Annotated in this window: 39 protein-coding genes and 1 tRNA gene; 8 read left to right on the top strand and 32 right to left on the bottom strand. The window is 60.2% G+C overall.

Going from position 1 to position 40,793, the window contains the following annotated elements; all coding sequences use genetic code 11:
* From HX803_RS15690 to HX803_RS15660, 7 genes are all read right to left on the bottom strand, one after another.
* A partial coding sequence (locus HX803_RS15690; RefSeq protein ID WP_372339913.1) for a hypothetical protein occupies positions 1-374 on the bottom strand: 374 nt, incomplete at its 3' end.
* Between the two features lie 2 nt (positions 375-376).
* On the bottom strand, positions 377-1,618 hold the full coding sequence (locus HX803_RS15685) for an HlyD family type I secretion periplasmic adaptor subunit (RefSeq protein WP_178921836.1): 1,242 nt from the start codon (positions 1,616-1,618) through the stop codon (positions 377-379).
* Positions 1,615-4,044 (bottom strand): type I secretion system permease/ATPase, encoded by a 2,430-nt coding sequence (locus HX803_RS15680; RefSeq protein ID WP_256732865.1) that lies wholly within the window; start codon positions 4,042-4,044, stop codon positions 1,615-1,617. The genes HX803_RS15685 and HX803_RS15680 overlap by 4 nt, the downstream gene beginning before the upstream one ends.
* Before the next feature lie 195 nt (positions 4,045-4,239).
* Positions 4,240-5,160, bottom strand: a complete 921-nt coding sequence (locus HX803_RS15675; protein ID WP_178921834.1) for an OmpA family protein — start codon at positions 5,158-5,160, stop codon at positions 4,240-4,242.
* Between the two features lie 135 nt (positions 5,161-5,295).
* Positions 5,296-6,219, bottom strand: a complete 924-nt coding sequence (locus HX803_RS15670) for an OmpA family protein (RefSeq protein WP_178921832.1) — start codon at positions 6,217-6,219, stop codon at positions 5,296-5,298.
* Positions 6,220-6,354: 135 nt separating this feature from the next.
* The gene (locus HX803_RS15665) at positions 6,355-11,349 is read right to left on the bottom strand and encodes an Ig-like domain-containing protein (protein WP_178921830.1); all 4,995 of its coding nucleotides are present in this window, start codon (positions 11,347-11,349) and stop codon (positions 6,355-6,357) included.
* A gap of 226 nt (positions 11,350-11,575) precedes the next feature.
* Positions 11,576-12,247, bottom strand: coding sequence for a response regulator transcription factor (locus tag HX803_RS15660; protein WP_178921828.1), 672 nt, complete (start codon positions 12,245-12,247; stop codon positions 11,576-11,578).
* A gap of 392 nt (positions 12,248-12,639) precedes the next feature.
* On the opposite strand from HX803_RS15660, the gene HX803_RS15655 reads away from it, so the two are divergent.
* On the top strand, positions 12,640-14,181 hold the full coding sequence (locus HX803_RS15655; protein ID WP_178921826.1) for a catalase: 1,542 nt from the start codon (positions 12,640-12,642) through the stop codon (positions 14,179-14,181).
* Between the two features lie 88 nt (positions 14,182-14,269).
* Positions 14,270-15,094 (top strand): mechanosensitive ion channel family protein, encoded by an 825-nt coding sequence (locus HX803_RS15650; RefSeq protein WP_178921824.1) that lies wholly within the window; start codon positions 14,270-14,272, stop codon positions 15,092-15,094.
* A gap of 67 nt (positions 15,095-15,161) precedes the next feature.
* Here HX803_RS15650 and HX803_RS15645 read toward each other — a convergent pair whose 3' ends face one another.
* The 5 genes from HX803_RS15645 to HX803_RS15625 all read right to left on the bottom strand — a co-directional run bounded on the left by HX803_RS15645 (position 15,162) and on the right by HX803_RS15625 (position 20,317).
* Entirely contained in the window at positions 15,162-15,578 is a 417-nt protein-coding gene (locus tag HX803_RS15645) for a C40 family peptidase (RefSeq protein ID WP_256732864.1), read from the bottom strand.
* Between the two features lie 242 nt (positions 15,579-15,820).
* Positions 15,821-17,260 carry a lactate dehydrogenase gene (locus HX803_RS15640; protein ID WP_178921849.1) on the bottom strand — a complete coding sequence of 480 codons (1,440 nt, stop codon included), beginning with the start codon at positions 17,258-17,260 and terminating at the stop codon, positions 15,821-15,823.
* A 267-nt stretch (positions 17,261-17,527) separates the two neighbouring features.
* Positions 17,528-18,814, bottom strand: coding sequence for an OmpP1/FadL family transporter (locus HX803_RS15635; RefSeq protein ID WP_178921822.1), 1,287 nt, complete (start codon positions 18,812-18,814; stop codon positions 17,528-17,530).
* A 247-nt stretch (positions 18,815-19,061) separates the two neighbouring features.
* A complete protein-coding gene (locus tag HX803_RS15630) occupies positions 19,062-19,292 on the bottom strand; it encodes a hexameric tyrosine-coordinated heme protein (protein ID WP_178921820.1) in 231 nt (76 codons plus the stop codon).
* Positions 19,293-19,327: 35 nt separating this feature from the next.
* Positions 19,328-20,317: a catalase family peroxidase gene (locus HX803_RS15625; protein ID WP_178921818.1), complete on the bottom strand. Its 990-nt coding sequence runs from the start codon at positions 20,315-20,317 to the stop codon at positions 19,328-19,330.
* Positions 20,318-20,473: 156 nt separating this feature from the next.
* Here HX803_RS15625 and HX803_RS15620 point away from each other — a divergent pair, with 156 nt between their 5' ends.
* The 5 genes from HX803_RS15620 (at position 20,474) to pstB (ending at position 24,967) form a co-directional block, all read left to right on the top strand.
* Positions 20,474-21,094, top strand: coding sequence for an ArsR family transcriptional regulator (locus tag HX803_RS15620; RefSeq protein ID WP_178921816.1), 621 nt, complete (start codon positions 20,474-20,476; stop codon positions 21,092-21,094).
* Between the two features lie 148 nt (positions 21,095-21,242).
* Positions 21,243-22,259, top strand: coding sequence for a phosphate ABC transporter substrate-binding protein PstS (pstS, locus tag HX803_RS15615; protein ID WP_178921814.1), 1,017 nt, complete (start codon positions 21,243-21,245; stop codon positions 22,257-22,259).
* 64 nt (positions 22,260-22,323) lie between these two features.
* A complete protein-coding gene (gene pstC, locus HX803_RS15610; RefSeq protein ID WP_176994412.1) occupies positions 22,324-23,319 on the top strand; it encodes a phosphate ABC transporter permease subunit PstC in 996 nt (331 codons plus the stop codon).
* Positions 23,316-24,188 (top strand): phosphate ABC transporter permease PstA, encoded by an 873-nt coding sequence (pstA, locus tag HX803_RS15605; protein ID WP_178921813.1) that lies wholly within the window; start codon positions 23,316-23,318, stop codon positions 24,186-24,188. Before pstC ends, pstA begins: the two co-directional genes overlap by 4 nt.
* A complete protein-coding gene (gene pstB / locus HX803_RS15600) occupies positions 24,188-24,967 on the top strand; it encodes a phosphate ABC transporter ATP-binding protein PstB (RefSeq protein ID WP_178921811.1) in 780 nt (259 codons plus the stop codon). The genes pstA and pstB overlap by 1 nt, the downstream gene beginning before the upstream one ends.
* 126 nt (positions 24,968-25,093) lie before the next feature.
* Here the strand turns inward: pstB and HX803_RS15595 are convergent.
* From HX803_RS15595 to HX803_RS15510, 18 genes are all read right to left on the bottom strand, one after another.
* Positions 25,094-25,169: transfer RNA gene (locus HX803_RS15595), tRNA-Lys, on the bottom strand.
* A gap of 63 nt (positions 25,170-25,232) precedes the next feature.
* Positions 25,233-25,907, bottom strand: coding sequence for a 7-cyano-7-deazaguanine synthase QueC (gene queC / locus HX803_RS15590; protein ID WP_178921847.1), 675 nt, complete (start codon positions 25,905-25,907; stop codon positions 25,233-25,235).
* Between the two features lie 16 nt (positions 25,908-25,923).
* The gene (queE, locus tag HX803_RS15585) at positions 25,924-26,571 is read right to left on the bottom strand and encodes a 7-carboxy-7-deazaguanine synthase QueE (RefSeq protein WP_178921809.1); all 648 of its coding nucleotides are present in this window, start codon (positions 26,569-26,571) and stop codon (positions 25,924-25,926) included.
* A 165-nt stretch (positions 26,572-26,736) separates the two neighbouring features.
* Positions 26,737-27,573, bottom strand: a complete 837-nt coding sequence (gene ybgF, locus HX803_RS15580) for a tol-pal system protein YbgF (protein ID WP_178921807.1) — start codon at positions 27,571-27,573, stop codon at positions 26,737-26,739.
* Between the two features lie 6 nt (positions 27,574-27,579).
* Positions 27,580-28,080, bottom strand: coding sequence for a peptidoglycan-associated lipoprotein Pal (pal, locus tag HX803_RS15575; protein ID WP_003209827.1), 501 nt, complete (start codon positions 28,078-28,080; stop codon positions 27,580-27,582).
* A 55-nt stretch (positions 28,081-28,135) separates the two neighbouring features.
* The gene (gene tolB, locus HX803_RS15570; RefSeq protein WP_178921805.1) at positions 28,136-29,416 is read right to left on the bottom strand and encodes a Tol-Pal system beta propeller repeat protein TolB; all 1,281 of its coding nucleotides are present in this window, start codon (positions 29,414-29,416) and stop codon (positions 28,136-28,138) included.
* Positions 29,417-29,433: 17 nt separating this feature from the next.
* Entirely contained in the window at positions 29,434-30,507 is a 1,074-nt protein-coding gene (tolA, locus tag HX803_RS15565) for a cell envelope integrity protein TolA (RefSeq protein WP_178921803.1), read from the bottom strand.
* Positions 30,507-30,959 (bottom strand): protein TolR, encoded by a 453-nt coding sequence (gene tolR / locus HX803_RS15560; RefSeq protein WP_161634127.1) that lies wholly within the window; start codon positions 30,957-30,959, stop codon positions 30,507-30,509. The genes tolA and tolR overlap by 1 nt, the downstream gene beginning before the upstream one ends.
* A 23-nt stretch (positions 30,960-30,982) precedes the next feature.
* Positions 30,983-31,678 carry a protein TolQ gene (gene tolQ / locus HX803_RS15555; RefSeq protein WP_010208111.1) on the bottom strand — a complete coding sequence of 232 codons (696 nt, stop codon included), beginning with the start codon at positions 31,676-31,678 and terminating at the stop codon, positions 30,983-30,985.
* A 1-nt stretch (position 31,679) separates the two neighbouring features.
* Entirely contained in the window at positions 31,680-32,135 is a 456-nt protein-coding gene (ybgC, locus tag HX803_RS15550; RefSeq protein ID WP_015885610.1) for a tol-pal system-associated acyl-CoA thioesterase, read from the bottom strand.
* 139 nt (positions 32,136-32,274) lie between these two features.
* A complete protein-coding gene (gene ruvB, locus HX803_RS15545; RefSeq protein ID WP_176994308.1) occupies positions 32,275-33,333 on the bottom strand; it encodes a Holliday junction branch migration DNA helicase RuvB in 1,059 nt (352 codons plus the stop codon).
* On the bottom strand, positions 33,334-33,945 hold the full coding sequence (ruvA, locus tag HX803_RS15540) for a Holliday junction branch migration protein RuvA (protein ID WP_178921801.1): 612 nt from the start codon (positions 33,943-33,945) through the stop codon (positions 33,334-33,336).
* A 67-nt stretch (positions 33,946-34,012) separates the two neighbouring features.
* Positions 34,013-34,537, bottom strand: coding sequence for a crossover junction endodeoxyribonuclease RuvC (ruvC, locus tag HX803_RS15535; RefSeq protein WP_065908840.1), 525 nt, complete (start codon positions 34,535-34,537; stop codon positions 34,013-34,015).
* A gap of 158 nt (positions 34,538-34,695) precedes the next feature.
* Positions 34,696-35,442, bottom strand: a complete 747-nt coding sequence (locus HX803_RS15530; protein ID WP_178921799.1) for a YebC/PmpR family DNA-binding transcriptional regulator — start codon at positions 35,440-35,442, stop codon at positions 34,696-34,698.
* Between the two features lie 135 nt (positions 35,443-35,577).
* On the bottom strand, positions 35,578-37,353 hold the full coding sequence (aspS, locus tag HX803_RS15525) for an aspartate--tRNA ligase (RefSeq protein ID WP_178921798.1): 1,776 nt from the start codon (positions 37,351-37,353) through the stop codon (positions 35,578-35,580).
* 107 nt (positions 37,354-37,460) lie between these two features.
* Positions 37,461-37,682 (bottom strand): FmdB family zinc ribbon protein, encoded by a 222-nt coding sequence (locus tag HX803_RS15520; RefSeq protein ID WP_178921795.1) that lies wholly within the window; start codon positions 37,680-37,682, stop codon positions 37,461-37,463.
* Positions 37,683-37,847: 165 nt separating this feature from the next.
* Positions 37,848-38,189 (bottom strand): ribbon-helix-helix domain-containing protein, encoded by a 342-nt coding sequence (locus tag HX803_RS15515; RefSeq protein ID WP_178921793.1) that lies wholly within the window; start codon positions 38,187-38,189, stop codon positions 37,848-37,850.
* A gap of 182 nt (positions 38,190-38,371) precedes the next feature.
* Complete coding sequence (locus HX803_RS15510; protein ID WP_176994313.1) at positions 38,372-38,845, bottom strand: Dps family protein; 474 nt, start codon at positions 38,843-38,845, stop codon at positions 38,372-38,374.
* A gap of 417 nt (positions 38,846-39,262) precedes the next feature.
* Here HX803_RS15510 and HX803_RS32955 point away from each other — a divergent pair, with 417 nt between their 5' ends.
* Complete coding sequence (locus tag HX803_RS32955; RefSeq protein ID WP_083356990.1) at positions 39,263-39,865, top strand: cold-shock protein; 603 nt, start codon at positions 39,263-39,265, stop codon at positions 39,863-39,865.
* An 81-nt stretch (positions 39,866-39,946) separates the two neighbouring features.
* Here HX803_RS32955 and HX803_RS15500 read toward each other — a convergent pair whose 3' ends face one another.
* Together HX803_RS15500 and HX803_RS15495 are read right to left on the bottom strand one after the other, a co-directional pair.
* On the bottom strand, positions 39,947-40,153 hold the full coding sequence (locus HX803_RS15500) for a SlyX family protein (protein WP_015885618.1): 207 nt from the start codon (positions 40,151-40,153) through the stop codon (positions 39,947-39,949).
* Positions 40,154-40,169: 16 nt separating this feature from the next.
* Complete coding sequence (locus HX803_RS15495) at positions 40,170-40,595, bottom strand: HIT domain-containing protein (RefSeq protein ID WP_178921791.1); 426 nt, start codon at positions 40,593-40,595, stop codon at positions 40,170-40,172.
* Positions 40,596-40,793: the final 198 nt, after the last annotated feature.

Here is a 40,793-nt window from a genome sequence, read left to right as displayed (position 1 = left end):
ACCACTGCAGGACGCGGCGGCGTATAGGCCGTCGGCGCTGCCGGCTGAAAAGTCACCACCTCGGTGCGACGCGGTTCGGCTTCACGCACCACTGCAGGACGCGGCGGCGTATAGGCCGTTGCCACTGCGGGCTGGAACGTCACCACCTCAGTGCGACGTGGTTCGACTTGCCGTACCGCCGGACGCACGGCGGGACGCAGATCCTTCCCGGGTGCCGCCGCCAGAAACGCGAGGAATTCATCGGCCTGAGCCGAAGCGCTGTGCAACCCAACCGACAGGCTCCAGACCAGTGTGGCCAGCAGGCTCAGGCGAAACGCCGGCGCAGCCGTGCCCTGTGCCGACGGCTTCGGCCGTCGGTCATGTGTGTAAGTCATGATCATCTCTCCCGGAAGGCTTCGCGCGCCTTGAGCACGGGCTTGAGCAGGTAATTGAGGATGGTCTTTTCACCGGTACGGATTTCCACCGATGCCACCATCCCCGGAATGATCGGCAGCGACTTGCCGCCCGCCGTCAACTCACTGCTGTCGGTCAACACCAGCACGCGGTAGTAGGTGTCATCCGGGCGACCCGACGCCGCTTTCTGGTCGTCCTTGAGGGTGTCCGGGCTGATGTGTTCCACCCGGCCCTTGAGGCCGCCATAAATCGCGTAGTCGTACGCGGTGATCTTCACGGTCGCCGCCAGGCCTGGGCGCAGGAAGGCCACGTCCGAAGGGCGGATCTTGCCTTCCACCAGCAATTGTTCTTCCAGGGGCACGATCTCGAGGATGTGCTCACCCGGCTGGATCACCCCGCCAATGGTGCTGACGCGCACGTTTTTCACGGTGCCGCGCACGGGGGCGGTGATGGTGGTGCGGTCGCGCACATCCGCGCGGCCAATCAGGTTTTCGCTGATCTGCGACAGTTCCAGCTCCAGCTTGGAAAGCTCGGAGTTGGCGTCTGCCTGGAACTTGTTGGTGCGCTCGACGATTTGCGACTTGATGTCGTTGGCCGAACGGCGGATACGCAACAGCTCCACTTCCGACATCAGGCCCTTGGCCGCCAGCGGCTCGGCCAGGCGCACCTCACGCGTCGATAACTGATAGCTGCGCTCCAGGGCACTGATGCTGTCGTTGAGGGCGCGTTTGCGCGACTCGTAGGCACGGGTCTCCTGGGCCACCACGTCCTTGTCCTGCTTGACTTGGTCGTCGAATTGCAACGGCTGGTTATACGCCTCGGAACGCAGACGGCTGATCGACGCCTTGAGGCCGATCACCTTGGACAGCACCTCGCGGTAGCTGGACTCGGCACGGGTCGGGTCGATGCGCAACAGCACATCGCCCTTCTCGACGATGGCGCCTTCGCGCACATTCATGTCCAGCAGAATCCCGCCTTCCAGGCTCTGGATCACCTGCTCGCGGCTCATGGAAATAATCTTCGCTTCGCCCAGGGTGATTTCCTCGACGCGGGCGAAATACGCCCACACCACGCCGATCACCAACACGGCAGCGATGAGGTACAACACCAGCTTGGAACCCGGCGTGGTCTGGGACAGCAACGACTCTTGTACATCGTTCATGAACGCGGCGTCGCCGGGCTCAAGGTTGGCCTTGGGTTTGCGGCCGAAAAGTGTGCGGATCACGGGGCTACCTCTCCTGTCGCGGGGCCTGAAGCAGGGGAAGCCGCGGATCGTGTTGCGTGGTTCGATGACGCTTGAGCACGGGGGCTTACGCTAAATGAAGGGGCCGCTTTGGCTGACGTCGGCGCTTGCACCGGACGAACCGGAGCCGGGGCCGGACGTGCCCTGGCCGGCGCAGCCTTGGCAGGTGCAGCCTTGGCAGGTGCAGCCTCAGCCGTTTGCATCGCTTGGGGGTCGGCCTTGCTGGTCAACGCCTCAAGAATCTGTGCTTTCGGGCCATCGGCCACGACCTTGCCGTCGTCGACCACCACGATGCGATCCACCAGCGCCAGCAACGAGGGGCGATGGGTCACCACCACCATGGCCTGGCCTTCGGTGGCACGCTTGAGGTGGTCCAGGAACGCCATCTCGGTCTGGGTATCCATCGCGCTGGTCGGCTCGTCGAGCAGCAGCATTTTCGGCCGCGCCAACAGGCTGCGTGCCAGGGACACCAACTGCCGTTGACCGCCCGACAAGCCCTCGCCCATTTCGCCAATCGGCAAGTTGATGCCCTTGGGGTGCTTGGCGGCGATATGGTCCAGGCCGGTCAGGCGCAGCACCCGCAGGAACTCCTCGACCGTGGCATCCGGGCGGCCGAGCATCACGTTTTCACGCAGCGAGCCGTAGAACAGGCGTGCATCCTGGCCGACATAACCGACGGCTTTGCGCCAGTCAGCCGGGTCGATCTGGTTGACGTCCAGGCCATCGGTGAACATCTGCCCTTCGACCGGTGCGTACAGCCGGCCCATCACGCGCAACAGCGTGGACTTGCCACTGCCGATACGGCCGAGGATCGCCACCCGCTCGCCGGGGGCGACGGTCAGGTTGATGCCTTGCAGCACCGGTGGGTTGGGCTGCATCGGCGGTGCCGGGTACGAAAAGCCGACGTTCTTGAGGGTCAACTGGCCCGACAGCGGGGGCTTGGACAGGTACTGGCCTTTAGGGTCGCGGTCCACCGGCATGGCCATCAGGCCGTTGAGCGAACCGAGCGCGGCCTTGGCTTGCTGGAAGCGTACCGCCAAGCCGATCACCTGGCCCAACGGCCCGGTGGCGCGGCCGGCGAGCATCACGGTGGCGATCAGGCCGCCCATGCTGAGGTCACCGGCGTCGATCAGGTACACGCCGATGATGATCAGCACCACGGTCTGGATCTGTTGCAGGAACGCCACCACGCCGGTCGCCAGGCTCGACAGCGAACGGGACTTCATGGACGTGGCCGCCGACAGCGCGCTGAAATTTTCCCAGCGACGCTGCATGTAGGCTTCGCCGCCCACGGCCTTGAGGGTTTCCAGGCCTTCGACTGACTCCACCAGCACGCCTTGCTTGAGCGCACCTTCGCGCATGTTTTCTTTCATGGTGCGCGCCAGTGGCCATTGGATGATCACGCTGATGATCAAGATCAGCGGAATCAGCAACAACGGCACCCAGCCCAGCGGGCCGCCCACCACAAAGATCACGCCGACGAACATCAGCACGAACGGCAGGTCGGTGAGCGCCGCCAGCGTGGCCGAGGTGGCGAAGTCGCGCACCGATTCGAACTCGCGCAACTGGTTGGCAAACGAGCCGGACGAAGCCGGTTTGTTTTCCATGCGAATCGACAGCGCCTGGCGGAACAGCATGGTGCCCAGCACCAGGTCGGCTTTCTTGCCGGCCACGTCGAGCAAGTGCGCCCGCACATACCGTGCAATCGCTTCGAAGATCATGGCGATAGAGACGCCGATGCCCAGCGACCACAACGTGACAAACGCCTGGTTCGGTACCACGCGGTCGTACACGTTCATGGTGAAGAAAATGGTGGCCAGGCCCAGCACGTTGATCAGCACCGCGCCAATCGCCGCGCTGCGGTAATAGCTGCGATAACGCCATAGGGTGCTGAGCAACCAGTGGCCGGCCGGGCGCGGGGTTTCATCGCCGGCGCGCAGGTCGACCTTGGCGCGGGGCTTGACCAGAATCGCGTGGCCGGCGTACATCGCGTCGAGGCCGGCCTGATCCAGCTCGACCGGCTCAAGGCTGACTTCCGGCAGGATCACCTGGTAGTAGCAGGCGCGTTTGCCTTCGGCGTCGTTGCGCAGCGTGCGGCCGAGCAAAATGCAGCCGCCCTGCTCCTTGCGCAGCAATACGATCGGCACCAGTTGCTGGGGCAACGCTTGGGCGCGGCGCTCCACCAACCCGGCACTCAGGCCGGCGGCAGACAACGCGGCCAGCGCCAGCGACGGCGCCAGCATGCCACCCTTGGGCAGGCCAGCGGTCAGCGCTTCAGGGCTTTTGCCCACGCCGTAGTGATCGCAGATCCACGACACGCTGTCGAGCAGCGTGTCCTGGACCGTCGTTTGGGTGGCGGGCAACACGGGGGGCTGCTCGCTTGGGCCAACAGGCGCGTCTGTAGTCATCACAAGAGTCCTGGGCCGCCGGTGGCGACCGCATTGAAAATGGATGTCTCAAGGCTGGCCCTGTCGAGCAGGCAGGCCTTGGAAACCGTTAGGAGAATTCTGACGAGACGGCCTGCCTCTAAGAATAAGACCTGTCCCAAAAGGGCTGACCCCACAGCCCTTGCGGGCAGGTGCACGCCCCACTGACAGCACGTCTCACGGACGGCCCAGCTCCACCTTCACCACCACACGCCGGTTCGGCGCATAGCAGGCAATTTGCTGCGCACGGCTGCCGTAGCAGCTGAACACCGCCGGCTCGCGGTTGCCGGCGCTGGAGGCGCTGATGATGGATTCCGGGATGCCTTTGTTGATCAACAGCTGGCGCAGTGTGTCGGCACGCTGCTGGCCCAGTTGCTGGTTTTTGGCTTCGTCGCCGATCGGGTCGGTATGGCCGATCACCTGCACACTCTTGACCTGTGCATCGTCGTCATGCAGGTCGTTGATCAAGCGCGCAATGGCCTGGTGCCCGGCTTTGGAAATATCCCCCGAGCCGGCTTTGCCAAACGCAAACAGCACGTCACTGGCCAGCTCGTAGTGCTTGAAGCGCGATTCGTCCACCAGGTAGTCGTAATGCCGGCACGCTTCGACCGACGCCGCGCGGGACACGGCGTGCACCTGGGTGCGCGAGGTGGTCAGTTCGGCCTCGGCCGCATCGCGGGCCACCGGCAGCGGAAAGGTGTTGCCGTCTTCGCGCACGCGCAGGTAGTAGGTCTTGCCGCCTTGCAGGGTGGCCTGGTACAGGTCGCTGTGCTTGCCTTTATAGGTCGGCATATCGTCCAGGTAAGCGCCCAGGGTATGGGTGCCCGGTGCCACGCAAAACGTGGTGTGGCCGCCCGGCAGCAGGCCGGCGTGGAACTCACGGTCGACGTACACATGGGCCGCGCCTTTGCGCTGCACCCCGCCCAGCGCGCGGTAATACACCACCTGGGCCTGGTCTTCGCCAATGGCCGCCACCGGTTCGTAGGTGGCATCGAACACTTTGCCGGCCACGGGCGCCGGCACGTTGGCCAAGGCCTGGAAATTGAACAAGGCTGCGCCGATCAGCACGGCAGCTCGGTTCCTGTTAAGTAAAAACATGGGCGTCACTCCGCCGTGGCCACCAGCGAACCGGTGACGGTTTATTGAGTCGAGAAAAAGGCCGCAAACGCACAGCGCTTGCGGCAAAGAACGGGAAGCCCGAAGGCCTCCCGGGGCGGTTTTAGCGTGAGGGCGTTACTGGCCGCTCACGTCCACGCGGACCACGACGCGACGGTTTGGCGCGTTGCACACCACTTGCTCGGCCTTGCTGCCGTAGCATTCGTCGGTCACGGGCTCACTGCTGCCGGCGCTGCGCGCAACCACGGCGGTGGACGGAATGCCACCGTCGATCAGCAGGCGGCGTACGGTTTGCGCACGCTTGAGGCCCAGGGTCTGGTTGGCCTGGTAGGAACCGATCGGGTCGGTATGGCCCACCACAACCACGCGGTCGAGCTTGGCGTGTTCGCGATTGAGTTGGGTGACCAACTCCAGGATCGCCACACGGCCACGGCTGCTGATGTCCTGGTAGCCCGACTTGCCGAAGGCAAACAGTACGTCGCCGGACAAGGCGTAGTCCTTGAAGGCCTCGGCCGGTTTGTCGACGAAGTTGCACTGCTGCACCTTCGAAGCACGGGACAGCGCCTGCACCTGGGCACGGCTGCCGGCCAGCTCGCGCTCGGCGTCGGCACGGGTCACGGCCAATGGCGCGCCGTTACCGTTTTCACGAACCTTGAGGAAGTAGGTCTTGCCGCCTTCCAGCTTGGCCGAGTACAAGTCGGTGGTTTTGCCACGGTAGCTCGGGGCATCACCGATGTAGGCGCCGAGGGTACGGCTGCCCGGCTCCACGCAGAAGGCGGTGTAGCCGCCTGGCAGCAGGCTGGTGTGGAACTCACGGTCAACGTAGACGTTGGCCGAACCGCGTTGCTGGCCATCGGTGCCACGGTAGTAAATCACTTGGGCCTGGCCATCGGAGACTGGGGCCACCGGCTGGTAACCATTGCCGAACGACTGGATGTCCGCCGACCGGTAGGTGTATTGCTGTTCTGCGTGAGCCAAGGGCATCGCGCAGACGGCCGCCGCGAACAGCGCAGCGGTAAGGGTGTTGTGACGTGCAAACATGATCAAAACTCCGGCGGGTGCCGCTGGGCACCCGGGCTAAAAAAGTAAAAGACAATTGAGAGCGGCAGTCACCTGCCCTGATAAAGCCTGGGCACCCAGGCCCCGGGAAAGCCCCCGGGGCCGGGTGCGGCCGGCTTACACCAGGTTGGTGGTGACGCCGCTCTGGACCAACAGTTCCGCGTCTAGGGACGAGTGTTGGAAGACGTTGTAAACAACGCCCGCCACCGTTGTAGTGCCCGAAGCAGCCCAATCACCCGGATCGGTACCGTCGGGCAGCAGATCGTCGAGTTTCACCACGTCGCCGGCATTGCCCTTGATCATCATTTGCACGGTATCGTCGGCGGTGAACAGGGAGGCTGCACCCTGTTCGAGCACGTCACCCAAAGACAGGTTGAGTGTGTTATTGCCAGTACCAGTGATATCGATGATTTCGACAGATGTCAGTTTTTCGGCATTAATTGTCAGATCCAGTGTTTGGTTACCACCCATAAGTTTCAGCGTATCGATTCCACTGCCGCCATTAATGCCACTATCCGCGTCATCAAAATAGTTGGCATCACCTATAGTGAATACATTCTCCTCGTCCCCACCGTAATAGATACCACTCACTACACTCTGTGTTGCCAGCGGTGGAACGACAACACTTCCACCCAGACCAATAAGTTTTACATCATGTATTTCTATATAATCAAACTGAGTAGGAACTTGTAGTGTGCGAATTTCAAATGTACTAAATTCGGTGTTTCCTGGCATAGTGAATGAAAAAGAAGCTATTCCAGTCGCTGGGCTCATAGTAGTGCTCAGAATTGGCGTTCCAGCAGCATCATAGAAAATAATGATGTTATTTGCTTGACTGTCGCTCACATTAAGCTCAATCGCTGAAGCAGAGTCTCCCTTCAAATCAAACAACCAACTACCCGTCATCGCAAGTGCGACGTCACCATAATTATTAGACTTGACCACTCCGTTTGAGTTAGATGGAGACGGGACAGTGTTATCTAGACGAGTTGCGGTAAATGGACCCAAGTCCACACTACTACCGGCGGCAGGCATTGACTGCAATGGGACGCCTTCAAAGTCATACAAAGAATCTAACTTGCGATAATCTGAAGGATTACCGGCCGCATCAACAACACCAGCATGAACACTCGCTGGAATTGGCACTAGCGCTATAATGTCGGAAGGAATTACTACAGTAACAGATCCCATCGCTATATCTGTAGCACTGAGTTCATGGTTTACCGCATGATCGCCCCACAGTACAGTAATCATATCGCCTGCGACGGCACCTGAGCCAAAGATCGATACCTCAACACTCTCGTTTCCAACTACGAGCTCTGAAGGCGCATTAGGCCCTGCGCTATCCAGCGTTACCGCCTGGGAACTCGAGTTGCTATTCCCCGCCGCATCCACTACGCGAGTTTGAATGGTCCAGTTACCGGTGTGGCTGTTCTGATCAACGAAGTTCCAAGTGTTGTCGGCGTTCACCAAGGCATCCAGCCAGGTAGTCCCACCATCAGTGGAAACCTGCACTTTGTCGCCAACGACCAAAGCCGCTGTCAACGAACCCTGGATCAAGCGCCCAGCGCTTCCGTCGTTGGTCAAGAAATCCTCGCGATCAGCACCGCTGTCCTTACTCATGCTCTGCACGACAGCCGAGGCGACTGGTGCGTCGGTGTCGACGATGACGATCCATGGATCAGACGGCGCACTGGGGTTACCGGCCGGGTCACGGGTGATCACAGTCAGCGAGTGGGAGCCATCGTTGAGGGAGGGCGAAGGGGTGAAGCTCCAATGCCCATTCTCATCGACCTTCTCAGTCCCGAGCAGCTCGCCATTGTCGTAGATTTCGACCGTGTCACCGGGTTCCAGGCCCTCACCGCTGAGGGTCGGGGTGTTGTCGTCGGTGCTCTGGCCATTTCCGATCGGGCCCTGGATCGTGCCTACGTCGTCTGTCACCGCGCCAATCACCGGAGCAGTCGGCGCCGTGGTGTCGACGATGACGGTGAAGGCCGGCGTCGGTGCACTTTCGCCGCTCGCCGGGGTGGTGACAGTGGCCGTCAGGTTGTGAGTGCCAGGGGCCAGCTCGGGCATCGTGAAACTCCACGCACCGGTCACTGGGTCGGCCACAACGGAATCCACCAAGGTGGTGCCGTTGTAGATGTTGACGGTCGCACCCGGAGTGGCCTGGCCATTCAGGGTCGGGGTGGTGTCATCGGTGGATTCACCGCTTTCCAGCGGACCTTTGTAGAAGCCAGCGTCGTCGACCACGGAGGTGATGGAGATCTCCACGGCCGTGGCATCCACGATGAACGTCATCGCCGGGCCCATCGGGCCAACGTTACCAGCGGCATCTACCGCCTGGGCAGTCAGCGAGTGCGGGCCGTTTTCCAGAGCTGTGGTCGGGGTGAAGCTCCAGTTGCCGTCGCTGTCAGCGGTACGGCTGTCGAGCAGGGCGCCATTGTCATAGATCATGACCACGGAGCCAGGCTCCGCCATGCCTACGAACGTCGGGTTGGAGTCGTCGGTGGTTGCGCCGGACGGAATCGGGCCGGTCACGGCGCCAACGTCATCGATCAACTGCTGCTGAGTGGGAGCAGTCGGGGCGCTGGTGTCCACGATAATCGTGTAGACACCCGTGGCCGGGCTCAGGTTATCGGCAGGGCTTTTGGCCTGGGCGGTCAGGTTGTAAGTGCCGTCCACCAAAGCCGTTTCAGGGGTGAACTCCCACTGACCATTCTCTACTTTTGCAGTGCCCAGCAGCTGGTCACCGTTGTAGATCAAGATGGTATCGCCCGTTGTGCCGGTACCTGTGATGGTCGGCAGGTTATCGTCCGTCGTTGCATCTTTACTCACGTTGCCCTGGATGCTGCCTTGATCGTCCACCACACCGGTGATGGCAGGCGCGGACGGCGAGCCGCCAGCGACAATCTGCAGATCGAAGGCAGGGGTAGGCAGGCTGACGTTGCCGACGCTATCGGTCGAGGTCACCGTGAACGAGTGCGGGCCGTTGCTCAATGGCAATTGCGGCGTGAAGCTCCAGCTACCATCGGCACCTGCCGTGACACTGTCAAGGATGGCGCCGTTGTCGTAAATGGTCACCACGGAGCCAGGCTCAGCGGTGCCAGTCAGCTCCGGGCGGGCGTCATCGGTAACGTCACCTGGGTTCAGGTTGCCGGTGGAGTCACCTTCGTTATCGATGACCGCACCGAGGGTCGGGGTAACCGGTGCCTGGGTGTCGACGATGATGGTGATAGGATCGGAAGGCTCGCTTGGGTTGCCCCATGGGTCTTCGATCACGACCACGATTTCGTGGCTGCCTTCAGCCAGCTCTTTGCCAGTCTCCGGAGTGAATTCCCACTTGCCGTCGTCGCCCACAACCACGCTGCCGATTGGCTCGCCGTTGTCGATGATGGTAACGATGTCGCCAGGCACAGCGCCGCTGCCGCCAAAGGTCGGTGCGTTGTCGTCGGTGCTGTCGCCATCGGCAATGATGCCGGTGATCGGACCGACGTCGTCGGTGATGATTTCAATGCCGCCTGCACCCGGGGTCGGCTTGACCGGAGGGGTGGTGTCTTCGACGATAATCACGGTGATCGGGTCGGATGGCTCGCTTTTGTTGCCGGCCGGGTCTTCGATCACGACCACGACTTCGTGCGGGCCGGTGTCCAGCGCTGGGTTCGGGGTAAATTCCCAGTTACCGCCTTCGTCGACCGGTACAGTACCGATAATTTTGCCGTTGTCGATGATGATCACGGTATCGCCCGGCGTTGCGCCGCTACCGGTGAAGGTTGGGGTGTTGTCGTCGGTGCTGTCGCCGTCGCCGATGCTGCCTTGGACAGGGCCGACGTTGTCGAAGATGTCGTCAATGCCGCCCTTGCCCGGGCCTGGTTTTTCAGGTGCGGTGATGTCGATGACGATAGGGAACGGCAGCGAAGGCACGCTGATGTTGCCGGCAGCGTCTTCAGCGGCGATGGTGAACTCGTGGGCGCCCTCGGCCAGTTCAGTTTTCGGGGTGAACTCCCAGTTGCCGTGTTCGTCTGCGAGGGCGGTGCCGATGGGTTCGCCGTTATCGTAGATGTGCACGATGGCGCCCGCTTCAGCGGTGCCTTTGAGCGTCGGGGTGGTGTCGTTGGTGCTGTCGCCGCTGGCCAGCAGGCCCTCGTTTGGCGCGGTGTCGTCGTACACGCCGTCGATGAGCGGGGCAGCGGGTGCGACGGTGTCGACGATGATGATGTGGCCAGGCGAAGGCTCGCCTTTGTTACCGCCAGCATCAACCGGAACGATCACGATGTTGTGGGAGCCGTCAGCCAGACCTGGCTCTGCAGGGGTGAACTCCCACTTGCCGTCGTCGCCCACCGGCGCGGTGCCGATGACTTTGCCGTTGTCGACGATTTCTACAGTGGTACCCGGCCTGCCGATACCGGTGAAGGTTGGGGTTTTGTCGTCGGTGGATTCGCCTGGGCCGATCAGGCCTTGTTTGTCGCCCACGTCATCGGTGACGCCGCCCAGCGAGCCTTTGTCGCCGTTACCGCCGCCAACCGGGGTGGTTGGGTCGTTGTTGTCGTCTTTGTTACGCGTGGCGGCATATACGCCACCGAGCAGGCCCAGTGCGCCCAGGCCCAGCAGTGCAGGCCAGAACCAGCCGATACCGGCGCCAGCGACCAGGCCATTGCCAAAACCGGCCAACGGTTGGGCGCCCAGCACTTGGGCCGACTCTGCGCCGTCGTACAGGAACGCAGCAGCGCCATCCTGGTCAGCGTCAGAGGAGATGTATTCGTAGTAGGAACCGTCTTCGGCGAGGCCGACCAGTTGGCCGCCGCTGCCTTCGAAGTTTTCGATGATCAGTTGAGCCTGGTCCGGGTCAGTGCCTTCCAGGGCGATGTGCAGGTTTTTGCCCACACGCTTGATGGTGAGGTTTTCGGGCGCGAAGCCTTTTTCGCCTTCGCCAATGATGTACTTGCCACCCTGTACGGCCTTGATGCGTACAGGAAGACCCGTTTTGGCGGCACCGAGGTCCACCGTTTGGGTAATCGTCTTGCCGTCTACCACGGCGATATTCACAGAGTTAGCGTTCACGTTTTCTGCCTTTGAGTTAGTCAGGATTGCGTACACCGGTTTGTCCGGCATTCCTATCAACCAAGCCACTCCGTTAAGAGGAATCCTTGGATGTCGGAATTCTCCTCACTCGACGTAATAGGCAATATAAGAACTGTCTCAAAACCCCTCAGGCTTAACTATTTTTGTGTGCAATTACTGTGTTGACCGCGCATAAACAAAAACCCGCACGAGGCGGGTCTTCACGATAAAACGAATAACTAACATTGCCAGGGTCAGGCTGTCTTTGAGATTTGTCTCAAAGCCCTTTCATCGTTCGGTATTGGGACAGACGCTTGAACAGATCCATGTCACTGGTCACGCCCAACTTGCGGTACGCCGCCAACTTTTGCGTGCTGACGGTTTTAAGGCTGCGGTTGAACATTTCAGCGATTCGCGTCACGGTCAGCCCGCTGATGCACAGCCTCAACACTTCACGCTCGCGCAAAGACAGCGAAGCGTGGGACGCCAAGGCTTCTTCTGCGCCGGTGGCCTCCCACCAGGTCGACACGGTGTCATTCTCTTGCGCCACGACGATGCTGGAGCAGAGGTAGCGCTGGCCGCATGCCAGCATTTCGATTGCGCGGATAAACACGCCCAGGGGCTGGCGCTTGCAGACCACGCCTTGCACACCGGCGGCCAGCAGGAGCATGGCAACCCTGGGGTCGGCCTCGGGCACCACGACCAATACCCAAATATGCGGGAACTGCGCCCTCAAGGCCTTGATGAAGTCCTGCGCGGCACTGTGTTCCAATTCATTGTCCATGACCAACAGGTCCAAATGGCCCTGCTCGATCGCCTGCCAGGCACTGTCCGTGGTCTCGAACAGGCCTGTTACTTCAATACCGGATTGATCAGCCAGGTGGTAACGCAACCCCTGACGGACCACCTCATGTTCATCCAGCACCCCCACTCTGATTAACCCAGACATCACACACCTCGTCTTCCCAGGAATTTAACCTGCATCCTTTTTCGCGCCGCCTAAACCATTTAACGCCGAATTGAATAATGGCTTCGCTGCTGTTAGCGAATACCCCGTATTAGAACTGTCGGGCGCAACACCCGTTAAAAGGTCACTTCACACCCAGGCTGCGAACCGGAATGTTCGACAGATAGAACCACAGTAAGGGCTGAGACAAAGAAAGGCTTTAAGAACTGTCTCAATAACCGAGACACACAACACCTCGGCTGAACTTAGTTAATTGAGACATTTCTTAAATCACTGAGGGGTGTGCGGCGGACACACTAAAAAAGTACTCACGCCTGCCAACACAGTCCCCAGCGGGTTGATGTTGGCTTATTCGTCTTATTTGGAGCCTTACCATGTTTGCCTGCACGCCTGTGCGTTTCGCTCGTCCCTTGCAGTTGTTATGTGTATTGACCCTGGGTTCTGTTTCAGTGGCCGCCCACAGCAGCCCACTCACCCGAGACAATGGCGCGGCGGTGGGCGATAACCAGAACTCGCAAACGGCCGGAACCAACGGCCCGGTGCTGCTGCAAGACGTGCATCTGATCCAGAAGCTGCAGCGTTTTGATCGCGAGCGCATTCCGGAGCGCGTGGTGCATGCACGGGGCACAGGCGCCTACGGCGTGTTTACCGCCAGCGAAAACCTGGTAGACCTCACCAAGGCCGCGCTCTTTACCGCCGGCACCGTCACACCGGTGTTCGTGCGTTTTTCTTCCGTGGTGCACGGCACCCATTCACCCGAAACCCTGCGTGACCCACGAGGGTTTGCCACCAAGTTCTACACGGCCGAAGGCAACTGGGACCTGGTCGGCAATAACTTCCCGACGTTTTTCATCCGTGACGCGATCAAGTTCCCCGACATGGTCCACGCGTTCAAGCCCGACCCACGCACCAACCTGGGCAACGATGCGCGGCGCTTCGATTTCTTTTCCCACGTGCCGGAAGCCACCCGCACCCTGACCGAGCTGTATTCCAATGCCGGCACCCCGGCCAGTTACCGGGAAATGGATGGCAATGGCGTGCATGCCTATAAGTTCGTGAACGCCAAGGACGAGGTGAGCTACGTCAAGTTCCACTGGAAGAGCTTGCAAGGCGTGCGCAATTTCACCCCTGAAGAGGCCACCCGCGTGCAAGGCGCCGACTTCAGCCACATGACCCTCGACCTGATCAAGCACATTGAAAAAGGCGAATTCCCGAAGTGGGACCTGTACATCCAGGTGCTCAAGCCCCAAGAGCTGGCCACGTTCGACTTCGACCCGCTGGACGCCACCAAGGTCTGGCCAGAAGTGCCCATGCGCAAGGTCGGCCAGCTGGTGCTCAACCGCAACCCCGCCAACGTGTTCCAGGAAACCGAACAGGTGGCGATGGCCCCTTCGAACCTGATCCCCGGCATCGAGCCGTCGGAAGACCGCTTGCTGCAAGGGCGCCTGTTTTCTTACGCCGACACACAGATGCATCGCCTGGGGGCCAACGCCCTGCAACTGCCGATCAATGCCAGCAAAGCCCCTGTCGATAACGGCAATCAGGACGGCGCGATGAACACCGCCTCGACCCTCACCGGTGTCAATTACCAACCGAGCCGGCTGTTCCCGCGCGAGGAATCTTCCGCTGCACGTTACAGCATGCTCCTACTGACCGGCAGCACCCAGCAGGCCAAGATCCAGCGCGAGCAGAACTTCAAGCAGGCCGGTGATTTGTATCGCTCGTTCAACAGCAAGGCGCGCAAAGACCTGATCCACAGCTTCGGCACCTCCCTGGCGCAGGCCGACACCGTGAGCAAACACCACATCCTGTCGTTCCTCTACAAGGCCGACCCGGAATACGGCGCTGGCGTGACGGATGTGGCGAAAGGCGACCTGGAGCAAGTGAAAAAAATGGCGGCGCTGTTAAGCGACTGAGCCTTCCCTCGACGGCCGCTTCGGCCATCACCCCACAAGGCCTGCGCTCACTGCGCGGGCCGTTTTTTTTATCGCGACAAGGTGCAACGTGGATTTCAAATTCGATCAACTGATTCAACACAGCGAGGCTTGGTTACCCGTCATTCTGGAACACAGCCTGAACATTACCTTGGCCGGCCTCACCCTGGTGCTGGGTTGGTGGTTCATCAGCACGGTCACGCGGCGCATCGGTGAAGTGCTGGGCAAGCGCAGCGTCGACAAAACCTTGCAGGGTTTCGTCGGCAGCCTGGTCAAGATTGCCCTGAAGATCATGCTGGTGATCAGCGTGGCCTCGATGGTCGGCGTGCAGACCACCAGCTTTGTCGCCGCCCTGGGTGCGGCGGGCCTGGCGATTGGTCTGGCGTTGCAAGGCAGCCTGGCCAACTTTGCCGGTGGCGTGTTGATCCTGCTGTTTCGCCCGTTCAAGGTGGGCGACAAAATCGAAGTTCAGGGCGTGTATGGCACGGTCGATGCCATCCTGATTTTCCACACGGTGATTCTCAGCACCGACAACAAACGCATCGTCGTGCCCAATGGCGGTTTGTCCAATGGGGTGGTGGTGAACTTCTCCAGCGAAGCCACGCGCAAAGTGGTGTTCGACGTGGGCGTGGACTACACCGCCAACCTGGACACCGTGCGGCAGGTGCTGCTGGGCCTGTGCGACGACCCGCGCATTCATCGCGACCCCGAGCCGGTGGTGGTGGTGACCACGTTGGGCGACAGTGCGATCACCGTATCGCTGCGCGTGTGGACCGACAATGATGACTACTGGGACGTGCTGTACCGGCTCAACGAGAAAACCCGCTGTGCCTTGGCCAAACAGGGTATCGGCATTCCCTTCCCACAACGGGTGGTGACCTTGGTCCAGGGGTGATCCGGCCGGCACAAAAAAGCCCCGCGCTCTTGGCAGAGGCGGGGCTTTTTTGTTTAACGCGTGTTGATCAATGAAAGCGCTTGGCGGTCAGGTAGCTCTTGTTCCAATAGGTGTTGCTCAACGAGTCGATGCGGATGGTCTTGCCGGTCCTGGGCGAGTGAATAAAGCGATCGTTACCGATGTAGATCCCCACATGTTTAAGCTGCGCGGCCCCGTTATGTTTAAAGAACACGGCGTCGCCGACTTTCAATTGGTTGCGCGCCACGGTCTTGGCGTTCGACGCCAGCATCGTGGTGGTGGTACGCGGCAGCTTGATACCGGCCTCGGTGCGGAACAGGTACACCAGCAGCCCGCTGCAATCGAAGCCATCCTTGACTGTCTGGCCGCCCCAGCGATAAGGCGTGCCGATCAGCTCGTGGGCGCGCTCCACCACGCCGTTGATCCTTGGGTTCGCCTGGGCGGACAGGCTTGAGTCGTGCCGCATAAAGCTCACATTCATCACGTCGGCACGGGAAATAGACGCGAATAAATACTCGAACAAACAAAAAACAGAACCTGCCACTAACGATAACTTGAACACGATAAATACCCTTGAATGTTTCTAAACCAGAAGAAACACAAGGGTATTTATAGGAACCCTCCCAAAATATGAGACTTGTCTCAGTAATCTTGGGAGTGCTCTTAGGCCGACAAACGGAAATTCCTACGCTTATCGGTAAGACAACGTCAATGCATCAGCACAGCCGGATAGTCATGCAGCAACACCGAACCCTGCATGGCCGCCAGGGCGTCCTTCAACGTGGATTGCTCCAGCGCGTCTTTGGACTTTTTAACTTCCTTGGCCGCGTGCTCCAGCAGCGCCAGGTAGTCGCGTTTGGACGAGCCTTCTTTCGGCTCCACCGCGTCTGACACCAACTGGGCCATCTCGTATTTTTGGGTCCGGGTGTTCTGCACCGCCGACTGCGACACAGAGGCACTCGCCAGTTGGCCATCCTTATAGGAGAAGCTCGCGGTGCTACTGGCCTTGTCCTGCACGTGCACATACAGGTAGTTCTGCGATTTGCGGGTACCATCCAACACCGGTGGCTCACCACCGCCGAGGCTTCTGTGGAAGTTTGCCGACAGCACCGACTGCTGGTTCTGGGTCACGCTGCGGTCCGCGCTGCTGCGGCCATTGACCTGGGTCTTCTGCGACACGGTGTAGGAGAAGCTGTCGACTTCCGTAGGACGCATTGGGTTGGACGCACCAACGGCCTGCTTGATCGACGCCTTGAAGTCCGCCAGCCCCGTCAGCAAACCTTTGTCGGTCGGGTTGTTGCTCAAGGCATTCGGTGCGCCAACCGTTTGGGGATGGTTGCTGTTCATGGCACTGAACGCGTCCTTGAACATCGCCATCAAGTCAGCGTTGGCGCTACCGCGCTCCTGCACCCGGTCGAACTGGGCGAGGTAGGTTTTCAGCGCGTTGGCTTGCTGTTTGGCGTCACCCTGTATTGCGGTGTTTTTCAGGTCCACGGCCAAGTCGATGTCACCGGCCGGGCCACTCATGCGTGTGGTGCGGGTTTGGCTGTCGGCGTGGAACGCCAGGCTCAGGTCCTCGTCCGCCTGGTTTTTGAGCTTGGCGTTGAGGTCAACCGACTTCAGCACGTGGGTGTCGAACTGGGTCAGTTTGCTCAGGTCGAGTTTCGGCGGTACGGCGGTCAAGCCGTCGACCGACGCCTGAAACGCCGCCCCCAATTGGCCGACGGCTTTGAGTTCATCCGCGGTCAAATCGCCGCCGTCGACGGTGGCCTGCACGCCCAAGCCGTGTTTCTGACTGAACAGGCTGAACGTCACCGTCTTGCCGCTGGCGGTCTTGATGCTGAGGCTGACCTGGTTGTCGGCCTTGCTGTGCAACACCGCCTGGTCGGCCTTGATCCCGCCCGTATCACCGGCACGCTCTGCCGTGGTGTTGAGCACCGATTGTGAAATCCCCGCCCCGCCGCCCCCAATGAACTGATCCACCAACGCAGCACCGAGGCCGCTGTAACGGCTGGCCGTGGAAATTGAACCGAAGCGTTGGCTGATCAACTGGGTGACGGCGTCCTGATTATCGTTTTCCCAGGCCCACACGGTCTCGCGGCCGGGGAGCTGCCCGTTTTTGGAATAGAGATCGATAACGTCGGCCACGGGATTTCCGAGGCTGACCACGGAAGAGGGCCTGGTCGGCGAGACGTCGAGGGTGTTGGCCAGTGCTGCCGGGGGTGAGGTCGTGGCGGCGCGAAGAATGAGGGGATTGGTCGCGATGATCGGCGTTAGCGTAGTCATGACAGTCCGTGTCTTAAAAGCTGATTAGCCTTCAATCTAACCAAGACACGCCGCGATTGACAGCATTGAGATCAAAATTTACGGCAAAGGGCCACGTCAAAAAACCGGCCCTTTGCCATTATCTTCAGGTCAGAAGCGGTAAGTCACCGAACCACCAAAACCATTGGCGCTGTTTTCGTACTTGGCGTCGTAGGTCAGGGCCAACTGAGGGTTGTTGTCGCGCACCTTGATCGGCTCTTCCTTCAGGTAGGAATAGGCCACGTCGAAGGTCAGGTTATCCACAGGGGTCCAGCCGGCACCAAGGCTGAACACGGTGCGGTCGCCCGTCGGAATACGCACGGAGCGGTCGGTGTTGTTGGTTGGGGTCTGGTCCACCGAGAAGCCGGTACGCAGCACCAATTGCTTGTTGAGCTGATACGCCAGGCCGATCGCATGGGACCAGGTGTCGTGCCAGTGCTGCTCTTCGGTGATGGAGTCCAGGCCGGCCAGTTGCGCAGTGAGGTCGGACACGCCGGTGTTGTTGACCGTGATCTTCTTCAACTGGCTCCAGCGGGTGTAGGTACTGCCCACGTAGAGGGTCAGGTCATCGGTCAATTGGTGGGTGACCGAGAAGTCCACAGACGATGGGGTGGTGACGTCCAGCTTGGCGTCATACTTCTGCGGCCCGCCGTCCAGCAGGTCGGTCAGCACGCCCGAGGCGTTGGTGTGACCGCTCAGGTGGTAGACCACTTGCGAGTGGTACGTGACGCCGATGCGGGTGCTGTCCAGGGCCTGCACCAGGATACCGGCGTTGAAGCCCGTGGCGGTGTCATCCCCTTTGATCTTGGCGGTTTCGGTGCCCAGGCCAAATGCCGGGACCTTGGAATCCAGCTCGCCGCTGATTTTGTTGAAGGTAGGGCCGAAACCGACCGAGACCTTGTCGTTGAACGCGTAGCTGACGGTCGGCTGCACGGTGATGACCTGAACCTTGCTCTTGTTGCCAAAGCCGTTGCCCTGGAAGCTGTGTTCATAGTCGGTCACCAGGCCAAACGGAGCGTAGACCCCCAGGCCAAAGGCCCAGTGCTCATCGATCGGCGTGACCAGGTAGCCCATCGGCACGGCAATGCCGGGGACCATGTCGCCTTTGTTGGTGCCCGGGTTGTCGGCGCCGCCTTGGGAAGAGCTGGCGTCCTTGATGTTGGATTTGGCATCGAGGTAGGTCGCGCCGATGCTCACTTCATTCTGTTTGATGCGGGACATGCCGGCCGGGTTGCCGAACACCGTGCTGGCGTCGTCGGCCGAGGAAGAGCGACCGGCGTAGCCCGTACCCATTGAACTGATGCTTTGTTCATTGAGCGCGAAACCACCGGCGAGCAGGTGTGTGGAGGCAAGCGAAACGGCGAGCGCCAGGGCGCTTCTCAGAGTTTTTTTATTCATTATTAGGACTCGAATGATTGGGCAGCGATGAGGAAACTACCAACGATCGAGCGGGGCGATTATGAAGAGTTTTTCATGCTCAGGATTGTCGGACAATCCTATTGGTTTCAAAGACTTTGAGCGTTTTACGCTGTCTTTTTATGACTTTTTAACCCGATCGTGACCGGCGGGTTTCACACCGTTGACCCTGTCGATTCCAACGTTTTTCAGGGGCAGCCAATGGCAAGCATTGGCTGCCCTCTTCGCCCTACGGGGTCCAGTATTTATTGGCCGCCGCGATGGTGGCGAATTCTGTCGCCACCACCTGGCCGATGCCTATCAGCATTGCCGCGTCATTGGCGTACACATCGCGCAAGCGGCCGCGCACCGCCTCGTCGGGTTGGGTGGCCTTGATCACCAGCCGCGCCATCTTGATCGCCAGCTCGCGCCCCTCTTCCGGGGTGGCGGTGATCAGTGAATTGTTCGGTATCAGACTCATCAGGGCGTTCCTCTTATTATCGATGGGGCGATGGCTTACTGCCGACGGCCGAATGAAACAGGGTAGGCGGCGGAACGCGCATTGATCATCGGATCCTGCGGTTCGATGCCGGCCGGCACGTTGTTGGGCAGGAACATCAGGCTTTTCTGCGCGGCGACGTTGTCGGCCACGGCCTGGGTGATTTCAAGCGTGCCCAGTTCTACCACGGGGCGGCTGGCGGGCCAGGCGATGGAGGGGTCGTCGAGCTTGTCGCCCTCGGCAGCTTCCTGCACCACCAGTTTGAAACGCACGGCGCCCTTGGCGATGCGCTGCTGGATCTCGTCGCTCAAATAATCCGGCGTGGCCTTGGCGGTTTGCGCCTCGCTGAGGAAGTGGCTGCCGCTGACCGGCAGGAACTGGTAGCGACCGAAGGTGACCTTACCCGCCACGTTGATGAAGCGGAACGTGTTCACACCGTAGTACGGCAGCGTGGCGAAGCTTTGCGGCGCCGGTTTAGGCGCGGTGAGGAAGGCCTTGGCCACCGGGTGCGTGCCGAGGTAGCCGTCCAGCGGGGTCGGCTTGGCGACATCCGGGCCGCTGGTGCCCAGGGCAATCAGCAGGTCGCGGAAATCATCGGCCGTAGGCGACGGAAAGCCGTTGAACGAGTGCGCGACGATATCGGTGCTGCCACCGCCCGGCAGGCTGAAACGCACCGCCAAGCCACGTGGGCTGGCCAGGCCGTGGTTGTCCGGAATGTCCGGGATACCGGCGAAGTTGGAGAAACGCACGGTGACCGGCACCGCCGTGGCTTGCAGGTGCGGCGCCTTGCTGATGGCCGCGGCGGCAGGGCTTGGGGTGAAACGGCCTTCGAGCACGATCCCTTTGGCATGCACCGCACGGGCGCCGGCGTGTTTACCGAAGACGCCGTTCAAGGCGTCCACCAGTTGGGTGGGTGTGGACGATTGCGGTGGGTCTTGCGCCAGGGCGCTGCCTATCAAGGTGAAGGCGAACGGGAGCGCGATCAACAAGCGTTGGGCGTTTTTCATGGGACGGACCTGCGGGTGGGTGGGTGATTTCGGCGAATTCTAATCACCTAACGACAATAATGACAATATGTTTTGTCATTATTGTTTTTCCTCTTCGATCCACGCCGTATGGCGCTATACTCAGCCTCCCTCAAACCCCAGCGAACCGAGCCACTCGTGAGTACCAAAAGTGACATCCTGCACCTCCTCCAGCGCGAGCCACTCACCGTGGTGCAGTTGTGCGAATCCCTGGCAGTCACGCGCAATGCGGTGATCGTGCAGCTCAAGCAACTGGAGGCCGAGGGGCTGGTGCGGCGCAGCAAGGTTCGCCCGCGCAACACAGTGGGCAAGCCGCCGGCGGTGTTCGAAGCGGCGCCGGGCAGTGAGGACGTGACGTCCACGGCCTACCAAGTGTTGCTGACCCAATTGCTCGCCACGCTCAAGGATCGCTACGACGTCGAGGAACTGGGCGATGTGCTGGAACAGACCGGTCGCCAACTCGCGCAACGTGCCGGCCTGGCCAACCCTGCCACGTTCGACAGCGGCCTGCGCGCCGCCATGGCCGCCGCCGATGCCCTGGGCGCCAGCACTGAGGCCGTGCCGCAAGAAGGCGGCGTGATGGTGCGCAACTTCACCTGCCCTGTGGGCAGCGTGGTGCGCGAAGAACAGTGCGTGTGCCGGGCGATGGCGGCGTTTTTCTCCGAAGCCACGGGGATGCCGGCGAGCGAGCAGTGCCTGCGTGAAGATCGGCTGATTTGCCAGTACTTCATCGAACAACAGCCAGCGAGGGCTGAATAAGGCGGTCGGCACCGTCAATCGCAAACATTTCTAAATGTTTCTTCATAAAGCCAAACCGTCATCAAAAAGACACATATCGGGAATTAAATCGTCACGTCTTAGACAGGTGGACCCCTCCACTTACCCCTTCCCTTGAGGTGTTGTCGTGATGTTGCCGACTAAAAAAACGCTGTCTGTTTTGTTGTCCGCCCTGTGCCTGAGCGGCGTGGCCCACGCCACCGACGTGACCGGTGCCGGCTCCAGCTTTGTGTACCCGGTGCTGTCCAAGTGGTCCCAGGACTACAGCAAGAACTCCAGCAACCGCATCAACTACCAGTCGATCGGTTCGGGTGGCGGCATCGCCCAGATCAAGGCGGCCACCGTCGACTTCGGCGCCTCCGACGCCCCGCTGTCGGCCGATGACCTCAAGGCCGGTGGCCTGGGCCAATTCCCCAGCGTGATCGGCGGCATCGTGCCGGTGATGAACGTCGAGGGCGTGGCCGCAGGCCAGCTGAAACTCGACGGCGACACCCTCGCGAAAATCTTCCTCGGTGACATCAAGGCCTGGAACGACCCGGCCATCGCCGCCCTCAACCCGGGCCTGAAACTGCCCAGCGCGAACATCACCGTGGTGCATCGCTCTGACGGTTCGGGCACCTCGTACAACTTCACCAACTACCTGTCCAAAGTCAGTGACAGCTGGAAAACCAAGATCGGTTTCGGCACCACCGTACCCTGGCCAGTGGGTGTGGGCGGCAAAGGCAACGAAGGTGTTTCGGCCTACGTGAAGCAGATCAAGAACTCCATCGGCTTCGTGGAATACGCCTACGCGCTGCAGAACAAAATGACTTTCGCCCAGTTGAAGAACGCTTCGGGCAAATTCGTCGAGCCTAACGCCAAGGCCTTCCAGGCGGCTGCGGACACCGCCGACTGGGCCAGCGCCAAGGACTTCAACCTGATCATGACAGACGCCCCAGGCGAAGGCGCATGGCCAATCACGGCCACCACCTGGATCATCATGTACAAGCAGCCCAAGAATGCTGAGCAAAGCCAGGCGGCGTTCAGCTTCTTCAAGTGGTCGCTGGAAAAAGGTCAACAGCAGGCGGCAGCGTTGGACTACGTAGCACTGCCGGACTCTCTGGTGTCGCGAATCGAAGGTTACTGGAAGTCTGACTTCACCCACTGATTCGCCCTACGACCACCGCCCTCAGTCACCTGGGTGATTGAGGGCGACGGTGAGCACATCTGATATGAACGACACCGTCCAACCTCTGGTTATGACTACTCACGCCAGCGACACACACGGCGACCGCCGCGCCGCTCGCGATCAACGCCACGATCTGTGGTTCAAACGCTCGATGTTCGGGGCCGCCATGCTGGTGCTGCTGTTGCTGGCCAGTATCGCGGCCTCGACGCTTTGGGGCGGAGGCCTGGCCTTCCGCACCTTCGGTTTTGACTTCATCACCAGCACCGAGTGGGATGCGGTCAACAACCACTTTGGCGCCGTGGTGCCCATCTACGGCACCCTGGTGACGTCTTTCCTGGCCTTGCTGATTGCGGTGCCGGTGAGTTTTGGCATCGCGATCTTCCTGACAGAAGTGGCACCGCCCTGGCTGAAAATGCCGGTGGCCTCGGCCATCGAGTTACTGGCTGGCATCCCATCGATCATCTACGGCATGTGGGGGCTGTTCGTGTTCGGGCCGTTCATGGCCGAGCACTTGTCCCCGCTGATCAACGACTACCTGGGCGCCCTGCCCTTCGTGGGCTCGCTGTTCCAAGGGCCGCCGTTGGGGATTGGCATGCTGACCGCAGGCATTGTGCTGGCGGTGATGATCATGCCGTTCATCACGTCGGTGATGCATGAAGTGTTTCGCAGCGTGCCGACACAGTTGAAGGAATCGGCCTACGCACTGGGCAGCACGACGTGGGAAGTGGTGTGGGACATCGTCCTGCCCTACACACGCTCGGCGGTGGTCGGCGGCATCTTCCTCGGCCTGGGCCGCGCACTCGGGGAGACCATGGCGGTCACCTTCGTGCTGGGCAACGCGCAGCAATTTTCTGCGTCGTTGCTGATGCCGAGCAGTTCCATCGCGTCGGTCATCGCCAACGAGTTCAGCGAGGCCTACACCGACCTGCACCGCTCCGCGCTGATCGCCCTGGGCTTCCTGCTGTTTATCGTGACCTTTGTCGTGCTGGCATTGGCCCGGCTGCTGCTCATGCGTCTGTCCCGCAAGGAGGGGTTATGAGTCCCAACGAACGCCTCTACCGCAAACGCGCACTCAAAAATGGCGTAGCGATGTTCCTCAGTTGCGCCGCCACGGCCTTTGGCCTGTTGTGGCTGGCGTGGATCCTGCTGACGACCATCATCAACGGGTTTCAAGCACTGAACCTGCGCCTGTTCAGCCAGATGACCCCGCCCCCCGGCACCGAAGGCGGCCTGGCCAACGCGTTTTATGGCAGTGCGCTGATGTCGGTGATTGCCTTGCTGATCGGCACGCCCATCGGCTTGATGGCCGGTATCTGGCTGGCCGAGTTCGCGCGCCACTCACGCCTGGGCACCACGGTGCGGTTCATCAACGACATCCTGCTGTCCGCGCCATCGATCGTGCTGGGGCTGTTTGTCTACACCGCCGTCATCCTGCCGCTGAACCTGCTGACCAATCACCAGGTGGGCTTTTCCGCCATCGCCGGTGCGTTGGCCTTGGCCCTGCTGGTGATTCCGGTGGTGGTGCGTACCACCGATGAAATGCTCCAGCTGCAACCCTCGACCATGCGCGAAGCGGCGCTGGCCCTGGGCGTGCCGCAATGGAAGTTGACGCTGCAGATCGTGCTGAGGGCGGCCAAAGCCGGTGTGGTGACAGGCATCCTGCTCGCCTTGGCCCGGATCACCGGGGAGACCGCGCCCCTGCTGTTTACCGCCTTCGGCAACCAGTTCTGGAGCAGCAACCTGCTCAAGCCGATCGCCAGTGTCCCCGTGGTCATTTTCCAGTACGCCATGAGCCCGTTCGAAGACTGGCACGCCCTCGCCTGGGCCGGTGCATTGGTCCTGACGTTGTTCGTGCTGCTGCTCAGCCTGGCATCTCGCCTGATCCTTTTACGCAATAGGTCTCACTGATGGACGCCACCGGCATAGATCACGAAAAAACCAAAATCCGCGTGCGTGGGTTGGAGTTTTTCTACAACCACCAGCGCTCCCTGAAATCCATCGACATCGATATCCCGGAAAAACGCATCACCGCCATCATCGGCCCGTCGGGCTGCGGCAAGTCCACGCTGCTGCGCGTGTTCAATCGCATCTACTCGATGTACCCGAAGCAGGAAGCGCGCGGCGAAGTGCTGCTCAATGGCGAGAACATCCTCGCCCCCGGCTATTCGATGAACCGCCTGCGCAGCCACGTCGGCATGGTGTTCCAGAAGCCCGTGCCGTTCCCGATGTCGATCTACGACAACATCGCCTACGCGGTGCGCCATCACGAGAAACTGTCGCGCCGCGAGATGAACGACCGCGTCGAGCAAGCCTTGCGTGGTGGCGCCCTGTGGGACGAGGTGAAGGACAAGCTCAACCAGAGCGCCCAGAGCCTCTCAGGCGGCCAGCAGCAGCGTCTGTGCATCGCCCGCACCATCGCGCTGCGCCCGCAGGTATTGCTGCTGGACGAGCCCACGTCGGCACTCGACCCGATCTCGACCGGGCGTATCGAACAATTGATCACCGAGCTGAAGACCCAATACACGGTGATCATCGTGACCCACAACATGCAGCAGGCGGCGCGGGTGTCGGACAACACCGCGTTTATGTTCATGGGGGAGCTGATCGAGTACGGCAATACCGATGAGATCTTCACCAAGCCGACGATGAAGCAGACCGAGGACTACATCACCGGGCGCTTTGGCTGATAGCCGCTCGGCCAAAAAAACGGGGGAGCCCTTAAGGGGGCTCCCCCGTTGTGTTTTCGCAAGGCAAAAAAAAACCCGGAAATCCTCACTTGCGTGGGCCTTCCGGATTTTCTAAACCGCCAAATATGGTGGGTCGTGTGGGATTCGAACCTACGACCAATTGGTTAAAAGCCAACTGCTCTACCAACTGAGCTAACGACCCGCTGTGTGGTGGCGCGTATAATACTGATTTCTAAGGATTATTCAACACCTTATTTTAAATAAATCAGAAATAACGCGTAGGGTCCGCAATTCCGGCCGCTTGGAAGCCTTCTGCACGCAGTCGGCAGCTATCACATTTCCCACAAGCACGGCCGTCATCGTCTGCCTGATAGCAGGAAACAGTCAGCGAGTAATCGACGCCAAGTCCTACGCCAGCCTTCACGATATCGGCCTTGCTCAGGTTCTGCAGCGGCGCGAGGATACGGAAGCCCTGCCCCTCTACACCGGCCTTTGTCGCCAGGTTGGCCATGCGCTCGAACGACTCGACGAACTCCGGACGGCAGTCCGGGTAACCGGAATAGTCCACCGCATTCACGCCGATAAAGATGTCACGGGCGTTGAGCACTTCCGCCCAACCCAGGGCCAGGGACAGGAACACGGTGTTGCGCGCTGGCACGTAGGTGATCGGGATGCCTTCGCTCGGCGCTTCCGGCACGTCGATGCTGCTGTCGGTCAATGCGGAGCCGCCGATACCGTTGAGGTTCAGGCCGATCACCTTGTGCTCGATCACACCCATTTCACGGGCGACGCGAGCGGCGGCGTTCAGCTCGGCGCGATGGCGCTGGCCGTAGTCGAAGCTCATGGTGTAGCAGCTGTAGCCTTGTGCCTGGGCCATCGCCACCACGGTGGCGGAGTCGAGGCCACCGGACAACAGGATTACAGCGCGTTTTTGATCAATCGTGGGTTCAGTCATATCAGCGTCCCGGCTCGTCGTTCCAAAGGTATTTGTGTAGCTGCAACTGCAGGCGTACGGGCAGGTTATCGGCAACCACCCAATCGGCCAGGTCCCGTGCGTTCAGGTCGTGATGACTTGGGGAAAACAGCACCTCGCCCGCGCGACGATCCAGGCCATATTGGATCAGCTTGGAGTTCGCCCAGTCGTAGTCTTCACGGGAGCAGATGACGAACTTGACCTGGTCGTTGGCCGTCAACAGCTCGATGTTCTCGTAGCGGTTGCGGTGCGCCTCCTTGGAGCCCGGGGTCTTGAGGTCGACCACCCGGCTCACACGCGGGTCGACCGCGGAGATATCCAGGGCGCCGCTGGTTTCCAGGGAAACCTCGTAACCGGCGTCACACAGCTGCTGGAGCAAAGGGATGGCATTGGGCTGGGCCAGGGGCTCGCCGCCCGTCACACAGACGTAGCGCGGCCGGTAGCTGGCAACCTGCTCCAGGATGTCGTCGAGGGTGCGCACAGTGCCGCCACTGAAGGCGTAGGCGCTATCACAGTATTGGCAACGCAAAGGGCAACCGGTCAGCCGCACAAATACAGTGGGCAGGCCAGCCGTTCGCGTTTCACCCTGTAACGAGTAAAAAACTTCGGTGATGCGTAATGTGTCTTGCATAGTCGCCACGGGCGTAACAGCTAAACAGGCTGTCCGCCTCCGTCAGGCACTTCAAGGGATCCCGCCAACGCGTAAACCCCAGGAAGCGTGTTTCATAAAAGGGCGTGGATTCTAACGAAAAAACCCGCGTCAGGCGCGGGTTTCTTCTAAACGGGCAAGCATCGCTTACAAGCGTTGCAAATCCCGTTGAGCCAACTGGGCAGCGGATGTCCCGGGATACTGGGCCACCACCTGCTGCAGAATGCCTTTGACCTTGTCGGTATGACCCAGGCGGCGCTCTACGTCAGCGAGTTTGTACAGCGAATCCGGCACCTTGGCGTGCTTGGGGTACAGCTGGCTGACCTTGGCAAATGCCTGGCCTGCTGCTTGCAGATCACCCTTGGCCAGGTTCACCTCACCCAACCAGTACTGGGCGTTGCCCGCGTACTGGCTGTTTGGGTATTTGCGCAGGAATGCGGTAAAGGCTTGGCTGGCCTTGTCGAAATCCTTGGCTTTGATCAGGTCGAAGGCTGCGTCGTAATACAGCTTTTCCTTCGCCGGATCACCCGGTTCGCTGCTGGCGGCAGGGGCTTGGCTGGCAGCCACGGCCCCTGCTGCGGCACCACCGGCAGCAGCGTTTGGCGCGCCACCGGTAGAAGAATTATCAGGAGTTGCGGCAGGTTGAACGCCGGCTCCAATGCGTCGATCAAGATCCTGGTATCGCTCCAGGCCTTCTTGCTTGAGCTGGTTCACTTGATTCTGCAGTACTTCAATGGCGCCTTGTTGCTGCGCGATTTGATCCTGCATACGTTGCAGCTGGTTGAACAGTTCGCCCTGTGCCGAGGGGGCGGACGTAGCCGCTCCCCCCGCATAGGCGCCGTTCGTGCCATAACCCGCTGGCGGATAACTGCTCCCGCTATTGTTATAGCCAGAGTTGCTATCTTCCACAGGAACCGCAGCCCACACCGCAAGCGGTGCGAGGCTGAGAGCCAATACAGTTAGAGCACGACGGCACGTTCGCATGACGAATTACTTACGCAGTTCGACGCGACGGTTCTGAGCCCAGGACTGCTCGTCGTGGCCAGTAGCAACTGGACGCTCTTTACCGTAGGAAACCAGTTCCAGTTGGCCTGGAGCAACACCTTGCAGTACCAGGTAGCGCTGAACGGCTTTCGCACGACGCTCGCCCAGTGCCATGTTGTACTCACGAGTACCACGTTCGTCGGTGTTACCTTCCAGAACAACGCGAGCGCCGTTAGCTTTCAGGTCCTTCGCGTGAACGTCCAGAGCGCGCATGGCTTCTGGCTTCAGGTCCGAACTGTCGTATTCGAAGTAGAAAGTGGTGATAGCGCGCAGAGCAGCTTCTTCGCTCAGGGAGCCGTCAACTGCACCAGTGTTAGCGCCGTAACCAGCGTTTGGATCAACAGCTGCGCCTTCACCGGCATTGTCGCCGCCTTTAGACGAGCAACCAACGGCTACGGACAGAGCCAGAGCCAGAGCAGCAAACTTACCAAACTTCAGCATTTCCATCGTGAAACTCCTAATGAACCCCAGTGTGTTAAGCAAATCTTTTTGTAGCGCCGCGTCAGTTCAGGTAAGGGGACCAGGATGGTTCTCTGACTTCGCCTTGAGCGGTAGGAAGTGGGAGCCTTACACGTCCATTAATGGACACGAGCATCAAGACTCCCCGGCCCTGCTGGCGGGTGGCGTAGATTACCATGGTGCCGTTGGGCGCAACAGTGGCTGACTCATCAAGGTTGGTATCTGTAAGGATTTTTACCGTTCCACGCTGCAAATCCTGGGCCGCAACCCGGAAATTAGTGAAACCATCCTGACGGTGAATCATTACCAACGTCTTTTCATCGGCCGAAAGTTTAGGGTTGGCGTTGTAGTTACCAATAAAAGTAACACGCTCCGCACCACCACCATTCACATTAGCCTTGTAGACCTGTGGCTTGCCGCCTCGGTCAGAGGTGAAGTAAATGGTCGAACCATCCTTGCCCCAGAACGGTTCGGTGTTGATGCCCGGGCCGCTGGTTGCACGCGTGATCTGGCGCGTGGCCATGTTCATCACGTAGATATCCGGGTTGCCGTCCTTGGACAGCACGAACGCCAGGCGCGAACCATCCGGCGACCAGGCAGGCGCGCCGTTGAGGCCTTCGAAGTTGGTGATCTGCTCACGACGGCCAGTATCGATGTGCTGGACGAAGATACGCGGACGCTTCTGTTCGAAAGACACGTAGGCAATACGCTTGCCGTCCGGCGCAAAGCGCGGCGACAGGATTGGCTCACGGGATTGCAGCAAGGTCACGGCACGGGCGCCGTCGTAGTCCGAACGCTGCAAAGTGTAACGAGTGTTGTCTACAGAAAAACGCTCAGCCGTAACGTACAGCAGGCGTGTCGAGAACGCACCCTTGATACCGGTGAGTTTTTCAAACGACTGGTCCGAAATGTAGTGGGCCATGTCGCGAATCTGCTCGGCGGTACCCGAGACGCTGCCGGTCAGGACCTGCTGCTCGGTGGCCACGTTGAACAGCGTGTACTGGATCTGCAGGCGACCGCCGGCTGGCACGATGTTGCCCACCATCAGGTACTGCGCGCCCACGGCTTTCCAGTCGCGGAAGATGACTTCGCTGGCCTGGGTCGGCTGGCTGATCATGTTGCCTTTGTCGATTGGCGCGTAGTAACCGGAGTTGCGCAGGTCGTCGCTGACGATCTGGGCCATGTCGTCCGGCAGCACGCTGCCGCCCTGCCAGCCAAACGGTACGACGGCAATCGGGGTGGCCCGATCGCTGCCGCTGGTGACCAGGATGTTCTTTTCATCCGCCGCCGCTATCCCTGCCATACAGCAAATAACGACAAGCATTCCTCGAAGAATGTTTCTCACGGGGCTAGATCCTCAGGTGTGAATGTCATCTTGAATGAACGATAGGGAGCGAAGTCACTTGGTTTCATTCCCTGCATCTCGGTCAACCGGCCAATGTTCTTGACCGCTGCAACCGCCGAACTGTCGAACGATCCATCGCCACTGGAACTGGCCACGCCGACCGAAGCCACCGTACCGTCCGGCAACATACCGATCTGCAGTACCACTTTCATGCCTTTGCGTGCCGAAGGTGGACGTGTCCAGCCTTCTGCTGCCCGCGCTCGAATCAGGTCGTCGAAACTGCCCGCGACTTGATCGCCCTGCTCATCGGCCAAGGCTTGCTGACGCTGCGGCGTGTCGGAGAGCAAGTCTGCCAAGGCCTGGGCCTTTTTCTCTTCGGCGGATTTGCGCGCTGCTTCCTGGGCCTTTTTCTTGGTGGCGTCGGCGGCAGCTTTCTTCTTCGCGTCGTCGGCGATTTTCTTCTTCGCCTCGTCTGCTTCAGCTTTTTTCTTGGCGTCTTCGGCGGCTTTCTTCTTCGCGTCTTCGACTATCTTTTTCTTGGCGTCTTCAGCGGCCTTTTTCTTGGCCTCTTCTTCAGCAGCTTTCTTCGCTTCGTCTTCGGCTTTCTTCTTGGCTATATCAGCCAATTGTTTCTCTTCGGCCTTTTTCGCTTCGGCAGCTTTCTCGGCTTTCTTGGCTTCATCAGCCTTTTTCGCCTCGTCGGCCTTCTTCGCTTCGTCAGCCTTTTTCGCTTCCTCGGCCTTTTGAGCCGCCTCTTCTTTCTTTTGTTCCGCAGCAGCCTTCACCGCTTCCTGCTCGACCTTCTTCTGTTCCATCTGCTCGACTTCAGTCTGGCGCGCAGCCGACTTCTGGGCCTCACCCGCAATCTTCTGATTGGTCTGGGTGGTGGCCTGGCTCTTCGATTTCAGCTGATACAGGGTCGCCTGCACGATCGGCTTGGCTGGCGGCAGGTCCGGAGTCATGGCAAAGCTGACGAACAGCATGCCAAACACCAGGACGTGCAGGGCAATTGCCCAGACGCTAGGCCAGAAGTAGCTTTCCGAGGCGGACGGCTCTCGCTGTTGCTGCATCAGGGCGCCTCGGTAATCAAGCCAACGTTACCCACGCCGGCCTTCTGCAGCCCGCCCATGGCGCCCATGACGGAGCCGTAGTCGACCGCCTTGTCACCGCGGATGAAGACCTGGGTGTGCTTGCCGCCTTCGTTGCCGGAGCGAATGATCTTGGTCACCGCATCGGTCATCGCCGGCAAGGTCAGCGCCTTGTCCTGCTGCTTCTGAGTGTCGACTTCGCTGCCAAGGTTCCAGTAATAGGTCTTGTCGGACTTGATCGAAATGGTCAGCACCTGGGTGTTGTTGTCCTGGGGCAAGGCTTCGCTGGAAACCTTGGGCAGGTCAACCTTCACACCCTGGTTGAGCATCGGCGCGGTCACCATGAAAATCACCAGCAGCACCAGCATCACGTCGATGTAAGGCACTACGTTCATCTCGGCGACCGGCTTGCGCTTGGTGCGTGCTCGAGTGATTAAAGCCATCGGGAAATACCTGCTTATTCTTCGCTGGTGTGCACTTTACGGTGCAGGATCGCCTGGAATTCGTCGGCGAAGGTGTAGTAACGGCCAATCAGGTTTTCGCCACGGGCGGCAAAACGGTTGTAGGCGATTACTGCGGGGATGGCAGCGAACAGGCCGATCGCGGTGGCGATCAGGGCTTCGGCGATACCCGGGGCCACGGTGGCCAGGGTCGCTTGCTGGGCCTGGGCCAGGCCACGGAAGGAGTTCATGATGCCCCATACGGTACCGAACAGGCCGATGTACGGGCTCACGGAACCGACGGTAGCGAGGAACGGCAGGCTCTGCTCCAGCTTCTCTTCTTCGCGGGAGATGGCAACGCGCATGGCACGGGCCACGCCCTCCATGACCGCTTCCGGGTCAACACCAGGCTGCTGGCGCAGACGGGAGAATTCCTTGAAGCCGGCGCGGAAGATCTGCTCGACGCCCGAATCCGGGTCCGGGTTGCTGCCGGCCTGGCGATACAGCTTGGACAGGTCGATCCCCGACCAGAAGCGCTCCTCGAAGCTCTCCAGGGCACGTCGACCGGCACGCAGCAGGTTGCTGCGCTGAAAAATCATGACCCAAGAGGTAACCGATGCGGCTACCAGGGTCAGCATGACCAGTTGAACCACGACACTGGCATTGCTGACCAGGCTCCACATGGAGGAATGGTCGACGACGGTAGGTTCCACGCTAAATCTCCTGCTTTGATTGTTTACCCGCGCCGCTTACGTCGGCAAAGGCCGCACGTAGAGCTTCGGGAATGGCCCGGGGTTTCAAACTATTGGTGCGCACACAGGCCACCAGGAACTGCCCCTCACAGAGCAGCGTTGCATCCGTCGCCCGCCTGACCTGCTGTTTGAAGCGCAGGCTGACACGGTTCAATTCGATTACTTCAGCGCTGACCAACAATTCGTCGTCCAGCCGCGCCGGCGCGTGATATCGCGCCTCGCTGGAATGCACGACAAATAACAGGTCCTCCCCTGCCAGCTGGGATTGGGCAAAGCCCAGCTCCCGTAGCCGCTCGGTTCGAGCCCGCTCCATGAACTTGAGGTAGTTGACGTAATACACGATGCCGCCCGCATCGGTGTCCTCGTAATAAACGCGACAGCGATGTGCGAACGACTGATCCCCGTTTTGCGCGCGCATACTCTAGTGCTTACTCCTCAGGTTGCCAATCCGGCTGGGCAACTGTTTTTTCATCCATCGAAACATTTCCAGTCACTGAGTGACGACACCAGCCACTAGGACAGCACAAACTTCAGATAAATCGACTGGCGTGACCTTTTTAATCGTCCACTGCATCGAGGAATTCGTCTACCACGGGCATCTCACCCAATCGTGACGGAATGTTTAACCCAAAGTGCAAATAGGCATGGCGCGTCACCACTCGCCCCCTTGGCGTGCGCATGATGTAACCCTGCTGGATCAGGTAAGGCTCCAGCACGTCCTCGATGGTATGACGCTCCTCGCTGATGGCCGCCGCCAGGCTGTCCACACCCACCGGGCCACCGTCGAACTTCTCGATCATGGTCAGCAGCAGGCGTCGGTCCTGGTGATCGAAGCCGTGCTCGTCCACGTCCAGCAGGTTCAAGGCCAGGTCGGCCACGGCCTTGGTGATGTGCCCCTTGGCCCGCACTTCGGCAAAATCGCGCACACGGCGCAGCAAACGGTTGGCAATTCGCGGCGTGCCACGGGCGCGGCGCGCGATTTCAAACGCGCCTTCCGGGTCCAGCGGCAAACCGAGAATCCCCGCCGAGCGGCTGACAATGGTCGCCAGGTCGCCGGTGCTATAGAACTCTAGACGTTGAACAATGCCGAAACGGTCTCGCAACGGGTTGGTCAGCATGCCCGCACGGGTTGTGGCCCCCACCAGGGTGAACGGCGGCAGGTCGAGCTTGATCGAGCGCGCGGCAGGGCCTTCGCCGATCATGATGTCGAGCTGGAAGTCTTCCATGGCCGGGTACAGCACTTCTTCGACGATGGGCGAGAGCCGGTGGATCTCGTCGATAAACAGCACGTCATGGGGTTCAAGGTTGGTCAGCAGCGCCGCCAGGTCGCCCGGACGCTCCAGCACCGGACCGGAAGTGGACTTGATCGACACCCCCATTTCCTGGGCGATGATGTTGGCCAGGGTGGTCTTGCCCAGGCCGGGCGGGCCGAAGATCAACGTATGGTCCAGGGACTCACTGCGCCCGCGCGCCGCCTGGATGAACAACTCCATCTGCTCGCGCACGGTGGGCTGGCCGATGTAGTCGGCCAGGCTCAGGGGACGGATGGCCCGGTCCTGGATTTCTTCGCGGTCGCGTGGGCCGGTGGCCGCGATCAGACGATCAGCTTCAATCACTTAAATCATTCCCTTCAGGGCTCGGCGGATCATGTCTTCGCTGCTCAGGTTCTTGTCCTTGATGGCCGACACGGCCTTGCTGGCCTCCTGCGGCTTGTAGCCCAGGGAGATCAGCGCGCTGACCGCATCGCTTTCGGCACTGGCCACCTGGCTTGCCGGCATATCCGGCTGGTTCGGCACCAGGGCAAACATGCTCGGCGCGACTTCCCAGGCCTTGAAGCGGTCCTTGAGTTCCACCAGCAGGCGCTCGGCGGTCTTCTTGCCGACGCCCGGCACCTTGGTCAGGGCCGAGGTGTCCTGGGCGGAAACCGCACGCACCAGCTCATCCACTTCCAGGCTCGACATCAACGCCAGGGCCAGCTTGGGCCCCACGCCGTTGAGGCGGATCAGCTCACGAAAGAAGTCACGGTCACGCTTGCCAATGAAACCATAGAGCAATTGCGCATCTTCGCGCACAACGAGGTGGGTATGCAGGGTCAGCGGCTCGCCGACTGACGGAAGGCGATACAGGGTGGTCATAGGCACTTCCAGCTCATAGCCCAACCCATTCACATCCAGAATCAGGTGCGGCGGCTGTTTCTCAGCCAGGGTGCCGCGCAAGCGTCCAATCACGGTTCGAATCCTTAAAGCGTAGGGTCAGATCAAGGCCTGACCGGAAAAAACGATTGCGCTGATGCTATCAGAGACGCAGCCGCCCGCCACGACTGCGTGCAGTGCCCAAGCCGTGAGGCAACAGGCTGGAGCGGGTATGGGCGTGGCAAATGGCGATGGCCAGGGCGTCGGAGGCGTCGATTTGCGGTTTGGCGGTGAGCTTGAGCATGTGCATGACCATCATCTGCACCTGCTCCTTGTTGGCTGCACCGGTGCCGACCACAGCCTGCTTGACCTGGGTCGCGGTGTATTCGGCAATCTCCATGCCCTCCTCCGCCCCGGCGACGATGGCCGCGCCACGGGCCTGGCCAAGCTTCAGCGCGGAGTCGGCATTTTTGGCCATGAACACCTTTTCGATGCCCATGGTGACCGGCCCGTAGGTCTGGATCACTTCCCGTACACCGCGATAGACGATCTGCAGGCGCTCGGCCAACTCGCCTGCGCCGGTGCGGATGCAGCCCGAAGCGACGTAGATGCAGCCGCGAGGGGTTTGTTGCACCACGCCAAAACCGGTGATGCGCGAACCGGGGTCGATACCTAGGATTAAAGTCATAACGCCTGCGGGTTGGGTAAACACAATTTCTGCTACAAAGAAGATCCAATGTGGGAGCGGGCTTGCCCGCGAAGACGGTGGATCAGCCAATATTTTCAGCGACTGGTACACCGCATTCGCGGGCAAGCCCGCTCCCACATTTTGATCTACGTCTGGCCTCAGCTTAGCTGTGCGGCGACTTCTTCCGGGATATCGGCATTCGAATACACGTTCTGCACATCGTCCAGGTCTTCGAGCATATCCAGCATCTTCAGCACTTTCTGCGCGCCATCCAGGTCCAGCTCGGCGCTGGTGGTCGGCAGCATCACGATTTCCGCGTCAGTGCCTTTGAACCCGGCCGCTTCCAGCGCGTTACGCACGGCGTAGAAGCTGGCAAACGAGGTAAACACGTCGATGGAGCCATCTTCGTTGGTCACCACGTCATCGGCATCAGCTTCCATGGCCGCTTCCATCAGCGCGTCTTCGTCCGTACCCGGGGCGAAGGAGATCTGCCCCTTGCGCTCGAACAGATAGGCCACCGAACCGTCGGTGCCGAGGTTGCCGCCGCACTTGCTGAACGCATGGCGCACGGCCGCTGCGGTGCGGTTGCGGTTGTCGGTCATGCACTCGACCATCACCGCCACGCCACCCGGGCCGTAGCCTTCGTAGCTCAGCTCGACCATGTCGTCGGTGTCGGCAGCACCGGCACCACGGGCCACGGCGCGATCGATGATGTCGCGGCTCATGTTCGCGCCCAGGGCCTTGTCCAGCGCCAGGCGCAGACGCGGGTTGGAACCCGGGTCACCACCACCCTGGCGGGCGGCGACGGTCAGTTCGCGGATCCACTTAGTGAAAATCTTGCCTTTCTTGGCATCCTGACGCTCTTTGCGGTGCTTGATGTTCGCCCACTTGGAATGGCCAGCCATAACACAACTCCGAAATTCTGTAGAAACCTTGATCAACCCCGCCCCAGGCGGGAGGTAGTCCTTTAACGCAAAGGCGCATCCGAAGATGCGCCCTTTTAGACTGCGTAAACCTCAGTGCGCTTTCACGCAGTGGCCTTACTCAGCCTTTGGCGTCTCACGCAGACGGATGTGCAGTTCGCGCAAGGCCTTGGCATCCACCACGCCCGGAGCCTGGGTCATGACGTCCGCAGCACTCTGGGTTTTCGGGAAGGCGATCACTTCACGGATCGACTGGGCGCCGGTCATCAGCATCACCAGACGGTCCAGGCCAAACGCCAGGCCACCGTGCGGCGGTGCGCCGTACTTCAGGGCGTCGAGCAGGAAGCCGAATTTCTCTTCCTGTTCCGCTTCGTTGATACCCAACAGGCGGAATACCGCTTGCTGCATCTCTTTACGGTGGATACGGATCGAACCGCCACCCAGTTCAGTGCCGTTGAGCACCATGTCGTAGGCACGGGACAACGCGCCAGCCGGGTTGGCTTCCAGCTCGGCCGGGGAGCACTTCGGCGCGGTGAACGGGTGGTGCAGGGCGCTGAAGCTGCCGTCGTCGTTCTCTTCGAACATCGGGAAGTCAACGACCCACATCGGGGCCCATTCGCAGGTCAGCAGGTTCAGGTCGTGACCCAGCTTGATGCGCAGCGCGCCCAGGGCTTCGCTGACGATCTTGGCCTTGTCGGCACCGAAGAATACGATGTCGCCGTCGACTGCACCGACGCGGTCGAGGATCGCGTTCAGGTTGTCCAGCGGGATGTTTTTCACGATCGGCGATTGCAGGCCGTCAATGCCGTTGGCGCGCTCGTTGACCTTGATGTACGCCAGGCCCTTGGCACCGTAGATGCCGACGAACTTGGTGTAGTCGTCGATCTGCTTGCGCGGCATGCTCGCGCCACCTGGCACGCGCAGGGCGGCAATGCGGCATTTAGGGTCGTTGGCCGGGCCGCTGAATACCTTGAACTCGACTTCCTTGAGCTGGTCGGCCACGTCCACCAGTTCCAGCGGGTTACGCAGGTCTGGCTTGTCGGAACCGTAGCGGCGCATGGCTTCTTCGAAGGTCATGTGCGGGAAATCACCGAACTCCAGGTTCAGTACTTCCTTGAACAGGTTGCGGATCATCTGCTCGGTCAGGCCCATGATCTCTTTTTCATCGAGGAAGCTGGTCTCGATGTCGATCTGGGTGAATTCCGGCTGGCGGTCGGCGCGCAGGTCTTCGTCGCGGAAGCACTTGGCGATCTGGTAGTAACGGTCGAAGCCGGCCACCATCAGCAATTGCTTGAACAGCTGCGGCGATTGCGGCAGGGCGAAGAACGAACCGGCGTGAGTACGGCTCGGCACCAGGTAGTCACGCGCGCCTTCCGGGGTGGCCCGGGTCAGGATCGGCGTTTCCACGTCCAGGAAGCCGTTTTCGTCGAGGAAACGGCGGATGCTGGTGGTCATGCGCGAACGCAGGCGCAGCTTCTCGGCCATTTCCGGACGACGCAGGTCCAGGAAGCGGTAGCGCAGGCGAGTTTCCTCACCGACGTCGGAGAATTCGTTGAGTGGGAACGGCGGGGTTTCCGACTCGTTCAGCACTTCCAGCTCATAGCCCAGCACTTCGATGCCGCCGGACGCCATGTTCTTGTTCACGGCACCGGCCGGACGCAGGCGAACCTTGCCGGTGATCTTCACGACGTATTCGCTGCGCACGCGGTCGGCAGCGGCGAAGCTTTCGGCGCGGTCCGGGTCGAACACCACCTGGGCCAGACCATCACGATCACGGATATCGAGGAAAATCACCCCGCCGTGGTCGCGGCGACGGTGAACCCATCCGCAAAGGGTGATTTCCTGACCTTCCAGGGTCTCGTTCAGTTGGCCGCAATAGTGGCTGCGCATCATGGTAGTGGTTTCACTTCTCGTAATTCGAAATTCGGTGGAGGCCTGCCTCGTCACCGTACATTAAAGCAGGGGACGGATAATGCAGGAGCCTGCGCGTTGAGTTCAACTCAGTCTGCTTTGTCGCCGCCCGCCAGGTTCTTCTTCGAGCCGGTCTTGAAGTCGGTCTCGTACCAGCCGCCGCCACTCAGGCGGAAGCCTGGCATGGACAACATCTTCTTGAGGTCCGGCGCCTGGCAGGCCGGGCAATCGACCAGCGGCGCGGCGCTGATCTTCTGAATGGCTTCCAACTGATGACCACAGGAAGCACATTGGTAGTCGTACATGGGCATGGCGATGTCTCGGCGATCAGAACGTTACTGCGCCACGCCTGTGCCGGGGCAACCCCTGCATGCGCAGCAAAGCGCGGGATTATATCTGTTAAATCAAGGCAGCGCAGCCGGCTTTCTGCCCGGGGCCGCGCCGCCCGTGAAGCGGGCCGGCCCCGGGCAGGCAGATTACTCCGGGTTGTGCGAACAGGCGCGGCCCGCGAGCACGTGAACCACGCACACGACCCTGACCAGCCCGCTGAAGTTCTTCACCCCGCCATAGCGCAAATGCACTTCCCGGTCGACGTAGGACAACAACGCGCTGACCGAACAGGCGTTGATCCTGGCGATCTCCGTGAGGATGTTCCAATAGATCAGCTCAAGCCGCAGGCAGGTGGAAAACCCATTGAGCCTCACCGACCGGGACAACGGCTTGGCCAGCCCCATGTCGAACCCCTTGGCAAAGGGGTCGATCTTTATCTTATGAAAACCACCGGCTTCCATCACTCCATTACCCACTCCGCGTGACATACACCTGACACTCCATTGCCAAACAGCCGCCCATGGGTTTCTCCCATTGGGCAATGGGCCTTATCAAACAGCAGGAAACAAAAGGCAGCCAGAAGACGGGGAGCTGAACGTTGTAGGACAACGCCAGGAAGCGCAGAGAAACAAGTGGGCGGCGCCAGGACAGCGCCACCCGGTAGGTAGGGTTACTGGTTTTCGAGCAGGGAACGCAGCATCCACGCGGTTTTCTCGTGAACCTGCATGCGCTGGGTCAACAGGTCGGCTGTCGGCTCGTCGCTGACCTTGTCAAGCAACGGGAAGATACCTCGTGCAGTTCGCGTGACCGCCTCCTGACCCGCCACCAGTTGCTTGATCATCTCTTCGGCACTGGGCACGCCCTCCTCTTCCTTGATGGACGACAGGCGGGCATAGATCGAATAGGCACCCGGCGCCGGAAACCCCAGGGCACGGATGCGCTCGGCGATGGAGTCCACGGCCAGCGCCAGTTCGTTGTACTGCTCTTCAAACATCAAGTGCAGCGTGCGAAACATGGGGCCCGTGACGTTCCAGTGGAAGTTGTGGGTCTTCAAATACAGTACATAGGTATCGGACAGCAGCCGTGAAAGCCCATCGACGATAGATTTACGGTCTTGTTCGCTGATACCAATATCGATTGCCATGTTTTTCCCCTTCAATTGACGAGCATTCATTGATCAGGTGCAGGACCACTCTAGCAAGAGTGCAGACGGCATGCAGCCCGATGCCCGGGTACAAGGTGCGGCAAATCGCCCCCACGTGCGAATGACGCCGGTCCGCACTAGGTAGGAAACATCGCCAAAAGCACGCTGAAAAGCCCGCACCTGTCTAGGACAAGTGTTTGACGCAGAAATGCCCTGCTCGCTGTAACACCCCGAAATGCTTGATTTGAGTAGGCACAGCCTTTGCTGTTAAATAGACGACGTGTGGCTGCCGTTATCGTTCTGCGGCACGTCACATAGGCTGATAACCGCGCACGTGCTCAACGCCTCCCATTGTTCAGAAGCGAACCGTGCCAGTCAGCTCTTCCGCGTGATCCATCTTAAAGTGAGTTAATCAAAATGTTGAAAATCGTCCACCTGCTAACGGGCGTTGCAGCGTTGCTGCTGTCCTTTATACCGAGCTTGCAACAGGGAAGCCCTCCCTACCTGGAACAACACGACGCTCTGTACCTGGCCTTGTTCGGCCTTCTTAACCTGACGCTGGCTCCAGTGATTCCTTACTGGAACAAAGGCACGCGTCATCAACTGCAAAACCTGGTCAGTGCGCTGCTGGTGCTGACCGTTGTCGTACAAACCCTCACCCTCCTGGCACCGATGCCTGAAGTGGGCGGCCATCCGGCCATCCTGCTCAGCCTGGTGATTGCTGTGGTCGCCATCGTTCTTCACCTGGCCATCAGCTTCTACCGTTCGTCCCCTGCGGCCGCCTCGCAAAACTACGACATGACCAACCGGGATACCGGGACCGTCAAGTGGTTCAACACCTCCAAAGGCTTCGGCTTTATTTCCCGCGATTCGGGCGACGACATTTTCGTCCATTTCCGGGCTATCCGCGGCGAAGGCCATCGTGTCCTGGTCGAAGGCCAGCGCGTGGAGTTTTCCGTCATGAACCGTGACAAGGGCCTGCAAGCCGAAGACGTGATCGCGGCACTGCCACGTCGCTGATTGCACCCTCGCCACAAAAAAACCGCGACCCAGCCTTGCTGGATCGCGGTTTTTTAATGCCCGGCTATCAGTGGCGAACCATTAATAGTGTGGCGGTGGCGCTTCTTCTTCCGAGGTCTCGAACTGGCCGCCCATTTCTTCCTGACGCTTGAGCAGTGCAGTCATCTGCAATTGCAGGCGTTCGACCGCCCGCTGCTGGGTGACGAGGATGTCATTGAGGGTCTCGATGGTGTCGTCCTGGAAAGCCAGGCGGCTTTCCAGGTCCGTCACACGGTCTTGCAAATCCATAAGTCAGTCCTGCCACTCAAGCGTGGGAAAAGATGAAGTCAGCCGGTAACAGTTCACGCAAGCGCGCGCGAATTGCGGCCACCTGATCCTCGGTGTAAGGCTGCGCCGGATGCTTGCCCCATACCGGAGCAGGCCAGGCAGCGTCATCACGCCTGCGCACAATCACATGCACATGCAACTGGCTGACGACGTTACCCAGCGCACCAATGTTCATCTTGTCGGCGGCCAGGCCTTCGTTCAGCACTTGCGCCAAGGCCGTCGTTTCCCGCCACAACGTTTGTTGATCGGCGACATCCAGTTGAAACACTTCGCTGATACCGTTGATGCGCGGCACCAGGATGAACCATGGATAGTTCGAGTCATTGGACAGCAGCAGGCGGCACAGCGGGAAGTCCCCGATGGCCAGTGTGTCTTGTTGCAGGCGTTGATCTAGGGCGAACACCGCGGGCACTCCGTTCGGCAGGTCAGTTTCAAGGGCCCAGCATACCTGCGAATGCCCGGGGCTTCACGGCGAATACAGCTCGAACAATGAGCGCCTGGGCCAGATCCGGCAAAAAAAACTGCACCCTTTCGAGGCAGTCCGATATTTGAGCTACGCTAGACCGGGCCTCAACGGGACGCACCAAAATGACCCACCTGT

Source organism: Pseudomonas sp. P7548, from assembly GCF_013386585.1.
Classification (GTDB): Bacteria; Pseudomonadota; Gammaproteobacteria; order Pseudomonadales; family Pseudomonadaceae; genus Aquipseudomonas.
This window is presented reverse-complemented; position numbering and strand designations above follow the sequence as displayed.

Coding starts and splice junctions, on each gene's coding strand:
- HX803_RS15680 (WP_256732865.1), bottom strand. CDS start 4,044: ATGACTACAGACGCGCCTGTTGGCCCAAGCGAGCAGCCCCCCGTGTTG.
- HX803_RS15675 (WP_178921834.1), bottom strand. CDS start 5,160: ATGTTTTTACTTAACAGGAACCGAGCTGCCGTGCTGATCGGCGCAGCC.
- HX803_RS15670 (WP_178921832.1), bottom strand. CDS start 6,219: ATGTTTGCACGTCACAACACCCTTACCGCTGCGCTGTTCGCGGCGGCC.
- HX803_RS15665 (WP_178921830.1), bottom strand. CDS start 11,349: ATGCCGGACAAACCGGTGTACGCAATCCTGACTAACTCAAAGGCAGAA.
- HX803_RS15660 (WP_178921828.1), bottom strand. CDS start 12,247: ATGTCTGGGTTAATCAGAGTGGGGGTGCTGGATGAACATGAGGTGGTC.
- HX803_RS15655 (WP_178921826.1), top strand. CDS start 12,640: ATGTTTGCCTGCACGCCTGTGCGTTTCGCTCGTCCCTTGCAGTTGTTA.
- HX803_RS15645 (WP_256732864.1), bottom strand. CDS start 15,578: ATGCGGCACGACTCAAGCCTGTCCGCCCAGGCGAACCCAAGGATCAAC.
- HX803_RS15635 (WP_178921822.1), bottom strand. CDS start 18,814: ATGAATAAAAAAACTCTGAGAAGCGCCCTGGCGCTCGCCGTTTCGCTT.
- HX803_RS15630 (WP_178921820.1), bottom strand. CDS start 19,292: ATGAGTCTGATACCGAACAATTCACTGATCACCGCCACCCCGGAAGAG.
- HX803_RS15625 (WP_178921818.1), bottom strand. CDS start 20,317: ATGAAAAACGCCCAACGCTTGTTGATCGCGCTCCCGTTCGCCTTCACC.
- pstS (WP_178921814.1), top strand. CDS start 21,243: ATGTTGCCGACTAAAAAAACGCTGTCTGTTTTGTTGTCCGCCCTGTGC.
- pstC (WP_176994412.1), top strand. CDS start 22,324: ATGAACGACACCGTCCAACCTCTGGTTATGACTACTCACGCCAGCGAC.
- pstA (WP_178921813.1), top strand. CDS start 23,316: ATGAGTCCCAACGAACGCCTCTACCGCAAACGCGCACTCAAAAATGGC.
- pstB (WP_178921811.1), top strand. CDS start 24,188: ATGGACGCCACCGGCATAGATCACGAAAAAACCAAAATCCGCGTGCGT.
- queE (WP_178921809.1), bottom strand. CDS start 26,571: ATGCAAGACACATTACGCATCACCGAAGTTTTTTACTCGTTACAGGGT.
- ybgF (WP_178921807.1), bottom strand. CDS start 27,573: ATGCGAACGTGCCGTCGTGCTCTAACTGTATTGGCTCTCAGCCTCGCA.
- pal (WP_003209827.1), bottom strand. CDS start 28,080: ATGGAAATGCTGAAGTTTGGTAAGTTTGCTGCTCTGGCTCTGGCTCTG.
- tolB (WP_178921805.1), bottom strand. CDS start 29,416: ATGCTTGTCGTTATTTGCTGTATGGCAGGGATAGCGGCGGCGGATGAA.
- tolA (WP_178921803.1), bottom strand. CDS start 30,507: ATGCAGCAACAGCGAGAGCCGTCCGCCTCGGAAAGCTACTTCTGGCCT.
- ybgC (WP_015885610.1), bottom strand. CDS start 32,135: ATGCGCGCGCAAAACGGGGATCAGTCGTTCGCACATCGCTGTCGCGTT.
- ruvC (WP_065908840.1), bottom strand. CDS start 34,537: ATGACTTTAATCCTAGGTATCGACCCCGGTTCGCGCATCACCGGTTTT.
- HX803_RS15530 (WP_178921799.1), bottom strand. CDS start 35,442: ATGGCTGGCCATTCCAAGTGGGCGAACATCAAGCACCGCAAAGAGCGT.
- aspS (WP_178921798.1), bottom strand. CDS start 37,353: ATGATGCGCAGCCACTATTGCGGCCAACTGAACGAGACCCTGGAAGGT.
- HX803_RS15520 (WP_178921795.1), bottom strand. CDS start 37,682: ATGCCCATGTACGACTACCAATGTGCTTCCTGTGGTCATCAGTTGGAA.
- HX803_RS15515 (WP_178921793.1), bottom strand. CDS start 38,189: ATGTCACGCGGAGTGGGTAATGGAGTGATGGAAGCCGGTGGTTTTCAT.
- HX803_RS15510 (WP_176994313.1), bottom strand. CDS start 38,845: ATGGCAATCGATATTGGTATCAGCGAACAAGACCGTAAATCTATCGTC.
- HX803_RS32955 (WP_083356990.1), top strand. CDS start 39,263: ATGTTGAAAATCGTCCACCTGCTAACGGGCGTTGCAGCGTTGCTGCTG.
- HX803_RS15500 (WP_015885618.1), bottom strand. CDS start 40,153: ATGGATTTGCAAGACCGTGTGACGGACCTGGAAAGCCGCCTGGCTTTC.